Annotated in this window: 51 protein-coding genes (2 of these 51 running past the window's edge); 26 read left to right on the top strand and 25 right to left on the bottom strand. The window is 71.3% G+C overall.

What is annotated here, in order from left to right; translation table 11 throughout:
• Nucleotides 1–936, bottom strand: partial view of a 2-isopropylmalate synthase gene (locus tag ACFC06_RS02120; protein WP_375935142.1) — the 5' portion only. Its footprint begins 720 nt before the window's first position; the window shows 936 of its 1,656 coding nt (coding positions 1–936); the start codon lies at nucleotides 934–936; its stop codon lies beyond the left edge, outside the window.
• 257 nt (nucleotides 937–1,193) lie between these two features.
• Between ACFC06_RS02120 and ACFC06_RS02115 the strand changes: the two genes are divergently transcribed.
• From ACFC06_RS02115 to ACFC06_RS02105, 3 genes are all read left to right on the top strand, one after another.
• On the top strand, nucleotides 1,194–1,865 hold the full coding sequence (locus tag ACFC06_RS02115; RefSeq protein ID WP_375926842.1) for a FadR/GntR family transcriptional regulator: 672 nt from the start codon (nucleotides 1,194–1,196) through the stop codon (nucleotides 1,863–1,865).
• Nucleotides 1,862–2,647, top strand: coding sequence for an ABC transporter ATP-binding protein (locus tag ACFC06_RS02110; protein ID WP_375926839.1), 786 nt, complete (start codon nucleotides 1,862–1,864; stop codon nucleotides 2,645–2,647). The genes ACFC06_RS02115 and ACFC06_RS02110 overlap by 4 nt, the downstream gene beginning before the upstream one ends.
• Nucleotides 2,648–2,710: 63 nt before the next feature.
• Nucleotides 2,711–2,992, top strand: coding sequence for a hypothetical protein (locus ACFC06_RS02105; protein ID WP_375926836.1), 282 nt, complete (start codon nucleotides 2,711–2,713; stop codon nucleotides 2,990–2,992).
• A gap of 6 nt (nucleotides 2,993–2,998) precedes the next feature.
• Here ACFC06_RS02105 and ACFC06_RS02100 read toward each other — a convergent pair whose 3' ends face one another.
• Together ACFC06_RS02100 and ACFC06_RS02095 are read right to left on the bottom strand one after the other, a co-directional pair.
• Nucleotides 2,999–3,493, bottom strand: a complete 495-nt coding sequence (locus ACFC06_RS02100) for a hypothetical protein (RefSeq protein ID WP_375926833.1) — start codon at nucleotides 3,491–3,493, stop codon at nucleotides 2,999–3,001.
• 59 nt (nucleotides 3,494–3,552) lie between these two features.
• Nucleotides 3,553–4,206, bottom strand: a complete 654-nt coding sequence (locus ACFC06_RS02095) for an HAD family hydrolase (RefSeq protein ID WP_375926830.1) — start codon at nucleotides 4,204–4,206, stop codon at nucleotides 3,553–3,555.
• Nucleotides 4,207–4,284: 78 nt separating this feature from the next.
• Between ACFC06_RS02095 and ACFC06_RS02090 the strand changes: the two genes are divergently transcribed.
• The 8 genes from ACFC06_RS02090 (at nucleotide 4,285) to ACFC06_RS02055 (ending at nucleotide 13,439) form a co-directional block, all read left to right on the top strand.
• On the top strand, nucleotides 4,285–4,959 hold the full coding sequence (locus ACFC06_RS02090) for a PaaI family thioesterase (protein WP_375926827.1): 675 nt from the start codon (nucleotides 4,285–4,287) through the stop codon (nucleotides 4,957–4,959).
• Between the two features lie 195 nt (nucleotides 4,960–5,154).
• The gene (locus tag ACFC06_RS02085; RefSeq protein ID WP_375926824.1) at nucleotides 5,155–5,922 is read left to right on the top strand and encodes a GntR family transcriptional regulator; all 768 of its coding nucleotides are present in this window, start codon (nucleotides 5,155–5,157) and stop codon (nucleotides 5,920–5,922) included.
• Nucleotides 5,923–6,150, top strand: coding sequence for a ferredoxin family protein (locus ACFC06_RS02080; RefSeq protein WP_278262063.1), 228 nt, complete (start codon nucleotides 5,923–5,925; stop codon nucleotides 6,148–6,150). It begins immediately after the preceding gene.
• Between the two features lie 20 nt (nucleotides 6,151–6,170).
• Nucleotides 6,171–7,595: an ABC transporter substrate-binding protein gene (locus ACFC06_RS02075; protein WP_375926820.1), complete on the top strand. Its 1,425-nt coding sequence runs from the start codon at nucleotides 6,171–6,173 to the stop codon at nucleotides 7,593–7,595.
• The gene (locus tag ACFC06_RS02070) at nucleotides 7,592–8,536 is read left to right on the top strand and encodes an ABC transporter permease (protein ID WP_375926817.1); all 945 of its coding nucleotides are present in this window, start codon (nucleotides 7,592–7,594) and stop codon (nucleotides 8,534–8,536) included. Before ACFC06_RS02075 ends, ACFC06_RS02070 begins: the two co-directional genes overlap by 4 nt.
• Complete coding sequence (locus ACFC06_RS02065) at nucleotides 8,533–9,273, top strand: ABC transporter ATP-binding protein (RefSeq protein ID WP_375926814.1); 741 nt, start codon at nucleotides 8,533–8,535, stop codon at nucleotides 9,271–9,273. The genes ACFC06_RS02070 and ACFC06_RS02065 overlap by 4 nt, the downstream gene beginning before the upstream one ends.
• Nucleotides 9,270–11,999: a fumarate reductase/succinate dehydrogenase flavoprotein subunit gene (locus tag ACFC06_RS02060; protein ID WP_375926811.1), complete on the top strand. Its 2,730-nt coding sequence runs from the start codon at nucleotides 9,270–9,272 to the stop codon at nucleotides 11,997–11,999. Before ACFC06_RS02065 ends, ACFC06_RS02060 begins: the two co-directional genes overlap by 4 nt.
• Nucleotides 12,000–12,185: 186 nt before the next feature.
• A complete protein-coding gene (locus tag ACFC06_RS02055; protein WP_375926808.1) occupies nucleotides 12,186–13,439 on the top strand; it encodes a serine hydrolase in 1,254 nt (417 codons plus the stop codon).
• On the opposite strand, the gene cynR is transcribed toward ACFC06_RS02055, so the two are convergent.
• The 3 genes from cynR to ACFC06_RS02040 are packed head-to-tail and all read right to left on the bottom strand — an operon-like array spanning nucleotide 13,432 to nucleotide 15,279.
• Complete coding sequence (gene cynR / locus ACFC06_RS02050; protein WP_375926805.1) at nucleotides 13,432–14,319, bottom strand: transcriptional regulator CynR; 888 nt, start codon at nucleotides 14,317–14,319, stop codon at nucleotides 13,432–13,434. The two genes, ACFC06_RS02055 and cynR, sit on opposite strands and share 8 nt — an antisense overlap.
• Nucleotides 14,320–14,372: 53 nt before the next feature.
• Nucleotides 14,373–14,957: an NAD-dependent epimerase/dehydratase family protein gene (locus ACFC06_RS02045; protein ID WP_375926802.1), complete on the bottom strand. Its 585-nt coding sequence runs from the start codon at nucleotides 14,955–14,957 to the stop codon at nucleotides 14,373–14,375.
• Nucleotides 14,958–14,997: 40 nt separating this feature from the next.
• Nucleotides 14,998–15,279, bottom strand: coding sequence for a hypothetical protein (locus ACFC06_RS02040; protein ID WP_278262560.1), 282 nt, complete (start codon nucleotides 15,277–15,279; stop codon nucleotides 14,998–15,000).
• A 279-nt stretch (nucleotides 15,280–15,558) separates the two neighbouring features.
• Here ACFC06_RS02040 and ACFC06_RS02035 point away from each other — a divergent pair, with 279 nt between their 5' ends.
• Nucleotides 15,559–15,705 carry a hypothetical protein gene (locus ACFC06_RS02035; protein ID WP_278262055.1) on the top strand — a complete coding sequence of 49 codons (147 nt, stop codon included), beginning with the start codon at nucleotides 15,559–15,561 and terminating at the stop codon, nucleotides 15,703–15,705.
• 56 nt (nucleotides 15,706–15,761) lie between these two features.
• Here the strand turns inward: ACFC06_RS02035 and ACFC06_RS02030 are convergent, their stop codons facing one another.
• The gene (locus tag ACFC06_RS02030) at nucleotides 15,762–16,403 is read right to left on the bottom strand and encodes a response regulator (RefSeq protein ID WP_375926798.1); all 642 of its coding nucleotides are present in this window, start codon (nucleotides 16,401–16,403) and stop codon (nucleotides 15,762–15,764) included.
• On the bottom strand, nucleotides 16,400–17,548 hold the full coding sequence (locus tag ACFC06_RS02025; protein WP_375926795.1) for a sensor histidine kinase: 1,149 nt from the start codon (nucleotides 17,546–17,548) through the stop codon (nucleotides 16,400–16,402). The genes ACFC06_RS02030 and ACFC06_RS02025 overlap by 4 nt, the downstream gene beginning before the upstream one ends.
• 108 nt (nucleotides 17,549–17,656) lie before the next feature.
• On the opposite strand from ACFC06_RS02025, the gene ACFC06_RS02020 reads away from it, so the two are divergent.
• Nucleotides 17,657–18,202 (top strand): hypothetical protein, encoded by a 546-nt coding sequence (locus ACFC06_RS02020; protein WP_375926792.1) that lies wholly within the window; start codon nucleotides 17,657–17,659, stop codon nucleotides 18,200–18,202.
• 42 nt (nucleotides 18,203–18,244) lie between these two features.
• On the opposite strand, the gene ACFC06_RS02015 is transcribed toward ACFC06_RS02020, so the two are convergent.
• From ACFC06_RS02015 to ACFC06_RS01980, 8 genes are read right to left on the bottom strand one after another with little or no spacing between them, the layout of a single operon-like run.
• Complete coding sequence (locus ACFC06_RS02015) at nucleotides 18,245–19,174, bottom strand: ABC transporter substrate-binding protein (protein ID WP_375926789.1); 930 nt, start codon at nucleotides 19,172–19,174, stop codon at nucleotides 18,245–18,247.
• Entirely contained in the window at nucleotides 19,171–19,890 is a 720-nt protein-coding gene (locus ACFC06_RS02010; RefSeq protein WP_375926786.1) for a class II aldolase/adducin family protein, read from the bottom strand. Before ACFC06_RS02010 ends, ACFC06_RS02015 begins: the two co-directional genes overlap by 4 nt.
• 16 nt (nucleotides 19,891–19,906) lie before the next feature.
• Complete coding sequence (locus ACFC06_RS02005; protein ID WP_375926783.1) at nucleotides 19,907–21,076, bottom strand: LLM class flavin-dependent oxidoreductase; 1,170 nt, start codon at nucleotides 21,074–21,076, stop codon at nucleotides 19,907–19,909.
• Nucleotides 21,073–22,173: an LLM class flavin-dependent oxidoreductase gene (locus ACFC06_RS02000; protein ID WP_375926780.1), complete on the bottom strand. Its 1,101-nt coding sequence runs from the start codon at nucleotides 22,171–22,173 to the stop codon at nucleotides 21,073–21,075. Before ACFC06_RS02000 ends, ACFC06_RS02005 begins: the two co-directional genes overlap by 4 nt.
• On the bottom strand, nucleotides 22,170–23,195 hold the full coding sequence (locus ACFC06_RS01995) for an ABC transporter substrate-binding protein (RefSeq protein WP_375926777.1): 1,026 nt from the start codon (nucleotides 23,193–23,195) through the stop codon (nucleotides 22,170–22,172). Before ACFC06_RS01995 ends, ACFC06_RS02000 begins: the two co-directional genes overlap by 4 nt.
• A complete protein-coding gene (locus ACFC06_RS01990) occupies nucleotides 23,192–23,956 on the bottom strand; it encodes an ABC transporter ATP-binding protein (RefSeq protein WP_375926774.1) in 765 nt (254 codons plus the stop codon). Before ACFC06_RS01990 ends, ACFC06_RS01995 begins: the two co-directional genes overlap by 4 nt.
• Nucleotides 23,953–24,768 carry an ABC transporter permease gene (locus ACFC06_RS01985; RefSeq protein WP_375926771.1) on the bottom strand — a complete coding sequence of 272 codons (816 nt, stop codon included), beginning with the start codon at nucleotides 24,766–24,768 and terminating at the stop codon, nucleotides 23,953–23,955. Before ACFC06_RS01985 ends, ACFC06_RS01990 begins: the two co-directional genes overlap by 4 nt.
• Before the next feature lies 1 nt (nucleotide 24,769).
• A complete protein-coding gene (locus ACFC06_RS01980) occupies nucleotides 24,770–25,807 on the bottom strand; it encodes an NrtA/SsuA/CpmA family ABC transporter substrate-binding protein (RefSeq protein WP_375926768.1) in 1,038 nt (345 codons plus the stop codon).
• 214 nt (nucleotides 25,808–26,021) lie between these two features.
• Between ACFC06_RS01980 and ACFC06_RS01975 the strand changes: the two genes are divergently transcribed.
• From ACFC06_RS01975 to ACFC06_RS01955, 5 genes are all read left to right on the top strand, one after another.
• Nucleotides 26,022–26,774 carry an IclR family transcriptional regulator gene (locus ACFC06_RS01975; protein WP_375926765.1) on the top strand — a complete coding sequence of 251 codons (753 nt, stop codon included), beginning with the start codon at nucleotides 26,022–26,024 and terminating at the stop codon, nucleotides 26,772–26,774.
• Between the two features lie 133 nt (nucleotides 26,775–26,907).
• Nucleotides 26,908–28,422, top strand: a complete 1,515-nt coding sequence (locus ACFC06_RS01970) for an alpha/beta hydrolase (protein WP_375926762.1) — start codon at nucleotides 26,908–26,910, stop codon at nucleotides 28,420–28,422.
• A gap of 89 nt (nucleotides 28,423–28,511) precedes the next feature.
• Nucleotides 28,512–29,924, top strand: coding sequence for an MFS transporter (locus tag ACFC06_RS01965; RefSeq protein ID WP_375926759.1), 1,413 nt, complete (start codon nucleotides 28,512–28,514; stop codon nucleotides 29,922–29,924).
• 80 nt (nucleotides 29,925–30,004) lie between these two features.
• Nucleotides 30,005–33,031 (top strand): hypothetical protein, encoded by a 3,027-nt coding sequence (locus ACFC06_RS01960; protein WP_375926757.1) that lies wholly within the window; start codon nucleotides 30,005–30,007, stop codon nucleotides 33,029–33,031.
• Nucleotides 33,028–34,470 (top strand): hypothetical protein, encoded by a 1,443-nt coding sequence (locus ACFC06_RS01955; protein ID WP_375926754.1) that lies wholly within the window; start codon nucleotides 33,028–33,030, stop codon nucleotides 34,468–34,470. The genes ACFC06_RS01960 and ACFC06_RS01955 overlap by 4 nt, the downstream gene beginning before the upstream one ends.
• Nucleotides 34,471–34,473: 3 nt before the next feature.
• Here the strand turns inward: ACFC06_RS01955 and ACFC06_RS01950 are convergent, their stop codons facing one another.
• Both ACFC06_RS01950 and ACFC06_RS01945 read right to left on the bottom strand, forming a co-directional pair.
• Nucleotides 34,474–35,478, bottom strand: a complete 1,005-nt coding sequence (locus ACFC06_RS01950; protein ID WP_375926751.1) for a hypothetical protein — start codon at nucleotides 35,476–35,478, stop codon at nucleotides 34,474–34,476.
• Nucleotides 35,479–35,610: 132 nt separating this feature from the next.
• Nucleotides 35,611–37,026 (bottom strand): amino acid permease, encoded by a 1,416-nt coding sequence (locus ACFC06_RS01945; RefSeq protein ID WP_375926748.1) that lies wholly within the window; start codon nucleotides 37,024–37,026, stop codon nucleotides 35,611–35,613.
• Between the two features lie 147 nt (nucleotides 37,027–37,173).
• Here ACFC06_RS01945 and ACFC06_RS01940 point away from each other — a divergent pair, with 147 nt between their 5' ends.
• Nucleotides 37,174–38,166 (top strand): LLM class flavin-dependent oxidoreductase, encoded by a 993-nt coding sequence (locus tag ACFC06_RS01940; RefSeq protein ID WP_375926745.1) that lies wholly within the window; start codon nucleotides 37,174–37,176, stop codon nucleotides 38,164–38,166.
• A gap of 3 nt (nucleotides 38,167–38,169) precedes the next feature.
• On the opposite strand, the gene ACFC06_RS01935 is transcribed toward ACFC06_RS01940, so the two are convergent.
• A complete protein-coding gene (locus tag ACFC06_RS01935; protein ID WP_375926742.1) occupies nucleotides 38,170–38,997 on the bottom strand; it encodes an NADPH-dependent oxidoreductase in 828 nt (275 codons plus the stop codon).
• A gap of 128 nt (nucleotides 38,998–39,125) precedes the next feature.
• Between ACFC06_RS01935 and ACFC06_RS01930 the strand changes: the two genes are divergently transcribed.
• Nucleotides 39,126–39,710 carry a pyridoxamine 5'-phosphate oxidase family protein gene (locus ACFC06_RS01930; RefSeq protein ID WP_375926739.1) on the top strand — a complete coding sequence of 195 codons (585 nt, stop codon included), beginning with the start codon at nucleotides 39,126–39,128 and terminating at the stop codon, nucleotides 39,708–39,710.
• A gap of 6 nt (nucleotides 39,711–39,716) precedes the next feature.
• Here the strand turns inward: ACFC06_RS01930 and ACFC06_RS01925 are convergent, their stop codons facing one another.
• Together ACFC06_RS01925 and ACFC06_RS01920 are read right to left on the bottom strand one after the other, a co-directional pair.
• Complete coding sequence (locus tag ACFC06_RS01925; protein ID WP_375926736.1) at nucleotides 39,717–40,709, bottom strand: SMP-30/gluconolactonase/LRE family protein; 993 nt, start codon at nucleotides 40,707–40,709, stop codon at nucleotides 39,717–39,719.
• 11 nt (nucleotides 40,710–40,720) lie between these two features.
• On the bottom strand, nucleotides 40,721–40,870 hold the full coding sequence (locus ACFC06_RS01920; protein WP_375926733.1) for a hypothetical protein: 150 nt from the start codon (nucleotides 40,868–40,870) through the stop codon (nucleotides 40,721–40,723).
• 19 nt (nucleotides 40,871–40,889) lie between these two features.
• Between ACFC06_RS01920 and ACFC06_RS01915 the strand changes: the two genes are divergently transcribed.
• On the top strand, nucleotides 40,890–41,636 hold the full coding sequence (locus tag ACFC06_RS01915) for a M50 family metallopeptidase (protein ID WP_375926730.1): 747 nt from the start codon (nucleotides 40,890–40,892) through the stop codon (nucleotides 41,634–41,636).
• Here the strand turns inward: ACFC06_RS01915 and ACFC06_RS01910 are convergent.
• The gene (locus ACFC06_RS01910) at nucleotides 41,627–42,109 is read right to left on the bottom strand and encodes a gluconokinase (RefSeq protein ID WP_375935139.1); all 483 of its coding nucleotides are present in this window, start codon (nucleotides 42,107–42,109) and stop codon (nucleotides 41,627–41,629) included. The two genes, ACFC06_RS01915 and ACFC06_RS01910, sit on opposite strands and share 10 nt — an antisense overlap.
• Before the next feature lie 128 nt (nucleotides 42,110–42,237).
• On the opposite strand from ACFC06_RS01910, the gene ACFC06_RS01905 reads away from it, so the two are divergent.
• Nucleotides 42,238–43,155 carry an LLM class F420-dependent oxidoreductase gene (locus ACFC06_RS01905; RefSeq protein ID WP_375926727.1) on the top strand — a complete coding sequence of 306 codons (918 nt, stop codon included), beginning with the start codon at nucleotides 42,238–42,240 and terminating at the stop codon, nucleotides 43,153–43,155.
• 12 nt (nucleotides 43,156–43,167) lie between these two features.
• Here the strand turns inward: ACFC06_RS01905 and ACFC06_RS01900 are convergent, their stop codons facing one another.
• On the bottom strand, nucleotides 43,168–45,159 hold the full coding sequence (locus ACFC06_RS01900; RefSeq protein WP_375935136.1) for a CocE/NonD family hydrolase: 1,992 nt from the start codon (nucleotides 45,157–45,159) through the stop codon (nucleotides 43,168–43,170).
• A 299-nt stretch (nucleotides 45,160–45,458) separates the two neighbouring features.
• Here ACFC06_RS01900 and ACFC06_RS01895 point away from each other — a divergent pair, with 299 nt between their 5' ends.
• Nucleotides 45,459–46,262 carry a VOC family protein gene (locus tag ACFC06_RS01895; protein ID WP_375926724.1) on the top strand — a complete coding sequence of 268 codons (804 nt, stop codon included), beginning with the start codon at nucleotides 45,459–45,461 and terminating at the stop codon, nucleotides 46,260–46,262.
• A gap of 27 nt (nucleotides 46,263–46,289) precedes the next feature.
• Here ACFC06_RS01895 and ACFC06_RS01890 read toward each other — a convergent pair whose 3' ends face one another.
• The gene (locus ACFC06_RS01890; RefSeq protein ID WP_375926721.1) at nucleotides 46,290–48,224 is read right to left on the bottom strand and encodes a helix-turn-helix domain-containing protein; all 1,935 of its coding nucleotides are present in this window, start codon (nucleotides 48,222–48,224) and stop codon (nucleotides 46,290–46,292) included.
• 129 nt (nucleotides 48,225–48,353) lie between these two features.
• On the opposite strand from ACFC06_RS01890, the gene pruA reads away from it, so the two are divergent.
• Both pruA and ACFC06_RS01880 read left to right on the top strand, forming a co-directional pair.
• On the top strand, nucleotides 48,354–50,000 hold the full coding sequence (pruA, locus tag ACFC06_RS01885) for an L-glutamate gamma-semialdehyde dehydrogenase (RefSeq protein WP_375926718.1): 1,647 nt from the start codon (nucleotides 48,354–48,356) through the stop codon (nucleotides 49,998–50,000).
• A complete protein-coding gene (locus tag ACFC06_RS01880) occupies nucleotides 50,000–50,974 on the top strand; it encodes a proline dehydrogenase family protein (RefSeq protein ID WP_375926715.1) in 975 nt (324 codons plus the stop codon). Before pruA ends, ACFC06_RS01880 begins: the two co-directional genes overlap by 1 nt.
• A gap of 1 nt (nucleotide 50,975) precedes the next feature.
• Here ACFC06_RS01880 and ACFC06_RS01875 read toward each other — a convergent pair whose 3' ends face one another.
• On the bottom strand, nucleotides 50,976–53,042 hold the full coding sequence (locus ACFC06_RS01875) for an AMP-binding protein (protein WP_375926712.1): 2,067 nt from the start codon (nucleotides 53,040–53,042) through the stop codon (nucleotides 50,976–50,978).
• 318 nt (nucleotides 53,043–53,360) lie between these two features.
• On the opposite strand from ACFC06_RS01875, the gene ACFC06_RS01870 reads away from it, so the two are divergent.
• Nucleotides 53,361–55,575 carry the 5' portion of an ATP-dependent Clp protease ATP-binding subunit gene (locus ACFC06_RS01870; protein ID WP_375926709.1) on the top strand. Its footprint extends 353 nt past the window's final position, so only the first 2,215 of its 2,568 coding nucleotides appear in the window; it begins with the start codon at nucleotides 53,361–53,363; its stop codon lies beyond the right edge, outside the window.

The following is a 55,575-nucleotide window of genomic DNA, read 5'->3' as shown; positions in this document are numbered from 1 at the left end:
GTATTCGACGGTGCGGCGGATCTCGTCGATATCGGAGAAGTCGATCATCGGGTCCACGCCCTGCGCGTGCAGGTTCAGCGCGAGGGTGGCGATGTCGACATTGCCGGTGCGTTCGCCGTTGCCGAACACACAGCCCTCCACCCGCTGCGCGCCCGCCAGCACGGCCAGTTCGGCACACGCGATGCCGGTCCCCCGGTCGTTGTGCGGATGCACCGACAGGATCACGCCGTCGCGCCGGGTCAGATTCCGGTGCATGTATTCGATCTGGTCGGCGTACACATTGGGCGTCGCGGCCTCCACGGTGGCGGGCAGGTTCAGCGTCACAGGGCGTTGCGGGCGCGCCTCCCACAGCGCGGTGACGGCGTCGCAGATCTCCAGCGCGAAGTCGGGTTCGGTCAGGTTGAAGACCTCCGGCGAGAACTGGAAGCGCACATTCGGCCACCCACCGGCCAGGTCCAGCACGTCCCGGGCTCCGGCGAGGATCAGCTCGCGCAGCTGGGCGCGGTCCTTGCCCAGGACGACCTCGCGCCAGACCGGCGCGGTGGCGGTGTAGAGGTGGATCACCACCTCGTTGGTGATGCCCCGCACCGATTCCACGGTGCGTTCGATGAGATCCCTGCGGGCCGGGGTGAACACGACGATGGTGACGTCCGGCGGCGCGATATCGGTGTCGGCCAGCAGGCGCACGAAGTCGAAATCGGTCTGCGAGGCCGAGGGATAGCCGACCTCGATCTCCTTGTAGCCCATGGCGACCAGCAGTTCGAAGAAGCGGCGTTTGCGGACCGGGTCCATCGGTTCGGCCAGGGCCTGATTGCCGTCGCGCAGGTCGACGGGCACCCACAGCGGTGCCTCGGTGATCCGGGCGGCGGGCCAGTCCCGTTGTCCGGCGGGAACTTCCACGCGCCGATGGATGTCGCGGTAGCGATGCGAGGGCATGGCCGAGCCGCGCTGGCGATTCCAGGCGTGCGGGCCCACGGCGCCCACGGGGGTCGAGAGGGTGGGGAAGGTACTCATGACAGGTGCTCTGCTTCCTGGCCGCGACGGGCCACGAGACGACGGCGACCGGCCACGACGAAGCCCCACGGCGGGGCGGCCGGTCGGTCAGGCCCCGCCGTGGCGGCCGAGGAGCAGCAACACGGTCATGATGGGTACACTTCTACCACAACTCCTCAGACAAGTAGAGAGGTTTTCGGGTGGTTTCGCAGGTACGGCGTCAGCCGCTGGCCGCTCAGGCGGCCGAACTCCTGCTCGCGCGGATCCGCGCGGGCGAATGGCCGCTGGGTCATCGATTGCCCGGCGAGACGCTGCTCGCCGCCCAGCTTGGCGTCGGCCGCTCGACACTGCGCGAGGCGATCCGGGAGCTCGCGGGCAAGGGCGTGCTCGACAGCAGGCAGGGCGCGGGCGTGTTCGTCACCGCGCTCGACGTGACCGAGGACTGGGACGTCGTACTGCGTGGGGCGACCGTCGCCGCCGTGATCGAGGCACGCATCGCCATCGAGGCCGAGGCCGCCGCCCTGGCCGCGCAGCGCCGCACCCCGGCCGACGTGCGGGCCATCCGCCGGGCCCTGGCCGGTCGCCGCGCCGAGGGACAGACGGTGGCCGAACACGTCGACGCCGACATGGCCTTCCACCGGGCGGTGATCGTCGCCGCGCACAACCCCGTGCTGACCCAGCTGTTCGACAGTTTCCTGCCGCGGCTGCGCCTGGCCATGATCGACATGCTCGCCCTGCGCCCGGTCGCCTCCGAGGACGCCGACCACGCCGCGCACGAACAGCTCGCCCAGGCCGTCGCCGACCGGAATCCCACGGCGGCAGCCGAATTCAGCCGCGCCCACCTGTCCGCCCTGAAGGAGGCTTTCGCATGACCGGCGTCCCGGTGATCGAACTCGACGAGGTGACCTTCCGCCGCGACGGCAAGAAGATCATCGACGGCATCTCGCTGACCGTGCGGGCCGGCGAACACTGGGCGCTGCTCGGCCCCAACGGCGCGGGCAAGAGCACGCTGCTCGGTTTCTGCGGCGCGGTCACCTTCCCGACCACCGGCGTGGTGCGGGTGCTCGGTGAGCAGTTCGGGCGGGTGGAGCTGGCCCGGCTGCGCCGCTCGATCGGGCACGTGAACCCGCGCCACGCCCTGCAGCATCCGCTGTCGGTGCGCGAGGTCGTCCTCACCGGCATCACCGGCACCAACGACCTCCCGATGCGCTGGACACCCACGCCCGATGATCTCGCGCGCACCGACGCGCTCATCGACGCCCTCGGCCTGTCCGGCAAGGCCGGGGATCGGTGGCCGACCCTGTCGCAGGGCGAACGCGGCCGGGCGCTCATCGCCCGCGCCCTGATCAGCGACCCGAAGGTGCTGCTGCTCGACGAGCCGTCCACCGGTCTCGACCTGGCCGCGCGCGAACAGCTGCTCAGCACCGTCGACACCCTCGACCGCACCCATCCCGAGGTGGCCTCGATCCTGGTGACCCACCATCTCGAGGAGCTGCCCAGCAGCACCACCCACGCCCTGCTCATCGCGGGCGGCCACACGGTCGCCGCTGGTCCGGCGGGGAACGTGATCACCACGGAACACGTCTCCACGGCCTTCGACCACCCCATCGAGGTGCGCCGGGACGAGGGCCGCTGGAGCGCGCGAGCCCGCTGACGCCCGCGCCGGGAGCGTTAGGATCGCAGGACATCACATGTTCGGATCGAGCAGGAGGATGTCATGCGAATCGTTCACCGGATCGCCGCCACCGCGGGCGTGGCCGCCGCGCTCACCCTGGCGACCACGGGTCTCGCGGCCGCTCAGGAACCGGAACCGCCGTCGTCACCGCTGGTGGAGTTCATCGAGTCCTGGCCACCCGCCCCCGCGGGCTGCGATCGCTACTGGGACCCGATCGAGAACGCTGTCGAGGATTCCGTCCCGACCTGGGCCGAGGCCGAGTTCGACGCCTTCGACGACTGGTGCGAGGGCGTCGAGGACGTCGCCGCCCCGCTGCCCGGCTGACCCCCGTCAGCCCAGCTCGAACCGCTCGTCGCCGAAGTCGAAGTCGGCGCCGAGCAGTTCGTCGGCCCTGGCCAAGGCGCGGTCGAGTTCCCCGGTGACCGAGTCCATGACGGAGAGGCCGTCGAGCATCTCGGTCAGCTCGGCGCGCAGGGCGTCGAGTTCGCCGAGGCTGGGATCGACGGTGGTCCAGGCGACGGTGTCGCGCCACCAGCGGTCCCGCTGGATCCACGACCAGACGATGTCGCGCACGAGCAGGGCGTCGGTGGTGAACAGCTGCCGCTGCTCGGCGCCCTCGGTGTGCTCCACCTCGTAGGTACCGTCGTCGAGGTAGCGGGCCTGGATGCGCTCGGTGTCCGAGCGGGCGAGCAGCAGGAACGGGTGGTCCGGCGCCGGATCGGCCGGTCCGGCGCCGGGCGCGAACGGGTCGACGACGCGGGGCACGTCGGCACCGTCACCGACGCGCACGATGACCTCGGGCCGGTCCACCTGCTCAGCAGCCATCGGGCCAGTCTGCCGGATACCGGCCGCACGGGCACACCGATCCGCCGCGGGCGCGACGGTCAGGCGCCGGTGACGACCTCGGGGGTGAGCTGGTCGAGGTTGTCGAGAACCACGTCGGCCTCGGCCAGCGCGTCGTGTTCGGGCGGGAACTCCGGGCGGGGCACCGCGATCACCCGCAGACCCGCGGTGTGGGCGGAGCGCAGGCCGTTGGTGGAGTCCTCGACGGCCGTACAGGTGTCGGGGTCGGCGCCGAGGCGCTGGGCGATGGTGAGATACACGTCCGGGGCGGGCTTGCCGCGACCCACCTCCTCGGTCGACAGGATCGCCGAGAAATGCTCCAGCAGGCCGGTTTTCGCGAGCACCAGGTCGATCAGCGAACGCGGCGAGGAGCTGGCCAGGCCGAGTTTCCACTGCCCGGCACAGCGCTGCACGGCCTCGACGGCGCCGGGCAGCAGCGGGACGTGGTGGGCGTAGCGGTCGGCCATCAGGTCGACCACCTTGGTGGAGATGTCCTCGAGCGGCATGGCCACGCCCAGGTCGTCACTCATGTAGGCAGCCCACTCGGTGGTACTCATGCCCATCATCCTGCGTTGCGAATCCGGTTGCCACCGGCCACCTTTGAGCTCGACGTACTCGCGCCGGACCTGCTCCCAGACCGGCTCGGAATCGATGAGCACCCCGTCCATGTCGAACACAACCGCCGCGATACCCATGCGCTCAGCCTTTCGCCGTTGCCGTACGTGCGGACCTGCTCGGTGATAGGGACCAGCCTAAGCGATAACGTGTTGCATATGGACGATACACAGGCTGCCAACGCGCTGCCGGACGCCGAGCACCACGAGGGCGGGTTCCGGCCGGTGGCCGACCTGATCCAGCAGCGCAAGGAGCGCGGGCTGGACCTGACCGTCGGCGGCCCGCACTACGGCGAACTGGTCGAGCAGGCCCGCGACCTCATGGACCGCATCCGCCTGATCAGTCCGTCCGACGAGCTGGCCAAAGAGGCCATCGCCACGCTCGAGCAGCTCAACGCCCGCCTGGACGCGGCGGTCGTGGACGAGTGGTCCTCGCCCAGCTGGACCCGCACGGATCTGCCCGCGCGCGGCAACATCACCCTGCCGCCGTACACCGTGAACAGCGCCGATGCCGACGGCGTCACGGTGACACTGACCTTCCGCACCTTCCACCTGGGCGGCAACAACGCCGCGCACGGCGGGCACATCGCGCTGGCCTTCGACGACGTCCTCGGCATGACCGCGGCCGTGCACACCCACGCGGTGACCCGCACCGCCTCGCTGACCGTGGACTACCGCTCGATCACGCCGCTGAACAAGGAACTGACCGTGCGCGGCTGGACCGAGCGTGTGGAAGGCCGCAAGGTGTATCTGCGCGCGACCCTGCACGACGGCGAGCGGCTCTGCGCCGAGGCGCACGGCCTGTTCATCATGTTGCAGCCCGGCCAGCCCTGAGAAAACCCGTGCGGGCGACAATTCGATCGGCCTGATCCTAATGTCGCCCGCACCGGCCGGGGTGGCGCAATAGCCGCGCGCGACCGCATCCACGCAGGTCGTCCGCCGGGCCGCCCGGCGTAGAAACATCCGCTGATTCCGGCCCTCGCTCGCGCCGGGATGCCGGTCCCGAAATGGCCACTATCGTCGCTGTTCATGCAGGTCAGCGAGAAAACGGCAGCCACACCGATCCGTGGCCAGCGTGCCGATCGGGCGCGCCGGGTGGCCGACATCCTGCGCCACCAGATCCTGGCGGGCGCGGTGGAGGGCACCCTGCCCGGTGAGCAGCAGCTCGCCGCCGAGCACGGCACCTCCCGCAACACCGTGCGCGAGGCCCTGGCGCTGTTGCGCGACGAGGGACTCATCGATCGCGCGCCCAAGGTCGGCACCCGGGTGGCCGCGCGCAAATTCGATCACGGTCTCGACGCCCTGCTGGGCCTGCAGGAGACCCTCAAGGAACACGGCACCGTCCGCAACGAAGTGCGGGCCGCCACCACCGTCACGGCTCCCCCGGCCGTCGCGCGCCGCCTCGAGCTGGCGCCCGGTGAGCGCGTGGTCTACATCGAGCGGCTGCGGTTCCTGGCCGACCTGCCGCTGAGCCTGGACCTGACCTACCTCGCCCCCGATATCGGCGCCGAGGTGCTCGCCCACGATCTCGAGACCACCGACGTCTTCGTGCTGCTCGAACAGGTCACCGGGCAGTCGCTCGGCGCGGCCGAGCTCGCACTGGAAGCGGTGGCCGCCGACCCGCACACCGCCACCACCCTCGACACCCCGGCCGGCGCGCCGCTGCTCATGCTCGAGCGCCTGACCCACCTCGACGACGGCAGACCCGTCGACCTCGAGTACATCCGCCTGCGCGGTGACCGCATCACCATGCGCGGCAGCCTCACCCGCAGCGCCCCCGAATGGAAGGTCCTCTAGATGGCTCTGGTCCCCCAGCGCGCCGACGTCCCGGTGACGGTCGACGAATCGCTGTGCATCACCGGCTGCACCCTGTGCGTGGACATGTGCCCGCTCGATTCCCTTGCCATCCACGAGGATTCGGGCAAGGCCTACATGCACGTCGACGAGTGCTGGTACTGCGGGCCGTGCGCGGCGCGCTGCCCCACCGGTGCCGTCACCGTCAACATGCCCTATCTGCTCCGCTGAACCACACCGGGAATCCTCGCATGAAGCTCACTCGTCTCGTCCCCGTCGCGCTGGCCGTGGCGCTCGCCGCCGCGGGCTGCTCCCTCGAGAGCGGCGATGCCGCGCCCGAGGGCACCGTGAAGGTCGTCGTCGGCTATCAGTCCAAGACCATCAACACCGTCACCGCGGGCACGCTGCTGCGCGCCCAGGGCTATCTGGAACAGCGGTTGCAGCAGCTCACCGACGCGGGCGGCGCGAAGTACCAGGTGGAGTGGCAGGACTACGACACCGGCGCGCCGATCACCGCGCAGATGGTGGCGGAGAAGATCGACATCGGTTCGATGGGCGACTACCCGCTGCTGATCAACGGGTCGCGCACCCAGGCCAACGAGCGCGCCCGCACCGAGCTGGTGTCGATCACCGGCTACAACCCCAAGGGCGCGCTGAACATGGTGGTGGTGCCCAATGATTCGCCCGCCCGCTCGCTGTCCGATCTGGCCGGCCAGAAGATCTCGGCCAGCGTGGGTTCGGCCGGGCACGGCACCCTGGTGCAGGCGCTGACCCGCGCCGGGATCGATCCGGCCAAGGGGGTGGAGGTCCTCAACCAGCAGCCCCAGGTCGGCGCGACAGCGCTGGAATCGCATCAGGTGGGCGCGCTCTCGCAGTTCGTGGCCTGGCCGGGTCTGCTGGTGCAGCAGAACAAGGCCAAGCTGCTCTACGACGGCGCCGAGCTGAACGTGCCGACCTTCCACGGCGTGGTCGCCCGCCGCGCCTACGCCGCCGATCATCCCGAGGTGCTCCAGGCGTTCCTGGCCGCGCAGCTCGACGCGACCGCGTTCCTCAACGAGAAGCCGTTCGAGGCGGCCGATATCGTCGCGAAGGGCTCGGGGCTGCCGCAGGAGGTGGTGTACCTCTACAACGGTCCCGGCGGCACCAGCTTCGACACCACGCTCAAGCCGAGCCTGATCGCCGCGTTCAAGGACGACGTCAACTATCTGAAGTCCATCGGCGACTTCGCCGAACTCGACATCGACGGCTTCGTCCAGGACGGTCCGCTGCGCGAGGCCTACACGGGCCGCGGCGATTACGACGCCGATCTGGCCTCGGGAACCAACCCGAGCAAGGTCACCGGGACCGACCCTGTGTGCGGGGTGCCGGTCACCGATCCGGCGCTGGCCGGTGAGGTGTGGGTGGACGGCGCCGACAAGCCGCAGCCCGCGGCGAACCCCGCCTGCCTGCTGCGCGCGGTGCGGGCCGCCGAAGCGGCGGGCAAGACCGTGCGCGCGGTCTACCTGCCCGACGCCGAGCTGGGCACCCGCTGGTTCGCCGACAAGGCGGTCTGGCTGCGCGACGGCGAGCGCTACCTGCCGTTCACCACGCAGGCCGCCGCCGACCGCTACCGTGCCGCGCACGCCGGGGCGACTCCGGTGACCTACCGCCAGGCCGTGACGGAGGTCCGCGGATGAGCGCGGTATCCGACCAGCGCACCCCGGCCACGGCGGAGTCCACCGCCGATACCGTTGCGGCGCAGGAGACCTCGATCGCGGGCACGGGTAGCGATCGCGTGGACGCGGCACCGGTCGAAGACGACGGCGTGGCGGCCGAGCCGGAGACCCCCGCCGCGCCGGGCAGGTCGGTGTGGGTGTCCCGGGTCATCCGGATCACCTCGGTGGTGGTGGCCGTCGGGCTGTGGCAGGCGCTCACCGCCGGTGACGTGCGCTTCGGGCTGCGGTTCGACACCTTGCCGACGGTGACCGAGATCGTCGCCGAGTTCGGTGAGCACCTGGGCACCGGCCAGTACTACCTGGATGTGGCGCAGTCGCTGGTGCGCATCGTCACCGGGTTCGGGCTGGCGGCCGTGGTCGGTGTGCTGGCCGGAATCGGCCTGGGTCGCTCGCGGCTGCTGGCCGATGTGTTCGGCCCGCTGGCCGAGCTCATCCGCCCGATCCCGGCGATCGCGCTGGTGCCGGTGGCCATCCTGTTGTTCCCCAGCGACGAGTCCGGCATCGTGTTCATCACCTTCACCGCCTCGCTGTTCCCGGTGCTGGTGAGCACCCGGCACGCCACCCGCGCCCTGCCGACCATCTGGGAGGACGCGGTGCGCACGCTCGGCGCCTCCCGGCGCGAAGTGCTGACCCGGGTGGTCGTGCCCGGCATCCTGCCGGGCGTGTTCAGCGGCCTGTCGGTGGGCATGGGCGTGGCCTGGATCTGCCTCATCTCCGCGGAGATGATCTCCGGGCGCCTCGGCATCGGCTATCGCACCTGGCAGTCCTACACGATCGTGGACTACCCGGCCGTGTTCGTCGGCATGATCACCATCGGCGTCCTCGGCTTCCTCACCTCCGGCATCGTCGAACTGGCAGGCCGCCGGGTCACCCGCTGGCTGCCGAGAGAGGTCGCGTCATGACCACCACCCTCGCCCCCACCGTCTCCACCGGGATGCGGCTGGACCTGGAATCGGTCCGGATCAGCTACGGCGCCAAGACCGTCGTGCACGACATCGATCTGGCGGTCGCCGCCGGCGAGATCCTGGTGCTGGTCGGCAAATCCGGCTGCGGCAAGTCGACGCTGCTGCGCGCCCTGGCCGGATTGCGCCTGCCCACCGGCGGCGTCATCCGCGCCGACGACGACACCGTCACCGGACCCTCGGCCGATCGCGCCCTGGTCTTCCAGGACGACGCGCTGCTGCCGTGGCGCACCGCGCGCGCCAATGTCGAACTGGCCCTGCGGCTTCGGGGTGTCCCCCGGGCCGAGCGGGCCACCCGGTCGCGGCGCTGGCTCGACGAGGTCGGGCTCACCGGCTACGCCGACTATCTGCCGCGCGACCTGTCCGGCGGGATGCGGCAGCGGGTACAGCTGGCGCGCAGTCTGGCCGGGTCGCCGCGGGCGGTGCTCATGGACGAGCCGTTCGGCGCGCTCGACAGCCAGACCCGCACCGAGATGCAGCGCCTGCTGGTCGACACCTGGCGCGCCCATCCCACCACCATCGTTTTCGTCACCCACGACCTCGACGAGGCCCTGCTGCTCGGCGACCGGATCGCCGTGCTCGGCGCGGGGTCGCTGCGCGCGGTCGTCGAGGTGCCCGAGCCGCGTTCCGCGGTGGACCGCAGCGAGCTGCGCGACCGGATCCTGGAGCTACTGTGAACATTCCCGAGCTGTCCGAACGCGTCCGGCTGGACTGCGATGTGCTCGTCATCGGCGGCGGCACCGCGGGCACCATGGCCGCGCTCACCGCCGCCGAGTCCGGCGCGAACGTGCTGCTGCTGGAGAAGGCTCATGTGCGCCATTCCGGCGCGCTGGCCATGGGAATGGACGGGGTCAACAACGCCGTCATCCCGGGCAAGGCCGAACCGGAGGACTACGTCGCCGAGATCACCCGCGCCAACGACGGCATCGTCGACCAGCGCACGGTGTATCAGACCGCGACCCGCGGTTTCGCGATGGTGCAGCGGCTCGAGCGCTACGGCGTGAAGTTCGAGAAGGACGAGTACGGCGAGTACGCGGTGCGCCGGGTGCACCGGTCGGGTTCATACGTGCTGCCGATGCCCGAGGGCAAGGACGTGAAGAAGGCGCTGTATCGCGTGCTGCGCCAGCGGAAGATGCGCGAGCGGATCCAGATCGAGAACCGGCTGATGCCGGTGCGGGTGCTCACCGAGAACGGGCGCGCGGTGGGTGCCGCCGCCCTCAACACCCGCACCGGCGAGTTCGTCGCCGTGGGCGCCAAGGCGGTGATCCTGGCGACCGGTCCGTGCGGCCGCCTCGGCCTGCCCGCCTCGGGCTATCTGTACGGCACCTACGAGAACCCGACCAATGCCGGGGACGGGTACGCGATGGCGTATCACGCCGGTGCGGAACTGTCCGGGATCGAGTGCTTCCAGATCAATCCGCTGATCAAGGACTACAACGGTCCCGCCTGCGCCTATGTCGCCAATCCGTTCGGCGGCTACCAGGTCAATGCCGAGGGCGAGCGGTTCGTCGATTCCGACTACTGGTCGGGGCAGATGATGGCCGAGGTGAAGCAGGAGATCGAATCCGCTCGCGGGCCCATCTACCTGAAGGTCTCGCATCTGCCGGACGAGACGCTGTCCACGCTCGAATCGATCCTGCACACCACCGAGCGGCCCACCCGCGGCACCTTCCACGCCAATCGCGGCCACGACTACCGCACCCACGACATCGAGATGCACATCTCCGAGATCGGCTTGTGCAGTGGGCATTCCGCGTCCGGGGTGTGGGTGGACGACAACGCGCGCACCACGGTGCCCGGGCTCTACGCGGCCGGTGACCTGGCGTGCGTACCGCACAACTACATGATCGGCGCGTTCGTCTACGGCGATCTGGCCGGTGCCCACGCGGCCTCGACCCTCGCGGACCTCACCGCGCCCACCGAGCTGCCCGAGGACCAGCTGGCCGACGCGCACGAACTGATCTACCGGCCGCTGCGCCAGCCCGAGGGCCCGCCCCAGCCGCAGGTGGAATACAAGCTGCGCCGTTTCGTCAACGACTATGTGGCGCCGCCCAAGACCGCCGCCAAGCTGTCGATCGCGGTGGAGACCTTCGAGCGGATGCGCGGGGAGGTCGAGGGCATCGGGGCGCGCACGCCGCACGAGCTGATGCGGGCGGCGGAGGTGTCGTTCATCCGCGACTGCGCCGAGATGGCGGCGCGCAGCTCGCTGACCCGCACCGAATCGCGCTGGGGCCTCTACCACGACCGGGCCGACCTGCCCGATCGCGACGACGCCTCGTGGAACTTCCACCTGAATCTGCGCAAGACCGCCGACGGTGAGATGGAGTTCGTGAAGCGGTCGGTGGCGCCGTATCTGGTGCCGGTGCCGGGTCTGGACGATGTGCCCTCGGCCGAGCCCATCGTGGAGGTGATCGCCCAGCCGGAGCTGGTCGGCACCCGGGCGCCCCAGCACGACGCGCCGGCGCGCAGCCAGCCGGTGGCGACCACGCCGTCCTCACCACGTCTCGTCACGCTGCTGGCGCTGGATTCACCTGCGGTCGACGATGTTTCGAGCTATCTGACCGATCCCGATCCGGTCGTGCGGGTGGCGGCGCTGTCGGTGCTCACCGAGAACACCCCCGACGGGTTCGCCGACGAGCTGGTGCGCGCGCTCGGTGACGAGGCCGCCTCGGTGCGGCGGGCCGCCACCGAGAGCCTGCGGGAGCTGGTGGAGGTGCTGCCGGGCGCGGGTGCGCTGGCCGGCCATCTCGGCTCGCCCGATCCGCTGGTCCGGGCGACCGTCGTCGACCTGCTGCGGGCGCTGCGTGCCGGTTCGGCCACCGAATTCCGTGCGGCGCTGAGCGATTCCGACCATCGGGTGCGGATCGAGGCGGTCCGCGCGCTGGTGTCGCTCGACGACGCCGACGCGGTGGCCTCGATCGCCGCGGACGTCAACCGGGAAGTGCGGATCGCCGTGGCCCAGGGCCTGGCCTCCATCGGGACCGGGGGGATCGAGGTGGTCCGGGTGCTCGCCGGTGATCCCGATCCGCTGGTGCGCGCCGCCGCGCTGACCGCCTACGCGGCATTGCGCCCCGGCGCCGGGGATGTCGTGGACATCGCCGCGGCACTGCGGCATTCCGCGTGGCAGGTGCGGGTCGGTGCGGCGCGGGGGCTGGCGGGTGCCGCGCCGGAGGCGGCCGTCGCGCCGCTGACCGACGCGCTCGCCGACCGGCACCTCGATGTCCGCAAGGCCGCCGTGCTCGCCCTGGCCACCTGGCCGGGTGACGATGCCGCGGTGGACGCGCTGGAAACCGCGGTCGCCGACCCGGACGCCGATGTGCGCGCCTACGCCCGCCGGGCCGTGGTCGCGGCGGGGCGGACCCCGGTCGACCCCGCCAGGATCACCGCGGAAGCCTCCGCGTGAGCACCGCCGGGCGGGGGTCGTGCCGCACCACCGCACGATCCCCGCTCCGCCGGGCGGAGCGCGCCGGGCAGCACCGGTGCCCCGGCACGGGTACCGACCGGCTGAACCCATCGTCTGCGCAGGCCAGGGCGCCGAGGTGTCTTCGTCACAGTGTCGGGGACCCGCGGCGTCGCTAGGGTGGGGCCCATGAGCGCACGAACCGGCAGTGTGGTGACGGTCGCCGAGGATCTGACGTCGGTGACGACCGTCGGGCCCGAGGACGATCCCCTGGCTGCGGGCACGTCACCCGAGGCCGTGGCACGGCTGTGGGCCTCGGTGTGCGACTGGTACGCCCTGGGCACCACACCCGCGATCCAGGTGTGTCTGCGCCGCAACGGCAGGATCGTGCTGAACCGGGCCATCGGCCACGGCTGGGGCAACGGGCCCCGGGACGCCCCCGACGCGGAGAAGATCCTCGTCACCCCGGACACCCCGTTCTGTGGTTTCTCCACCGCCAAGGGTGTCGCCGCGACGGTGATGTCCATGCTCGTCGAGCAGGGCGCGTTCGCGCTGAACGACCCGGTGTGCGAATACATTCCGGAGTTCGCCGCGCATCGCAAGGACCGCATCACCATCGGTCACGTGCTGTCGCATTCCGCGGGTGTTCCGTTCATGCCCTCGCCGTACCGGGCCAGCGAGGTGGTGCCCGACGAGGAGCTGGCGCTGGCGGCGCTCACCGATCTCGTGCCCAGCTGGCCGCCCGGCCGTTTCCGCGTCTACCACGCACTGACCAGCGGACTCATCCAGCGGCTGCTCGTGCAGCGGGCCACCGGCAAGCGCATGCGCGAACACCTCGCCGAGCAGGTGCTCGACCCACTCGGCTTCCGCTGGACCACCTTCGGCGTCGCGCCCGCCGATATCGACAAGGTGGTGCCGAGTGTGAAGACCGGTCCCCCGCCCTCGCGCCTGTCGCTGTTCCTGGCGCGCAAGGCGCTCGGTGGACGGATGGACAAGGCGTCCAAGGCCGACAACGACGCCTTCCTCGCCGCCGAACTCCCCTCCGGCAATCTCGTCACCACCGCCGCGGAACTGTCGCGCTTCTACGAAATCCTCACGCGCGGTGGCGAACTCGACGGGGTGCGGATCATCGAGCCCACCACGCTGCGCGACGCGATCCGCCCGGCCGAGCGCATTCCGGGCGCGGCGGGCCGGGTCAGCCGGGCGGGTTTCGAACTCGGCGGCCGCCGTTCCAAATTCGGCCGCGACACCCGCGCGCACTTCGGTCGCAGCGGCCTGACGACCCAGTACGGCTGGGCCGACCCCGAACGCGGCCTGTCCGGCGCGATCCTCACCAGCGGCAAAGCCGCCACCGATACCGATCGGCCGTGGAAGCTGGTCGCCCAGATCTCCGCGACCTTGCCGCGCCTCGAGCGCACCCCGGAGTGGATCGACCTCAGGTGACTGCGTCGGTGCTTTCCCGGGCGACAGCGGCGAAGGCGCGGGCGGCGGCCGAGTGATAGGCCGTGTCGCGGCGCAGTAGCTCGACCGTGCGGCACGGGACGGCGGGATCGAGGGCGACCGGGCGCAGGTCGGGGTGGGCGTGGGCGATCGCGTCGGGCAGCACGGTGCCGAGGGCACCGCACCGGGTGACCTCGACCAGGGCGCCGATGGAGTTGGTCTCGACCGCGACGCGCGGGATGACACCGCACCCGGCCAGGTAGGCGTCGATGTGGGCGCGGGTGGCGAAGTCACGGCGCAGCAGCGCCAGCGGTTCGTCGGCCAGCCGCCCGACCGGCAGCGGCTCGGACCGCGCGGCGAGGGCGTGCCCGCCGCCGACGACCAGACTCAGCGACTCGGTGCCCAGCGCGGTGTGGTCGATCCCGGGGGCGTGCGCGCCGCTGAAGGCGATACCCAGGTCGACGGTGTCGGCGAGCAGGTCGGCTTCGAGCCGGTCCTGGGTGGTCTCGGTGATCGTGACGGTGATGCCGGGGTGCGCGCGGTGGAACCGGTCGAGCAGCGGGCCGACGAGATAGGCGGTGATCGTCGGGGTCATGGCGACGCGCAAATGCCCCCGGTGCAGATCCTGCACGTCGTGCACCGCGCGCTCACCGGCCGCGAGGTCACGCAGGGCGTTGCGGGCGTGCTCGGTGTAGACCAGGCCGGCGTCGGTCAGCCGCACCGTGCGGCCGGTGCGGTCGAGCAACTGCGCGCCGAGCAGCCGCTCGAGCTGTTTGATCTGCTGCGAGAGCGTCGGCTGGGAGATGTGCAGCGCCTCGGCCGCCCGGGTGAAGTTCCCGTGCTCGGCGACGGCGAGCAGGTAGCGGACGTGGCGCAGCTCCATGTCCTCGATGATAGGCAGGGGCTATCGGTGCCCCGGCGAGCGCGCGGTGGCCGCTATTCCGGGTCGACGATCACCACGGTGCCGGTGGGGGCGTCGAGCAGGTCCAGCGTCCGTGCTGCGGCGATGTCGACGTGGACGCGGGGCCGCTCGGGTGGGGTGGTGGGGTAATAGGTGCCGGGGCCGTGGAACTGGCCGTAGCGCAGTACGACGCCGCCGGCGGCCAGCACCGCGGATTCGTGGTCGGCGATCACCGCGCCGCGACCGGCGGGCGGTTCCCAGGCGATGCTCTGGGCCAGGAACCGGGACGCGCCCGCCGCCGCGGCGGCGGCCAGCAGATTCGCGGTGCCCTCGGTGCGGATGCGGGCATTGGCCGCGCCGGAGTTCGCCAGCTCGGCGACATCGTCGGGCAGGTCGGTGAGCTGGTGCAGGACCAGTTCGGGCGCGAAGGCGGTGACCGCGGCGGTCAGCCCCGGCGCGTCGTAGACATCGACTACCACCGGCTGTGCCCCGGCGTCGCGGATCGCGTCCGCTTTCGCCGGGGAGCGGGTCAGCCCGGCCACTTCGTGGCCCGCGCCGATCAGCAAGGGCAGCAGTCGCGTTCCGATGACGCCGGTCGCGCCGGCGAGAAAGATGCGCACGCCCCGACCTTAGCCGGGGCCGCGCGTCACGGTGTCGCGCTCACGCGCCGATCACCGCGTTCATGATGGTGCCCGCGCTGGTGGCGACCGCGCCGCCCGCCATCGCGCTGGCGATCATCTTCGGGGACTGCAGGCCGCCGCCGCTCCACTTCTCCCAGGCGAAGCGGCCGCCACCGTAGGTGATGGCGGTGACGCCGGACAGCAGGATCATCCAGGTGAAATACCGGCCCAACTGCAGGATCTTCTCTGCCATCGGCGGCGCCTCCGGCGTGGGATTGCCGACTTGCGCGAGAACGGCGCTGTCCAACACAGCCAGGATCATGCTCACGATCGTTGCTCCTTCGTCGGGTTTTCGTGGTGAAGCCGATGTCGAGAACTCGTGACGCGGTAGAACCCAGATCGATTGAACATTCAACCTCAGAACCGATGAGGTGACGCGGGTGACACTCCAGCTGATACATGATCGCGATCACACGCGCCGGGCCGTGCTCTCCTCGCGCCGGGCCCCTACGATCGAGTACGCGGGGCTTGTCCACAATCGGCGCGACGAGGCGCTGACCACCACCTTCATCGCACGCCTACCGTACCGCGAGGAGGGCACATGGCTTTCCTGATCCCTTTGATCGCCGCGTTTCTTCTGGTGACCGCAACAGTGGTAGTGACCTCCTATGCCACAGTGTCGCTGACCTATTGGTTTGAATCACGCCGGATCCGTCCGGATCAGTCCGACCCGCAACCAGCACGCTGAGCTCCACCCCGCCGCGCCTGTGCCCCGCGACCGCCCCGGTCGCGGGGCGCAGCCGGTCACGGTTCGAGGTCGGCCTGGGTCGCGATCACCGCGGCCTGCACGCGTGACTGCACGCCGAGTTTGCTCAGCACCCGTGAGACGTGGGTCTTCACGGTGGCCTCGCCGATGTGCAGACGCCTGCCGATCTGGTGATTGGACAGTCCGGCGCCCAGTCCCGCGAGCACCTGCCGTTCGCGGTCGGTGAGGGCGGACAGATCGGGCGCCGGTGCCTGGGTGGTGGCCCGGGGCAGCGCGGCGATGACCGCGCGGGTGATCTTCGGGTCGAGCACCGCGTCGCCGTCGGCCACGGCGAGCACGGCGCGCACCAGTTCGTCACCGCCGACCGATTTCAGCAGGAACCCGCTCGCTCCGGCCGCGAGCGCGCCGAGCACGTAGTCGTCGATGGCGAAGGTGGTGAGCACCAGGACCTTGGCGTCGGTGTCGGCCACCACCGCCGCGGTGGCCTCCAGCCCGTCGACGCGCGGCATCCGCACGTCCATGAGCACCACGTCGGGGCGCAGCGCCCTGGCCTGGCCGACCGCGGCGACACCGTCGGCTGCCTCCCCGACCACGCGCACCTGCCCGGAGGATTCGAGCAGCATGGTGATGCCGGCCCGGATGGTCGCGTGATCGTCGGCGACCACGACCGTCACCGTCATCGCTGCCCCAGCGGCAGCCGCAGGCGCACGCGCCATAGCCCGTCCTCGGCGGCCGCGGTGAGCGTGCCGTCCATCGATTCGGCGCGAAAGGCCATATTGCGCAATCCGTTCCCCTGTCCGACGGCGCTGCCCGGCTCGATCGGATTCGAGGCCGTCACCACCACCCGCGACGCCTCACGACGCACCTCGATCTCCAGTGGGGCACCGGGGGCGTGCCTGGTCGCGTTGGCGATGGTCTCGCCGAGGATACGGGTGATCACCGATTCGACCGCGGTGGGCAGGGCCAGATCGTCGGCGCCGCGCAGGGTCACGGTGCCGCCCGCGGCGTGCGCTGCATCGATGAGCCCGTCCAGGGAGGACAGCCGCGCGGTGACGGCGGTGTCCTCGGGGGTGGTGAGCAGGTCGATGGTCGCGCGCATCTCGTCGAGCGCGGCCAGGCTGCCCGCGCGGATGGTGCCGAGCACGGCGGTGTTGCCGGGGTCCTTCTGCGCGACTTCGGCCAGGATCGCCACCGCCGACAGGTGACCGGCGACCGTGTCGTGCAGATCCCTGGCCACGCGGCGGCGTTCCTCGCCGAGGGCGGCGGCGCGTTCGGCGTCGCGCGCGGCGAGTTCGGCGCGCGCGGCATTGCGTTCCACACCGACCATCCGCCGTGAGGCCCGTACGGCCCGCGCGTAGCCCAGCGGTGACCAGGTGAGCGCGATCGCGATCAGGGCGGTGTACAGCGCCGCCCGCACCCCGAACACGGCCAGGGCCAGCAATGCGCCGCCCGCGGTGACGAGCACCGCGAACCAGCCGACCACCAGTCCCAGCCGGTCCGAACCCGTGCTGACGGCCAGGAAGATCACATCGGTGAGCGCGATCCACAGCGGCAGCGAGGGTCCGAGCACGAAGTCACCGGCCAGCAGCGCGACCATCAGCCCGAAGGCGAGCGCGGGCCTGCGCTGGGCGGTGAGCTGGATGGCGAACGCGGCGCCCAGCAGCGCGAGTTTGGCCGGGGGCGGGTACAGGTCGCGGTCGATGACCACCGCCCAGCCGCCGGCGGCCCACAGCAGCAGCCCGACCAGGAAGACCCCGACCGCGGCGGCGGTCGCGCTGTCGAAGACGTCCGCGAGCCGGTCCAGGGGCGAGCGCGGCGTGGGCATGCCCCATTCCAGCACACCGCGGGGCGGGCGCGGGTCCCCCGAAAGACGGACCGCACGCGCGCCTTCCGCACGACGACCACACACCGGTCCGCCCGGCACAGTGAGGGTATGGACGAGCTGAACAACCCCGTACTGCTGACCATCGCCGCCTGCGAGATCGGGTTCTGGGTGCTGGTGGTCGGCGGGCTGCTGCTGCGCTACGCCGCACGACTGCGGCGGGCGGGCCTGGTGACACTGGCGCTGGTCCCGGTGCTGGACGTGGTCCTCGTCGTCGCGGTGGCCGTCGACCTGCACCGGGGTGGCGAGGTGGGTTTCGCGCATCGCCTGGCCGGGATCTACCTGGGCTGCACGGTGATGTTCGGGCACCGGATGATCGCGTGGCTCGACGCCCGTTTCGCCTACCGTTTCGCCGGGGGCCCCGCACCGGTGAAGGTGCCGAAGGACGGACCCGAACGGGCCCGCAAGGAGTGGGCGGACTTCGCGCGCTGGCTCGGCGCGGCCGCCATCGCGGCGCTGCTCACGCTGGCGCTGAGCTACACCGTGGCCGATGCCGAGCAGCGTGAGCAGCTGGCCGGGGTGTTCGGGACGCTGGGCGTGATCACGGTGATCTGGCTGGTCACCGGGCCGGTGTGGGTCAGCGGATCACGGCGCTGACGAACTCGGCCCGGCCCCCGGAGAGGGTGCCGGGCCGTTCGTTCAGGCGGAGACGGTTTCCTCCGCGATGCCGGGCAGCACCGCCGAGCGCACGTCGACCGTGCGCGGGAGCAGGCCGTTGGCCGCGAGCAGGTCGGCGGCGCGCTGCTGTTCGTCGAGGAACGCCTCGCTCACCGGGTGGATACCGAAGGGCCTGCCGCGCAGGGCCGCCTCCCACGCGTCGAGGTCGGCGGGCAGGCCGCGGGCCTGCGCGTCGTCGACGAAGTACTGCGCGGCCGCACGGGGATTCGCGATGATCCAGGCATCGGATTCCCGTAGCGCCGCGAGCACGGCCTCGACCGCCGCCCGGTTGTTCTCGGCCAGGTCGCGGCGGGTGAACCACAGCGACGGGTGGCTGAAGACCGACGCGGTGTCGACCAGGGTGGTGAGCTCGGTGGCCGCCTCCACCTCGCGCAGGCCAGGATAGGTGCCCACCCAGGCGTCGAGCTCGCCGCTCAGCAGGGCGGCACCGCCGCCGCGCACGTCGACATCGACCGGTTCGACATCCGACCAGGTCAGGCCGACCTGATCGAGCGCGAACAGCAGCAGGGTGGTCTGCCAGGAGCCGTGCGCGATGCCGACGCGCTTGCCCTTCAGGTCGGCCGCGGAGGTGATGCCGCTCGCGGCCGTGGCGACCAGCCGCCCGTTCTCCACGCGCGGTCCGGAGATGCCGAGGTAGACGATGTCGCGCTGGTTGGCCAGCGCGGTCAGCGGCGGGGTGAAGCCGGTGCCGATGATGTCGTAGCCGCCCTCGGTGAACAGCCAGTCCGAATGTTCGCCCGGCAGTGCGGTTTTCGGGTCGACGCGCGCGGCCTGCGGCAGCTCGCGCAGGTCCACCCACTCGACGTCGGGGATCGCGCGCTCGAGGATGCCGCGGTGGCGCAGCACGAACAGCGAGTTGTTGTGCGGGAAGTACCCGACGCGCAGGCTCATCGGGCCTCTCCGATCAGGCCGAGGCGACGGGCCTCGTCGGCCAGGCCGCTGCGGCTCCACTGCACCGCCAGGTTGGACGGGTCGAATTCGACCGAACCGCCGAGGGTTTCGGCGATGGCCTGGTACTGGGCGCCCTCCTCCAGCAGGACGACGAACTTGGCCAGTTCCAGCAGACCGGCGCGGCCGATCACATTGGCGCCGCCGTTGGCCTCGAAGATGGCGACCAGGTGCGGGTCGGTCGTGAGCTTGTCGAGGATGAAATCGCCCGCGCCGATGCTGCGGTCGATATGCGGCGGGATCTCCCGCGACAGGGTCAGGCGCTGGGAGGCGGCGTAGCGGATGGGCAGGGTGCGGTGGGTCTGCGCCCAGCCGCCCAGCCACGGGGTGTGGATGTGCACGACCGAGGTGATCTCCGGGTGCGCGCGGAACACCTTGGCGTAGCCGGTGACGAATCCGGCGGAACCCTTGCCGGAGAGCACTTCTCCGTCGAAGGTGGCGATCACGGGCGCGACGGTGCGGTCGCTCGCCCAGGGGCCCGGCTCGTTGAGGGCGACGGCGATCTCCTCGCCGGGGACGCGCTCGACGAAGTTGACGGTGCCGTTGCCGGTGACGGTGCCGGTCTCGCGGAAGACCCGGAAGGCGGTCTCGGCGTCGCGGGTGGCCGCCTCGGCGAAGGCCGCGACGGCCTCCGGCAGGCGGGTTTCGGTGGTGGTCATCGGAATTCTCCTGCGGTTATCGGGCCGTCGCGAGGACGGTGTCGGTGGTGGGGCTGGTGAGCCGGGAGCGGCCGAGCAGGGGCAGTACTTCCTCGCCGACCCGGTAGGCCTCCTCGAGGTGCGGGTTGCCCGCGAGGATGAAGGCGTCGACGCCGAGGTCGATGAGTTCGTCGAGGCGCTGGGCCACCTGCTCGTAGCTGCCGACCAGGCCGAAGGCGGGGCCGCCGCGGATGAGGCTGAACCCGCACCAGACGTTGGGCTGGACTTCCAGATCGCGGTAGCCGGTGATGGTTTCGGGTACCCAGCCCGCGATCCTGGCCGCGCCGACCGAGTCGCCCTGGGCGGCGCGGTTGGCGGCGTCGCGGTCGACGAAGGCCCAGCCCTTCTCGATCTCGGCCCAGGCCGCCTCCTCGGTGTGCCGGGCGACGATGTCGATGCGCACGGCGAACTTCGGTGTGCGGCCGAGGCTTTCGGCGTTGCGGCGCACGCCGTCGAACTTGGCGCGCAGGTCGGCGAAGGGCTCGAGCCAGGACAGGTAGTAGTCGGCGTGGCGGCCCGCCGCGGCGACGGCGGCACCCGAGGAGCCGGAGAAGTACACCTCAGGGAAGGGCTGACCGGCCAGGCCGGGCGGCAGTGCGGCGCCCTCGGTGCGGAAGAAGCGCCCGTCGTGGTCGAAGGGTTCGCCGTCCCACACGCCGCGCAGCACGTCGAGGAATTCGCTGGTGCGGGCGTAGCGGTCGTCGTGGGCGACCTTGTCGCCCCACCACAGCTGCGCCGGTCCCCCGCCGCCGCTGATGATGTTGTAGACCAGCCTGCCGCCGGTGGCGCGCTGCAGGCTCGCCGACATCCTGGCCGCCTGCACCGGGTGCAGGAAGCCGGGCTGGAAGGCGACCATGAACCGGTAGGTGGTGGTCTCGGCGGCCAGCGCGGCGGCCACGGCCCAGGGGTCGTCGGTCACCGGGAACGACGGCAGCAGCCCGCCGAGGAAGCCCGCCGATTCGGTGGCCTTGGCGACGGCGGCGACGTGGTCGAGGTAGCTGTATTCGTCCAGCGCGCCACCGCGGACGGCCGGGGCCAGATTGCCGGGGCCGTAACCGCCGGCGTTGCCGCGGTTGTAGCGGCGCGGGGTGCGCAGGGAGGCGTGGTCGCCTTCCATGCCGATGCGCCAGTAGACGTCGATGGTCATGCGGTGAGCTCCTGCGCGGTGGGGAGGGTGCGGCCTGCCGGGTCCGCGAGGAACAGCAGGTGTTCGCCCGCGCGGTGGATCTCCTCGATGTGCGGATGGCCGGACAGCACGAAGGTCTGTACCCCGGCGATCTCGTAGACCGCGAGCTGACGGGCGACCTGTTCGTAGCTGCCGACCAGGCCGATGGGCCGGTCGTAGCCGAGTGCCTCGAAGCCCGCCCAGCGGCCGTCGCCCAGCGCGTGCTCGGCCGCGGACCCGGGGCGGCCGAGTTCGTCCCACTGCCGGTGGACGCGGGCCCAGGCCTCGTCCTCGGTCTCCCTGGCGATGATCGGCAGCTCGAGCGCGACCCGGACCCGGCGGCCCGCCGCGTCGGCCAGTTCGCGCAATTCGGCGGTGGCCCGCGAGATTCCGTCGATCTCCTCGCCGAAGACGTGGACATCACCGTGCTCGGCGGACAACCGCAAGGCCGCCGCGCCGGTGCCGCTCAGGTGGACCCGCGGGAACGGCAGCCCGGACAGGATGCCGCGGAATCCGCCGTCGACGACGTCGTAGTACTGGCCCGCGTAGGCGAAGCCGGTGCCGGCGAATCCGGCGGCGCCGACCTCGGTCTCGTTCCAGACACCGCGGGCCACGGTGAGGAACTCCGCGGCGCGCCGGTAGCGGTCGTCGCCGTCGACCCGGTCGCCGCGTGCGGTCGCCTCGGCCGGGTCGGGGTCCACGGCGAGGCGCCAGTTCAGCCTGCCGCGGGAGTGCCGCTGCAGGGTCGCCGAGATCTTGGCGGCGTACACGGGTGTGCCGAAGGCGGGCTGGAATTCGACGGTGACCTGCGCGTAACGGGTGGCGCGCAAGGCGGCGCCCGCCACGATCCAGGATTCCTCGCCGAGCGGATCGTAGGGGGCGAGCACCCCGTCGAAGCCGTTGAGTTCCGCGGCGTCGACGATCTGGGCCAGATCGTCGAACGGGCCGAAGCGGCCGGGGCGCACATCGGTGGCCGCCGTGGGTGGTGCCGCCGGGCCGAAGCCGGCGCGGGTGCGCAGGCCGGGGTCGGCGCGGCGGCCGTCGCCCCGGCTGGGCAGTTTCCAGACGAACTCGCTCATGCGGGCACCCTTTCGGCGGCGACGAGCTCGCGGGCACGGGCCAGCGGCTCGGGGGCGACCCAGGCTTCGAGGTCGAAGTCGGCGGCCAGGAAACCGTGGGTGTAGAGGAACTGCTTCTGCACGCCGAGCAGTTCGACGCGTTCCTCGGTGAGCGAGGGGTGCAGGCCGCGATGGAACTCGTCGCCGTAGGCGGCGACGACACCGTCGGGGCCGGACAGGGTTTCGCGTTGCAGCACCGCGCGGACTCCGTCGAGGTCACCGGCGGCCCAGTCGGCGGCGCGCAGGCTCTGCGCCAGGAATCCGACGACGACCTCCGGGCGCGATTCGAGCAGGTCGGCGTGCACGGTGATCGGCCGCGGGGTGCCGTTGTTGACGCGCAGGTGCTTCGTCGCCGAGGCGTCGAGGTCGACCGCGACGCGCAGGCCGTGCTCGACGGCCACCTCCTGGGCACGAGCGCCCTTGACGTAGATCGCGTCGACCGTGCCCGCGAGGAGTTCTTCCACGCCCCAGGTGGTGGAGCGGCGCGCGGACTGGATCTCGGTGCGCACCTGCGGGTCCCGGTCGACGGCGAGTTCGGTGACCCGCACGTCGGCCAGGGTCAGCCCGGCCGGGCGCAGGGCATTGGCGAAGCCGTGCAGCGCCATGGCCCGGGGGAAGCTGCGGGCCTGGTCCTGGGCCCAGGCGGGCACGCCGACGCGCAGCCCGGCCAGGTCGGCGGCGCCGGTGACCGACGAGTCGGGCCCGACCAGGACGGCCTGGGATTCGTCGATCCAGGTCAGCCCGATCAGCCGGGTCGGCGAGCCCTGCGCGCGGGCCGCCAGCGCGGGAACGTTGCCGCCCTCGCGGATCAGCCCGGACAGGTCGTGCAGGAAATGGTGCCCGGCGAGTTCGGGGCCCGCGTCCTGCAGGACCCCGAACTCGAGCCCGGCGCTCGCGGCGGTCTCACCGAGCCAGCCGAGGCTGTGCGCCAGACCGCTGGCGGTCGGCACGGGGCAGCGGGTGTACCACAGGGTTTCGGTCATGACAGGCTCCTGGTGTGTGATCCGACGCCGAGGCGGTCGAGGAATTGTGTTCGGTAACCGAGGGTTTCGGGTGCCGCGTGGTCACGCGGGCGGGGCAGGTCGATGACCTCGTCGACGGCGAAGCGGCCGTGGTCGAGGATGATCACCCGGTCGGCCAGCCGGATGGCCTCGTCGACATCGTGGGTGACCATGAGGACGGCGGGCCGGTGCCGGGCGACGAGATCGCCGACGAGGTCCTGCATGCGCAGCCGGGTCAGCGCGTCCAGCGCCGCGAACGGCTCGTCGAGCAGCAGCAGTTGCGGTTCCCGCACCAGCGCCCTGGCCAGCGCGGCACGCTGGGCCTCGCCGCCGGACAGGGTGGCCGGCCACTGCCCGGCTTTGCCGTCGAGTTGCACTTCCCCAAGTGCCCGCAGTCCGGCTTCGCGCTGGGCCTTGCCGCGGCGCAGGCCGACGAGCACATTGGCCAGCACCCGCTTGGACGGGATCAGCCGGGGTTCCTGATAGACGGTGGTGCGCCGGCCGGGCACGAGGACCTCGCCCGCGTCGGGCACCTCGAGTCCGGTGAGCAGGCGCAGCAGCGTGGTCTTGCCGGTGCCGCTGGGACCGAGCAGGACGACGAACTCGCCCTGGCGGATGGTCAGGTCGATGCCGTCGAGCACCACCTTCTCGCCGAAGGCCTTGCGCAGTCCGGTGATCGAGACCGCCACCGGCGGCTGCGCGGACTCGGTGCGCGCGACGGGTGCGGCCGTGGTCGTGGTCATCGGATCGCCACCTGTGTGCGCCAGGGCATCGCGTAGCGTTCCGCGAGCCGTACGAGTGCGTCGAACACCAGACCGAGCAGCGCGTAGAGCACCACGCACAGCACCATGTAGTCGGTGCGGTTGTATTCCTGCGCCAGCGTCACCAGATAGCCGACGCCCTCCTGGGTGCCGACCTGTTCGGCGGCGATCAGGCCGGTGATGCTGATGGACAGGCAGATCCGCAGGGCCATCAGGATGCCGGGCAGCGCGGCGGGCACGATCACCTCGGCGACGAGCCGGGTGCCGGTGAGCCCGAAGCTGCGGGCGGCCTCGACCATCTTGCGATCGACATTGCGCACACCGAGATAGGTGTAGGCGTACATGGGCGCGGTGGTGGCCACCGCGATGAGCAGCACCTTGTAGAGCTCGTCGATGCCGAACCAGGAGATGAACAGCGGCACCAGCGCCAGGAACGGCACGGCCCGCACGATCTGCATCGTGGAGTCGACCAGCTCCTCACCCAGGCTCGACAGGCCCGAGACCAGGCCGAGCAGCAACCCGACCGCCACACCGAGGGCCACCCCGGCGGCGGCGCGGCCGAACGACGCCAGCGCGAAATCGATCAGCTGCCCGCTGTCGAGCAGTTCCACGAACGCCGACCAGACCGCGCCGGGGCTCGCGATCACCCGCGGGGAGATCGCGCCGCTCGCCGAACCCGCCCACCACGCCGCGACGATGGCCGCGGGCAGCGCGGCGCGCAGGGCGAGGGAGAGCCATCGGGGCCGCTGCCCGGCCGTCCTGGCGCGCGGTGGCGCCAGTTCGAGGCTGGTCATGTCAGTTTTCCTTCAGCGCGGCCAGCTGCTCCGGGCTGAGCTTGGACCGCAGGTCGTAGAAGATGTCGGCGGCGGTGATGCGCCGGCTGATGACGCCGTTGTCGGCGAAGGTGTTCACCACATCGGCGAGATCGGCCGCGTCGGACTCGGCGGGCAGGCGCGGCACGGTGGCCTCCCCGCCCACCCGGACGGCGTCGGCGAGGCGTTCGCCGGTCAGCGCGCGCGGGCCGGTCTTGTCGAAGACGTTCTCGAAATCGGCGGGCGAGGTCTTCTGCTTCGCGGTCAGCTGCTGGAGCACTTCCAGGTACTTGGCGGCGACGTCGGGACGCTGGTCGAGGACCTCGGTGCGGAACACGACGACGGTGTTGTCGTTGGAGCCGATGGACTTCTCGGTGGCGATCTCGCGGGCCCCGGCGGCCTTGGCCTCCTGGTAGGGCACCAGGAACGAGGCCCAGGCGTCGACCTTGCCGGTGGCGAAGGCCGAGGCGGCGTCCTTCTGCTGCAACGGGACCCTGGTCACCTTGTCGGCGGGAATCCCGGCCTGCGCCAGCGCCTTCAGGGTGATGTACTCGCCCTTGCCCGCGGGGTTCACCGCGATCCGCTTGCCCACGAGCCCGGCCACGGAGTCCACGCCCGATTCGGGGCTGACGATGATGCCGCTCTGGTCCTGGCCCGCCGGGTCGGCCACCGCGACGATCTTGACGCCGACGTCCTTGGACAGCGCGCCGACGACCGGGCTGAAGGCGGCGCCGGAGACGTCGAGTTCCTTGGTGTTGAACAGTTTCAGGTTGGAGCTGAAACCGGGGGTGGTGCTGACCCATTCGATCCTGGCGCCCAGCGGGGCCAGCGCCTCGTCGAAGGTGCCGTCGCGCTTGCCGACCGCGAGCGGTCCGGTGTTGCCGGGGTCGGTGACCTTGAGAACGAACGAGGCCTGCGCGCCCTGTTCTGGCGTGGAGCCGGAGCCACACGCCGCGACGAGGGCGACGACGGGGGCGATCGCGAGGGCGATCCGCGAGAAGGCCGGCAGCCTGCGGGACATCGGGGCTCCTGTGTGAGGGGTAGGGCGGGTGATGGTTACGGAGCGTAGGAGCGGTCATGGCGGTGAACGAGGTATGCCTTTCCAGGGATCGGAAAGCTTGACAGAGCCGGATTCCGCAATCTATGGCGACTTTTCGCCCGATCCGCCGCATAGCTTTCCGATATACGGAAAGCGTCGGCGCTGCGAGTGGCTCGCCTGTGTTACCGTCGGCTGCGTGGAGACCTCCAGCGTGCAGACCGTGACCCGGGCCCTGTCCGTCCTCGACTGTTTTCGTGGCGGCGAGGAGCGCGGGGTCTCCGAGGTCGCCCGCGCGCAGGGGCTCGCGGTGAGCACCACCCATCGCCTGCTCGGGGCGCTCGTGCAGGCCGGGTTCCTGGAGAAGGACGCCGAGTCCAGCCGCTACCGGATGGGCGGCGCGCTGGCCGAATACGGCCAGATCGCCTACCGCCAGCACAAGATCTATCTCGCCGAACCCGCCCTCGAGCAGCTGGCCGCCACCACCGGCGCCAACGCCTCGGTGGCGATCCGCCACGGCATCCACGCCGTGCTGCTCGGGACGAGCCGGTGGCGTGAGAGCGACGGCCACGAACTGCAGGGCGTGCGGCTGCCTTTGCACGCGAGCGCGCTGGGCAAGGCGCTGCTGGCCTGGTCGGAGGTCGACGACGCCGAACTGCGGTCGCTGCCCTACGAGGAGGGCACCGAGCGGTCGGTGTCGAGCGCCGAGGAGCTGCGTGCCGAACTGGTCGCCACGCGCGCTCGCGGCTACGCGTTCAACGACCGCGAGCTCGACCCCGGCTTCCGCACCATCGGTATCCCCGTGCTCGACCCGCACGGCCGCTGCCGTTTCGCGCTCGGTCTGCGCGGCCCGGTCAGCCTGATGATCGATGAACGCGTCCCGTTCTTCGTCGAGCTGGCCAAGGTCACCGCGGCCGAGATCGCCGCGACCTTCGCCGCGGCCACCGACTGAGCCCGCCCGATCGTGTCCCCTTGTCCGGCAAGCGGATCCGGGTACTCCCGGCACCCGGACAGGTCCTTGGCACACCGATCCGCACCCGGCAGACTGACGCCGGAATTCGGTACACCACAGGGGGATCGGTGACATGCGCGAACCACGCACGCGAAAGATCAAAGGCCGAGCGGCGGTGGCGGTGGCTCTACTGCTGACGGGAACAGCCTGCGCAGGCACCGACCCCGCGCCCACCGGCGGACTGGACAAGTTCTACAGGCAGAGCCCGAGCTGGGGCTCGTGCGCGGACTTCGCCGGTGGCGCCGCGATCATCGAGGCGGGCTTCGAGTGCGCACGGATTCTGGTGCCCCTGGACTACGCCGATCCCGACGGGCGCACCGCGCAGATCGCTGTCTCCCGGCGACCGGCGGACGGGGACAAGGTCGGGTCGCTGCTGTCGAACCCCGGCGGTCCGGGCACACCGGGACTCGGCTTCCTCGCCGCGTTCGCGACGCACCCGATCGCCCGGCATTTCGATCTGATCGGTGTCGACGTGCGCGGTCTCGGCGCCTCCACCCCGAAGGTGACGTGCTCGACCGAGGCCGAATTCCGGGCCCAGCGCGGCGATCTCGACAACGACTACTCCGCCGCGGGCATCGCCGAGACCGAGCGCGAACACCGTGACTACATCGCCCGCTGCGTCGAGCGCACCGGTCTCGACGTGCTCGCGCATGTCGGAACCGCCGATGTCGCCCGGGATCTCGATGTCATCCGGGCCGTTCTCGGCGACGAGAAACTCACCTACTTCGGTGGGTCGTACGGGACCCGGATCGGTTCCACGCTCGCCGAGATGTTTCCCGACCGGGTGCGCGCGATGGTGCTCGACGGCGGAATCGACCCGGCGGCGAACATGATCGACCAGGTGAATTTCTCGGCCGGTTTCCAGCGCGCCTTCGACGCCTACGCCGCCGACTGCGCGACCCGGCCGGACTGCCCGGTCGGCACGGATCCGGCGGGCGCGACCGAGGCGGTCCGCGCGCTGCTCAACCCGCTCGTCGACCGGCCCGCGGCCACCGCCGACCCGCGCGGCCTCGGCTATCCCGACGCGCTGAGCGCGCTCACGAACTCGCTGTACACCCCGCAGGCGTGGCCGGGCATCACCGCGGGGCTCACCGAACTGGCACAGGGACGCGGCGATCTGTTCCTTGCCATCGCCGACCGTATGGCCACCGCCGGGGTCGTCGAACGCGACCTACAGAGCGCCGTGCTGTGCCTGGAGGAACCACGGGTCACCGATCGCGCGGTCGCGGCCGACCTCGATCGCCGGACCCGCGCCGCCGCGCCGATCTTCGACGACGGCCGGGCCACCGGGCAGGCACCCCTGGACATGTGCGCCTTCTGGCCGCTGCCGACCGCCGCACAACCGCACACCCCCGAGATATCCGGGTTGCCGCCGGTGGTGGTCGTCTCCACCAGCGGCGATCCGGCGACACCGCATCAGGGTGGGATCGCGCTCGCCCGGGCGCTGGACGCCTCGTTGATCATCTACGAGGGCGTGCAGCACGGGGTGGTCGGGCAGGGCGTGGCCTGTGTCGACGACGCGGTCGTGCGCTACCTGGTCGACCTGACTCCCCCACCCGCGCAGCTGCCATGCCCCGCCGGGGGATGAGCACGGCGGGGCGGAAAACCCCGCGCGGGAACAGACCTGCCGTGGATACGTTGAACCCGGATGGTTGAGACAGCGACGAGAGGACAGCGGTGGCGACCGAGACTGTGGATCCGGCCATCGGCCTGCGCTCCGAACGCGGAGCGGTCCTCGCCTCGCTGATGCTCTCGACGGGGCTGGTCGCGCTCGACTCGACCATCATCGCCACGGCGGTGCTCACCATCACCGACACCCTCGGCGGGTTCGCGCTGTTCCCGTGGCTGTTCTCGATCTATCTGCTCGCGCAGGCGGTGACGGTGCCGATCTACGGCAAGCTCGCCGACATGGTCGGGCGCAAACCGGTGATCCTGGTCGGGATCGCGGTATTCGCTCTCGGGTCGCTGCTGTGCGGGCTGGCCACCAGCATGCCCGCGCTCATCGTGTTCCGGGCCGTCCAGGGCATCGGCGCCGGGGCGATCCAGCCGATGACCATGGTGATCGCGAGCGATCTGTACACGCTGGAGCAGCGCGCCAAGGTGCAGGGATACATGGCCGGAGTGTGGGCCGGATCGGCGGTGCTGGGGCCGCTGCTCGGTGGCCTGCTCTCGGATCATCTGAGCTGGCGGTGGATCTTCCTGATCAATCTGCCGCTGGCCGCGGTCGCGGGCTGGATGTTGCTGCGGCACTTCACCGAATCCGCCCCGCGCCGCGCGCATCGCGTCGACTGGCTCGGCGCGCTGCTGCTCACGGTGGGCGCCGGTGCGGCGATCCTGGCGCTGCTCGAGGGTGGGCAGGCGTGGGCGTGGAGTTCGCCGATGTCGCTGACCCTGTTCGCGGGCAGCGCGGTGGTGCTGGCGCTGTTCGCCTGTGTGCAGACCCGCGTGCCCGATCCGGTGCTGCCGCTGCGGATCTTCACCAGCCGGGTGGTGGTGGCCAGCAGCACCGTCGCCCTGCTGATCGGTGCCGTGGTGCTCGGGTCCACCTCGTATGTGCCCACTTTCGCGCAGGGGGTGCTCGGTACCACCGCGCTGGTGGCCGGGCTCACCGTCGGCGGGATGACGCTGGGCTGGCCGCTGTCGGCCACCCTGTCCGGCCGGTTGTACCTGCGCTGGGGTTTCCGGGTCACGGCGCTGGTCGGCAGCGTGCTGGCCGTGCTCGGCTGCGCGAGCACCCTGCTCATCGACGCGCGGACCAGCCCGGTGCAGATAGCGCTGTCGTGCTTCCTCATCGGCGCGGGCATGGGGCTGGTCTCGACACCGTCGCTCATCGCGGCGCAGACCGAGGCGCCCTGGCAGGAGCGCGGCGTGGTGACCTCGGCCAATATGTTCGCCCGTTCGCTGGGTAGCGCGGTGGGGGTCGCGGTGTTCGGCGCGGTCGTCAACGCCGGGATCGCCGATCCCGACCGGCCCACACCGGCCGAGCTCGCCGAGGGCATCCACCGGGTGTTCGTCGTCATGTTCGTGATGGCGATCGTCATGGTGGTCGGCGCGGCCGCCATGCCCGGGCGCACCGCCGATCGCCTCTAGCGCGGAAGCCGCAGTGGCCCAACGGTTCCCGTCCCGGAATTCCCCCGGTACCGGGGGCCTGGCGCGACTATCGTGACGCTGTGGAGAACAACGCGCCCGGCCGGTCCACCCCGCCCGCGTTCACCGGCGGCAGCCGCGTCGGCGTCATCGACGGGCTCGGCGCGCTGTGGGACCGGTTGCCCGAGACCCCGCGCCGGACCTGGGTATCGCTGGAAGGACCGCCGGGAGCGGGCAAGACGCGCATCGTCCACGAGTTCTATCGCAGGCTGGCGGCCGGTCAGCCGGCGCCCGCCTATTGGCCGCCGAGCGTTCTCGGCGACGACCGGCCGACCGGTCCGCGCAAGGTCGCGGGCCCGACCGCGTGGGAGCGTCCGGCCGGGGCGCTGCCCGGGTATCTGTGGCTGGGCTTCGCGGGCAGGCGTGGTGACGGCTTGCCCGAGATCCAGCTCGGCGCGGAGCTGCGCCAGATCGACACGCACTTCCCGTTCGTGCAGCGCCGCGCGGGCCTGGTCCGGCAGGCGCGCGGGGCGGCAAGCGAATTCGGGGGTCAGCTGGGCCGGATGTCGGTCGAGGAACTGGCCGTGCAGGGCATCGAGGCGGGGCTGAAGCTCGTCGGGGCACAGATTCCCGGGGTGGGCCCCGCGGTACACCTGGGTGGGCTCATCGCCGCCCGGATCCGCGCGGAACGCGAGCTGAGCGGGCGGGTCGGGGCCGACGAGGAGGTGGATCTGCGCGCGGTCGCCGGGAACGCGGTCGACGAGTTCCTGCGCAAGATCTCCGCTGTCCTGGACCAACTGCCGGTGGTGATCTACGTCGAGGACCTGCACGAGAGCCATCCGCTGCTGCTCGACGCGCTCAAGCGGCTGCTCGCCGAGGAACGCGGACCGCTGCTGGTGATCACCTCCGAATGGGAGCGGGGGAATCAGCGGCTGGCCGAACCCGCGGTCGACCGCTGGGTCACCGTCACCGAATCCGGCGTCCACTCCCCCGATCCCGCGCTCGCCCGGTGCTTTCCGGCCGGTGCGTCGCTGGCGCCGCTCACCGTCGACGAACGCGCCGCCGTGATCGGCGAACTCGTCCCGCACGCGCACCGCGATTCCGCAAGGATGCTGGCCGCCCAGTACACCAACCTGCACATGCTGCTGCTGGTGTGCGGTATGCGCCGGACCCGCGAAGCGCTGGCCGCGCCCTCCCTGGATCCGCGCCTGCTGCACGATCTGCCGCGCCGCGTCGAGCAGTTCCTCGACGAGTCGTGGGCGACACTCGATCATCGGGTGCGTGACCGGCTGCGCCGGATAGCCTGCGCCACCCCGGCCTCGATCGAGGAGGCCGATCATCGGGCGAACCTGTATTTCGACGAACGCTGCGACCTCTCGCTGCTGCTGCCGGAGCCCGCCGCGGACCGGTTCGTCGACCAGGCGGTGCGGCGGCACTGGCTGCGCCCGGTGCAGGGCCCGGTGTACGGCTTCCTCGACCGGCAGCGACGCGGGCTGGCCCTGCGCGACGCCGCCGACGAGGACCTGGGGCCCGAGATCCGGGCCCTGCTGGCGCTGCGGACCCACGACGCGGACTGGGCGGTCGACGACGATCCGCGCCGCGGCATCCGCGACGCGCTGATCGTCGCGCTGGCCCGCGCGGGCTACGAGGTGCACGTCGGGGCGCTGGTGGCGGCCTGCTGCCGGCTGGTGTTCGCGCTGCGCGGCGACTACGGCGACATCCCGCTGCTCGGCGAGATCAGCGGCACGGCCGTGGCCTGCGCCCAGGGCGCCGGACTGGCCCGCGGCCCGGAGCTGACCGAACTCACCGAGATGTGGGCGCGGTCGCTGGCCGAACAGGGCGAGCACCGCACGGCCCGCACGGTGCTCGCGCCCCTGCTCGAGCTCGACGCGACCGCGCTGCCCGAGGAGCAGCGGCTGCGCGTCGAATGGCTCTACGCGCGCGCCGAGCGGGTCGCGGTCGGCGCCGACGCGGCCCTGCGGCGTTTGAACACCGTGGCGCAACGGCAACAGGCGCTGCTCGGCCCCGATGCCCCCGCGCTGCTCACCACCCGCTGCGATATCGCCTACACGCACGCGGTGAAGGGAGAATACGGTGCGGCGCAGGCGATTCTGCACGATGTCCTCGCGACGGCCTGGGCACCCGGTGCCGACCGCGATCTGCCGCGCGCCGAACACCAGATGGCCTCGGTACTGCGCCGCCGAGGTGATCTCGCCGGGGCCGCCGCCATCGCCGGGCCACTGCTGGACCGTCAGCGGCTGCTGCTCGGGCGCACCCACCCGGACACGCTGGCCACTCAGCAGCTCGTCGTCGCCGTGCTGCGCGATCGGGGCAGGCTCGGCGAGGCGATGACGCAGGCCGAGGATCTGCGGGAACTGCGCGGCCGGGTGCTCGGCGCCTCGCAATCCACCCGCGAGGCCGCCAGTCATGTGGCCTGGCTGCACCGCAAGCTCGGCGACTACGGCGAGGCCGCCGCGATCTTCGGCACCCTGGCCGCGCAAGGCGGCGATGTCGACGCCGATCACTGGACCACGCTGCGCGACCTGCACAACTACGCGGTGTGCCGCCGCGACGCGGGCTTGCTCGACGAGGCACTGGAGACGCTCACCCGCGTGCAGGCGCGGTCCGAAGCGCGCGACGGCGCCCGCATCGAGATCATCGAAACCGTCCGCGAGCGTGGGCGAACCCTGCTCTACCGTTTCGTCGAGTCCGGCGCGTCCGCCGATCTCGAACGCGGCCGCGCACTGCTGCTGGACGCGGTGGAACGAGCGCGGCAGCGGCCGGACATGTCGGCGCCCATGCGCTGGCAGCTCACCATCGATGCCTGCTGCGCGGCCACGCTCGACAGCGGATGGTCCGCCGAAGACGTCCGGGAACTGGCCGCGCTGTGCCGCGGTCAGCTGGCCGATCTGGGTGCGCGGCATCCGGAGGTGCTGCGGTCGGAACTGTATCTGTCCGAGGCGCATCGGGAACGCGGCAATCCCGCGCTGGCCCGGCTGCTGGTCGACGACGTCGCGGCGAAGGTGGCGCGCTTCGGCATCGATCCCGCCCATAGACTGGCCCGGATGGTCGACGATCTCCAGCACGGGAAAGCGATCCTGTTCCGATGACATTCGCGCGCGACGACACCCTGCCCGGCGCCGACCGGCTGCGACGGCTCTCGGTGGCCTACACCGAGCTGTTCTACGACGCCGACGCCGCGCTGGTGCTGAATCCCCCGGGGACACACGAGGAATTCGCACCCCCCGCCACCTTGCATATGGTGCCGAATTCGGCCTGGTTCGCCTATGGCCTGCTGGCCCGGGGCGGCCCCGGCGACCTCGCCGAGGCCCAGCGGATGCTGCGGGCAGTGCTCGACCTGCAGCTCGACGGTCCCGGCCAGCCGTGGGACGGCACCTTCCGCCGCTTCGCCGAATGGCCGCAGCGGCCGCCGGAGGGCGCGATCGAATGGTGGGACTACGACCCGAACTGGCGGCAGTTCGTGGCCTGCGCGTTCGCGGTGACCCTGCACCGGTTCGAGTCGCTACTGCCCGACGAGCTCGCCTCCGAGCTGGCGGCGGCGGTCGAACGCGCGGTGCGTTCCGAGCCGCCGGGCCGCATCCCGCAGGACTACACCAACCCCCGGCTCATGCAGGTCGCCGCGCGGTCCTGGTCGGCGAGCCGCCGCGGTGACCCTGCCGAGCTGGCGGCGGCCGAAGCCGAACTGGAACGCATCGCCGAACGCCACCGTGCCCGGGGTGGGCGGTTCGACGAATTCAACGCACCGACCTACGACGGCATCAATCTGTTCGCCCTGTCGCTGCTGTGCGAGATCAGTGGTTCCGCGCGGATCGCGGCCACCGCGCAGCACCTGCGTGACGCGCTCTGGACCCAGCTCGACGACTTCTTCGACGCGGACCTGGGCAATCTCACCGGCCCCTACAGCCGCGCCCATTTCCCGGACATGAACACGTATGTGGCGCTGTCGGCGCTGTGGATCTGGGCCAGGACCGGGGTGCGGGTGGGCCCTGCCTTCGAGGACGCGCCGCATCTGGCCACCCACGGCCACGACATCATGCTGGGCCCGCTCGTCGCCGACCTCGCCGACACCTGGGGTCCCGCCACTCTGCGTACGACCACCGCGCCCCGCACCACGACCATCGAGCTCGGCGACCGGGGGTTCACCCTGTTCCGCGAGGGCGGGTGGATGCTCGGGGTCGAGACATCCACCGGCACACCCTCCTGGGTCGGCGCGCAGCAGCGCATGCCGTTCGTGCTGCACGGGCGCCGCGCGGACGGCCAGGTGGGCGCGATCTGGGCTCGCGACGGCCGCTGGCAGGTCGTGCTCGACGACTCGGACCGGGTGGTACTGCGGGTCAGCGGCTGCACCGCCATCGACAGCTCGGTGCCACCACAGGACGGTGCCGACGCGATCCGGCTCGACGGCCTGCGGATCGAGGTGATCACCGCCGCCGGACACGATGACTGGCAGCCGGTCCCGGGCGGTGTCCGCCGCACCCCACCGGACGGCTCGGCCGAGGTGATCGTCGCGGTGGGGGCGGACGGCTAGCGGCTACCCGAAGGACTCACCCGGTCGGCGGACCACCTCCACGACCTCACCGGGCGCGAACTCCACCACCCGGCGCACCCGCGAATTCGCCACCGGCGCCAGATCGACGACGATGGGCGCCCCCGCGCCGGGCTGGGTGATGGCGGTGATGCGGTCCTGCAGGAAACCGCCGTCGGGGACGGCCACCCGGATCACGTCACCCACGGTCAGCGCCTCGGCCCTGACCCGGCCACCGGTGACGGCGGCGGGATCGAAGGCGCCGCAGCGGGTGGTTCCGGCGGTGCCGTCGAGGCCGCGTTCGGCGATGGTCCACCAAACGGCCGTGTCGTCGTCGGCGGCGACCCTGGCATGCCAGGCCAGCACCCGATCGCGTTCGGATTCGGCGGCCGCGCGGCTCTCGTGCAGCGAGATCTGGCGGCGGACCGGGGCATTGCGGGAGCGGGTGGTGCCCGCCGCGCCGTCGATCACCAGGATCCAGCGCGCGCCCACCGCGTTGTCGCGGTGCGCGGAGACCCGTTTGGCCAGGGCCTGGCCCGGGGTGGCGCCGAGCCGTTCGGCGGCGTCCTCGATGCTCTCGGCCAGGCCGAGCGCGCGCAGCAGCTCCGCGGTGGTCAGCTCCGAGGTGCCCAGTTCCTGGGCCAGCGCCGGCATCGGGGTGCGTCTGCGCCAGCCGATACGGGCGCAGTGTTCGTGGCGGGTGAACCACAGCCCGCTGCGGGAGCGACGGTGATGGTCGATCACCACCGCCCACCAGTCCCATTCCGGTTCGGCGACCAGCCGGGCGCGAATCCACTGTTCGCGACCGGCGGCGGGCACCCGTTCCTCGGGTGGCACGAAGTTGCGCAGGGCGGTGCGCACCGCCGATTCGGTGCGCCCCACCGTGCGTGCCGTCGCGGCCAGATCGACGCCCGCGCGCAGATCGTCGGCCAGGACCCGGTATTCCGATTCGCGCCAGGTGCTTCCGTGCTGGCGCGGCGGCAGCAGCTCGCCGCGGTTCTCGTCACTCATCTCGTGCCCCCGTTCTCGCACCGTCCGGCCCCACGCGCCGGACGCTCGTGACAGCTGTCAACGATACCGAGGGGGTACGACAGAAAACGCTTGTCTGCCAGCGGCTTTCCAGCAAACGGGAGCGACGCGCGACTACGGTGCCCGCACCGCCGGACGACGTCCGAAGGCGTAGTACCCGGCACAGACCAGCGCGGCCCACACCGCGCCGACGACCAGCGCGCTGCGGCCACCGTCGGTCCACAGCAACAGCACCACGACCAGGCCGAGGAAGGCGAGCGCCGCCCAGTTGGTGACCGGGGCGCCGGGCAGCCGGTAGTCGCTGGCGGGCAGCTCACCGGCGCGCACCTTGGCGCGATACCGCAGGTGGCACACCAGGATCACGCTCCACACCACGATGATGCCGACGGTGCTCACCGAGGTGATGTAGGCGAAGGCCTTGTCCGGGGAGACCAGGTTGACCACCACGCCGATCACCATCGCGCCCGCCGAGGCGCAGATGCCGGTGAACGGCACCGACTGCCTGCTCAGATTCGCGAACTGGGTGGGTGCCTCGTCGCGCAGCGCGAGGCTGCGCAGCATGCGGCCGGTGGAGTAGATGCCGGAGTTGCACGACGACAGCGCGGCGGTGAGCAGCACGAAGTTGATGATGCCCGCCGCGGCCGGGATGCCGATCTGCTCGAACACCTCGACGAACGGGCTGCGGCCCGCGTGGAAGCTGCGCCAGCTCGCCACCGACATGATGATCACCAGCGCGCCCACATAGAACAGCCCGATCCGGAAGGGCAGGGTGTTGATCGCCTTGCGCAGGGTGGTCTTCGGGTCGCGGGCCTCGCCCGCGGTGACGCCGACGAGTTCGACACCGACGTAGGCGAACACGACGATCTGCAACACCAGCAGCGTCTGCCCGAAGCCGTTCGGGAACACGCCGCCCTCGGCCCACAGGTTGGTCACCGTGGGGTTCGCGGCGTGGCCGAAGCCGAAGACCAGCACGCCGATGCCGATCAGGATCATCGCCAGGATGGCGGTCACCTTGATGGCCGAGAACCAGAACTCGCCCTCGCCGAACAGGCGCACCGAGATCAGGTTCGCGGTGAACAGCACCGCCAGCACCACCAGCGCGGTCACCCACTGCGGGATGTCGAACCAGTACTGCACGTAGTGCCCGGCCACGGTGATCTCGGCCATGCAGGTCGACACCCACACCGCCCAGTACGACCAGCCGGTCGCGAAACCGGCGAAACGGCCGAGGAACTCGTGGGCGTATTCGGCGAAGCTGCCCGAGACCGGACGGTAGGTCAGCAGTTCGCCGAGCGCGCGCATGATGACGAAGATCGCCAGGCCCGCGACGAGATAGGCCAGGATCAGCGACGGGCCCGCCTGCTCGATGGCGGCGCCCGCCCCGTAGAACAGGCCGGTGCCGATCGCGCCGCCGATGGCGATCATCTGGATGGTGCGTGGATTGAGCCCGCGCTCGTATCCCTCCGATCCCGCGCTCGGCGCGGCGGCCGCCGCGGTGTCGGTGGACAGGCCGGAGCCGTCTGCTGACATGAAAACAAGTCCTTCCCTCACGGCGATCAGTCCTGCACGCTACCGCCCGCCGGTAGTGGCTCCGGTCACCCCCACCACCGCGCGGAAATATCCGGGGTGGGGTCACCGGTTGGAGCGGCAGGGACCATTTCGGGGCGAAGGAGACGCATGAGCACGGTCGAGGTGTCGGTTCTGGATCTGGCGCCGGTGCAGGACGGAGCCACCGCGGGCGATGCACTGCGTGCCACGACGCAGTTCGCGCAGTACGCCGAGGAGCTGGGGGCGCGCCGGTTCTGGGTGGCCGAACACCACAACATGCCGGGCATCGCCAGTGCGGCGCCCGCGGTGGTGCTGGCCCATCTGGCGGCGGCGACCTCGCGGATCCGGGTCGGCTCGGGCGGGGTGATGCTGCCCAATCACGCGCCGCTGGTCGTCGCCGAGCAGTTCGGCACGCTCGAGTCGCTGCATCCCGGCCGCGTCGATCTGGGTATCGGGCGCGCGCCCGGCACCGATCCGGCCACCGCGCGTGCCCTGCGCCGTCATGCCGAGGGACTCGGCGCCGACTCCTTCCCGCGCGAGCTCAGCGCGCTGATCGGCTTCTTCCGCGGCACCGACCCCGACGGCATCGTGGCCAGCCCCGGCCGGGGCGCCGAGCCGGAGGTCTGGCTGCTGGGTTCCAGCGGGTACAGCGCCCAGGTCGCGGCCATCCTCGGACTCCCGTTCGCTTTCGCCCATCACATCGCGCCGGACAACACCGCCGCCGCGCTGGCGCTCTACCGCGAGAACTTCCGCCCCTCGCCGACCAGGGCCGAGCCGTACACGATCGTGGCCGCCTCGGCGATCTGCGCCGACACCGACGCCGAGGCCGACCGGCTCGCCGCACCCCGCGACCTGGCCTTCGCCCAGCTGCGCGCGGGCAGGCCACAGGCACTGGCCACGCCCGAGCAGGCTGCCGCGTTCCCCGGCAGCGAGGCCGAACGGCGTTTCGCGGCCCAGCGCAAGACCGGTCAGCTCCAGGGTTCGCCGGAGACGGTGCGCGCCCAGGCCGCCGAGCTGCTCGCCGCCACCACCCCCGACGAGCTCATGCTCAACACCCTGGTCTACGACCTCGACGCGCGCTGCCGTTCGCTGGCGCTGACCCGCGCCGCGCTCGACAGCTGACGGTCACCGCAGCCCGAAGCCGCGGGCGAGCAGGTGGTCGCGCAGCCGGTCGCGGCCGTTGAGCGCCTCGGCAGAGGCCAGCCGGGCCAGCACCCGCTCGATCCAGGAGAATGGCAGCCCCTGGCCGCTGTAGATCTCGCCGATGCGCTGCTCGTAGGCGGTGATGGCCGCGCGCTGGACCGCCAGGTCGTAGCTCTCCCGGTGCAGGACCGCGGCGCGCGGCAGCCGCGGCTTGACCCGGGTGCCCTCGGTCGGGTCCGGGTGCCCGACGACCAGGCCGAAGACGGCGAAGACACCGTCGGGCAGGTTCAGTTCGGCGGCCACCTGTTCCGGGTTGTTGCGCAGCGCGCCGATGTAGACCGTGCCCAGGCCGAGGGATTCGGCCGCGACCACCGCGTTCTGCGCGGCCAGGGCCGCGTCGATGAAGCCGACATAGCTCGATTCCAGATAGTCGGCGCCGTCGAGCGGGGCGCCCTGATCGGCGGCGAGCTGACGTAGCCGCGCGAAATCGGCCGTCCACACCAGCAGCACCGGTGCCTGTTCGATGTGGGCCTGGCCGCCCGCGATGGCGGCCAGCCGGGAGCGGCGGGCGTCGTCGCGCACCTCGATCACGCTCCACACCTGCAGGTTCGACGAGGTCGCCGCCGACTGCGCGGCCGAGACCAGCAGTTCGACCGTCTCCGGCGACACCGGGTCGGGCAGGTAGCGACGCACCGACTTGTGTTCGTGCAACACCTGCAGCACGGAATTCCACTGGGCGGGAACCTCGGTGGCCGGGTCCGCGTAGCGCTGCTGGACGGGATGGGTGGTGTCGGGAACGGTCTGCGTCATGCAGTGATCGTCGGATATCGCGTCGCCGCCGTCAGGGGTAACCCTCACCGTGAATCGAAGGGCGCCGCGGCGCGGCCGATACACTCGGGACGGGGAGCTCGCCGCCCGGCGGGACGAAGGAGGGCGAGATGGGCAAGGTCTTCGAGCGGATCGACGGCAAGTTGCAGGCGTTCATCGAGGCGCAACCGATGTTCTTCGTGGGGACCGCGCCCTCGGACGGCGGGCATGTCAATGTCTCCCCCAAGGGATATCGCGACACCTTCGCCGTGCTCGACGAGCGCACCGTGGCCTACCTGGACCTGTTCGGCAGCGGCTCCGAGACCATCGCGCATCTGCGCGACAACGGCCGGATCACCGTGATGTTCTGCTCGTTCGGCCGCGTCGCCCGCATCCTGCGGCTGTTCGGCACCGGCCGCGTCGTGCGACCCGACAGCGCCGAATTCGACACGCTGCGAGACCGTTTCGGCACCGGCCACACCGGCATCCGCGCGGTGGTCGTGGTCGCGGTGGACCGGATCGCCGATTCCTGCGGCTGGTCGGTCCCGCGGCTGGACCTGGTCGAGGAACGCCCCGTGCTGGACGAGGCGCATCTGCGCCGCACCGACGACGACTTCGCCCGCCGGATCGCGGGCGACAACTCCGTCAGCATCGACGGCCTGCCCGCCCTCGAACCCGACCACCCGCTGCCGTCCTCGGTGACCGCGCGCCGCTGAGCCGGGTCACGGCACGGTGCTCACCGCCACCGCCGATTCGGACAGGCTGCCGAGGTAGAGCGTGCCGTCGTGTTCGGCGACGGAGGTGACCATGGCGAAGCCGGAGCCGTCGCGTTGCAGGTCGTGGACGACGGTGCCGTCGAGGTCGAGCGCGAGCACCCAAGTGGTACGGGCGGGGGCGGGGCGCAGGCTGTCGGGCAGCGCCCAGGTCAACTGCCGCAAGACACCGGGCAGGGCGAACAGCTTGTCCAGCAACGGGTTGCGTGGCGCCACCATGCCGACCCAGACCAGGCCGTCGGTGCCGAGATACATGTTGTCCGGTGAGCCGGGCAGGTTCTCCACGAGATGGTCGTGGGTACCGGCGCGCGGGCCCGTCAACCAGTAGCGCGCGATCCGGTAGGCGCCGGTCTCGGCGACGAGCACACACGACCGGTCCGGCGCCAGGACCACGCCGTTGCCGAACTGCAGGCCGTCGATCAGCACGGTGAGCGCGCCGTCCGGGTCGCGGCGCACCAGCCGGCCGCTGCCGGAGTGCTCGAGGATGTCGCCCATCCACTGCTCGAAGGGCCAGCGGCGCGAGGCGATCGAGAAGTAGACGGTGCCGTCGGTGTCGCGCACGACATTGCTGGGGAAGGCGAGGGGTTCGCCGTCGACCTCGTCGACGAGGACCTCCGGCTCGGCGCCCGGGTGCGCCAGCCGCAGGATGCCCTGCCCGGTGACGCAGATCAGCAGCGAGCCGTCGGCGTCGGCGTGCAGGCCCAGCGGGCGGCCTTGAACCCGGGCGATCTTCTCGTGCGTGCCGTCGGCGGGGTCGATGCTCCAGATGGTGCCGTCGTCGGTGCCGGCCACCACCCGGCCCTCCGGTGTCACCACCACGTCCTCGGGGGCGGTGCCCGGCAGCGGCAGCAGACGCACGGGCGGCAGGGGCGGGACGCTCGTGGTCTGCCGGGCCCGCGCGGTCGGACGGGGCGGGTTCCAGCGGTGGGGTCGCATCGGCATGCCCATTGCTATCACGCGGGCTGCTCGGCCGGGTAGCGGAAGACCCACGCGCACAACGGGTGCGCCGTCCACCGCCGGCGCGGCGTGTCGGCTCCGGCGGCGCCGAGCGGGACCACGGCCTTCCCTCCGGCCCCGGCCGACCCGACGATGGGGCCGGGCATTCACGGCTAAGGTGCGGCGGTGGATACCGAGTCCGTCAGCACTACGTTCGATCGTCTTCTCGCCCCGCAGCCCGCTCCACCGTGGTGGCTGGTGCTGGTCACCGCCGTGGCCGCGCTGGTGCTCGTGGGCTATCGGCCGCTGTGGCGGCTGGCCAGGGCCGCGGTCACCGTCGCGCACGAGGGCGGGCACGCGCTGGTGGCCCTGCTGACCGGGCGGCGGCTGCACGCGATCACCCTGCACACCGACACCTCCGGCCTGACCGTGTCCAGCGGCAAACCCACCGGGCCGGGCATGATCCTCACCGCCGCGGCCGGGTACACCGCGCCCGCCCTCCTCGGCCTCGGCTACGCCGCGCTGCTCGGTTCGGGACGCGTCACGGTGATGTTGTGGGCGACGCTGGCCATGCTGCTCGCCGTGCTCATCAAGGTGCGCAATGTCTACGGCCTGCTCACCGTCGTGGTGCTCGGCGCCCTGGTGTTCGGGGTCTCGTGGTTCGGTAGCGACCTGTTGCAGGCCGGGTTCGCCTATCTGGCGGCATGGTTCCTGCTGGCCGCGGCGGTGCGGCCGGTGGTGGAGATGCAGCGCAGCCGACGCAGACAACCGGGCCGCGGCGATTCCGACGCCGATCAGCTCGCCCGCCTGACCCACCTGCCCGCCCTGCTGTGGGTGGGGTTCTTCGCGGTGATCTGCCTGGCCGCGCTGGTCTTCGGCGCCGGACTGATGCTGGCGCCGGTGGCCGAACTGCACCCGCTGCTTCAGCGGTGATCGGCCCGCCAGGCCGCGATCGCCTCGGTGACCAGTAGTTCGGGCGGCACCGTCGCGTCCAGTGTCACGCCCGCCTCGTCGGGCTGGAGGGGTTCCAGCGTCGCCAGCTGGGAATCGAGCAGGGTCGTCGGCATGAAGTGGCCGTGGCGACCCGAGAGCCGGCGCACCAGCTCGGCGCGGTCGACGGCCAAGTGCACGAAGAAGGCGTCGGGCGCACCCGCACGCAGCTGATCGCGATACACGCGCCGCAGCGCCGAGCACGCCACCACGCCCCCGGATTCCTCGTGCTCACGCAGCCAGACGCCGACGATGGCGAGCCAGGGCGCGCGGTCCTCGTCGGTCAGCGGAATACCCGCGGCCATCTTCTGGATATTCGCGGTCGGGTGGTAGTCGTCGCCCTCGGCGTAGGGCAGTCCGAGCCGTGCGGCCAGCAGCGCGCCGATCGTGGACTTCCCGCACCCGGACACACCCATGACGACGATGACAGGCTCGGCCACCACACCCACTCCTCGCGCTCGCTCGATCACCTCTGGCCCACATCGTCGCGCACCGGATGCCCGCGCGGCGCGGGAACCGGCCCGGTTCGGGCACGATGGTGATCATGGACCTTCGCATCTTCACCGAGCCACAGCAGGGCGCCGACTACGACACGCTGCTCCGCGTGGCCCGGGCCACCGAGGACCTCGGCTACGACGCCTTCTTCCGCTCCGACCACTACCTGGCCATGGGCGACGCCTCCGGACTGCCCGGTCCCACCGATGCCTGGATCACCCTCGCGGGCCTGGCCAGGGAGACCTCCCGTATCCGGCTGGGCACCCTCGTCACCGCCGCCACCTTCCGGCTGCCCGGTCCGCTGGCCATCCAGGTCGCCCAGGTGGACCGGATGTCGGGCGGCCGGGTGGAGCTCGGGTTGGGCAGCGGCTGGTTCGCCGCCGAGCACGCCGCCTACGGAATCCCCTTCCCGGACAACCGCTTCGGCCTGCTCGAGGAGCAGCTGGCGATCGTGACGGGCCTGTGGGAGACCAAGCCCGGCGAGACCTTCGACTTCGAGGGCACCCACTACCGGCTCACCGACTCCCCCGCCCTGCCCAAGCCGGTGCAGAGCCCGGTGCCGGTGGTGATCGGCGGACACGGCCCGGTCCGCACGCCCCGTCTCGCGGCCCGCTACGCCACCGAGTTCAACATGCCGTTCTCCTCGGTCGCCGACAGCGCGGCCCAGTTCGACCGCGTGCGGGCCGCGGTACGCGCGGCCGGTCGCACCGACGAGCTGGTGTACTCCAACGCGCTGGTGGCCTGTGTCGGGCGCACCGACGCCGAGGTGGCCCGCCGGGCGGCGGCGATCGGCCGCGAGGTCGACGAGCTGAAGGAGAACGGGCTGGCCGGGTCGCCCGCCGAGGTCGTCGACAAGATCGCCCGCTACCGCGAGATCGGCGCGAGCCGGATCTACCTGCAGATCCTCGATCTCGCCGACCTCGACCACCTGGAGCTCATCGCGGCCGAGGTGAAATCGCAGCTGTGAGGTCCGCGGCGGTCACGGGATCGGCTTGTCGGTGGGCAGGTTGACGAAGCTCGGGGCCGCCGGGTCCAGCAGCAGGTGCTGGGGCTTGAGTTCGGTGTTGTTGAGCATCGGCCGGAACGCGAGTCCCTTGGGTGAGTTGCCCGCGAAGACGTCGATACGCAAGCGGTGGCCCGGCGCGAGCACGGCCTGGGTGGGGATGACGGCGATGTCGAGCGCGACCGGTTCGCCCGGCACCACCGGCAGCAGCTGATCGATGCTGAGCGGATTGAACGGGGCAGTGAGGTCACCGTTGACGGAGCGGGCGCTGCGGCGCTCGTCGATGGCACGCATGGAGGCGGTGAGCTGGCCGGTGGTGAGCACCGTGGAGGTGCCGTCCGGGTCGACATCGTTGACGGTGACGTTCCAGTAGCCGTCGGCGGCGTCGTGGATCGTGGTGAGCCGCACATTGATCGGGCCGGAGATCACCGTCTGCTCGGCCACCGGCGCGCTGGTGAAGGTGAGCCCGTTGCGTTCGGCGATGCGGGCGTCCTTGGCGCACATGTCGATGACGGCGGGCATCCCGGCCGCGCCCTGGGCGGCGTCGCGGGAGCAGGCGGTGCTGAGTCCCGGTGCGACGGTGAGCTTTTCGGCCGCGCCGGGACCGGCCGCCGAGAGCGAGCCGTCGTGCACACTGTCCTCGGTGGTGCCGCTGGCCGCCGGGCTCAGATACACCCGCCGGTGGGTGACGCCGGGCTGCGGGAACTCCGCCAGCGTGATCCAGTCCCCGCCCTGCTGTTTCACGGTGACCGGCCCGAAATCGTCGATGCCGCTGTCGATGTCCTTGAGCCACTTGTCGAACCAGGCGCGCTGCAACACGTCCAGGCGCGGCGGGGCGCCCGCGACACCGGTGCCCGCACCGGGATTGGCGTGATAGGTGTCGCCGACGACGAGCTGTTTGCGGCCCGGGTCCAGGGGGATCTGCTCGTAGAGCTTGGTGGCGCTGTTGGCGAAGATGTCGTGCCAGCCGCCGTAGACGAAGGTGGGCACGGTGATCCGGTCCGGGTGCCCCTGGATGGCCTGACGGAACGCGGACTTGTCGTCCAGGGCCGCGGCCAGCTCGGGGGGCATGTCGTCGAGGGTCGGGGTGAGCAGCGCCTGGGCGAGCAGGTCGAAATTGGTGGTGGGGTCGGCGATGCGGTCCTCGAGCCAGGTCCAGTCGAACCGGCCCTGGACCATCGAGGCCACATCGGGCACCAGTTTGAGCTGGTTGACCGAGTTCAGCCACATCGGCAGGAAGGTCGTGCCGACACCACCACCGGGGGCGACCACATCGCGCATGAGATCACTGCCCGGCTCCACCGGGAAGATCGCCTGTAGTGCCGCGGGGGCGTCCTCGGCGGCGCGCAACTGGTTGATGCCGGAGTAGGAGCCGCCGCTCATCCCGATCCGCCCGTTGGACCACGGCTGGGCGGCCGCCCAGTCGATCACCTCGCGGGTGTCGAGCTGCTCGCGGGCGCCGAGGGTGTCCCACATGCCCTGCGACAGGCCGGTGCCGCGCACGTCGGCGACGACCACGGTGTAACCCGAGCTGATCAGCTGGCGGTCGACGCCGAGCATGGTCTGGATCATGCCCCCGTCGAGCGCCTGCATCAGATCACCGAACCCGCTGATCGGGGTGGTGGACAGGTTCAGCCTGCGCACCAGGTCGACCGCCATCGGCTGCAATCCCGGTGTGGCCGCGGCCTGTTCGATCAGGCCGGTCATCAGTTTCGAATAGGGCGTGAGGCTGACGATGGTCGGCAGCGGACGCTGCTCGATGACGCCCGCGGCGTCGGCGGGCCGGTACACATCGGCTTTCAGGACCACGCCGTCGCTCATCGCGATGTCGACCCCACGCTCCACCCGCACCTCCGGATAGGGGGCGGGACCGTCGTGCTGGGCGGTCCAGCGCGCGGCGGGGGTCACGGCAGGCTGCCCGGCCGCCGGACCACCACCGCATCCGAAGACGACCACCAGCGCCAGCATCGTCGCCAGTAGTCGCACGCGCCCACGCTCCGCACCGCTTCGCACCATATGAGTCGCTCCCCGACCGGTTTCGTGTCCGTCGTTGACCTAGCCACCGCAGGATCGGCGCGAAGAACATAACAGCGGTAACGACTTGCCACGGTGAGCGCCGGACCGCTCGGGCTGTCGCAGTGAAGACGCGTTGTTCCAGTTCAGCGGGGTCGCAGGGTCACCGAATCTGTCGGTGGCCGGTGGTTGACTGGCGCGTGCCGGTGCTGATCCGGCCGGGTTCCATCCATCATCGAGGAAGGACGTTCGACATGCCGACACGTGACGAAGCCTGGCCGCAGGGCACGCCCTGCTGGATCGACTGTCAGGTCGACGACACCACCGCCGCCCGCGCGTTCTACAGCGCGCTGTTCGGCTGGGAGGTCCAGGACGCGCCCGCCGGGGCGGGCGGCTATCTGATGGCCGATCTCGACGGGCGCCCGGCGGCGGCCATCGGCCCGAAACCCGAAGGGATGGCGCAGATGCCGTCCACCTGGACGACGTATCTGGCCGCCGACCGCGCCGACGAGATCGCCGAGCGGGTCGTGGCGGCGGGCGGCAAGGTGTTCATGCCACCGTTCGATGTGTTCGACGCGGGACGGATGTTCGTCGCGGCCGACCCGACCGGTGGCGTGTTCGGGGTGTGGCAGGCCAAGGCCCATCACGGCGCGGGCATCTACAACCAGCCGGGGGCCTACTGCTGGAACGAGCTGCACACCACCGGTTACGACCGGGCGCACGAGTTCTACAACAGCGTCTTCGGCTGGCACTACACCGAGATCGGCGACGGCGAGAACTTCACCTATTCGACATTCGCGCGCCCCGGCGAGACCGTCGAGATCGGCGGGATGATGGACGCCTCGGGCATGGGCATGCCGCCCTACTGGCTGGCCTGGATCCAGGTGGACGGCACCGACGCGACCCTCGACCAGGCCACGGCACTGGGCGCCACGGTGATCATGGGCCCCGACGACAGTCCCTTCGGACGGACAGGCATCGTCCAGGCTCCCCAGGGCGAGGTGTTCGGCGTGATCGATCCGGCGATGGCGGTCGGCGAGGTGCCCACCGGCGCCTGATCCCCACACCGGGCCCTCGGAGTCGGCCTAGGTCGACGGGTCGGGAGCCGCGGCCAATTGCAGCTCGAGCAGCAGGCGGTCGGCGGGGTCGTTCAGGCTGATGCCCAGGACGGACTCGATGCGGCGCAGGCGGTAGCGCAGCGTGTTCGGATGGATGCGCAGCGCGGCGGCGGCAGCGCTCACCTCGCCGTGGGCGCGCAGGTAGGCGCGGGCCGTGGCGCGCAGGTCGGCGGCGTGGGTGCGGTCATAGGTGTCGAGGGCGGCCAGGCGGGGGTCGTGCAGGTGGGGCCGGTCGCGGATGAGTTCGATGATCTCCGTCAGCAGTACGGCGGTGCGAGCCTCGGCCAGGGTGGTGACGCGCGCGTCGGGGTCGGCCGGGCTGTCGAGCACCCGGTCGACCTCCTCGCGGGCCGCCGCGACGGCGGTGAGCCCGGCGACCGGCGCGGCGATGGCGGCCCGGACCACGAGGCCGCGCGCCTGCTCGAGCTGCGCGACCAGCTCGCGAACCCACGAACCCACACCGGCAGCCGAATGATAGGAGGGCACCAGCACATAGACCCGATCACCGATCGCCTCGGTCACCGAGTCGTCACGAAAAGCGCTGGCGTACAACCGGATCAGGCCACTCGAAGCCGCAAGCCCGGCCACCGGACCGAGCGCGGCTCCCGAACCGATCTCAGCGGCAGAACCGGACCCGCCGCTCCGGCCGTGCCCCGCTGCCGAACCGATCTCCGCCGCCGAACCGCGCCCAGCGCTCGGGCCGTGCGTCGATCCCGAACCGCGCCCTGCACTCGGGCCGTGCGTCGATCCCGAACCGCGCCCTGCACTCGGGCCGCGCACCGCGCCCGAACCGCGCCCTGCACTCGGGCCGCGCACCGCGCCCGAACCGCGCCCTGCACTCGGGCCGCGCGCCGCGCCCGAACCGCGCCCTGCACTCACGCCGTGCGCTGACGCCGGACCGACCCCGTCGGCCGTGCGGAGGACCGCGAAGCCGATCACCGCGGCGGGGCCCTCGACCGGCAGGCAGAGGGCCGCGACGACCGACGGTACGTCTACACCGTCGCCGTGTGCGCCGAACAGGCGGCGGACCAGCAGGGCCTCGGTCGAGGGTGCGTCGAGTCTGCGGGCGATGATCCGGGCCGCTACCGCCGCGGCGCCGCGGAGGACCTGGGCCGCGTCGGGGCGCAGTGGGCGGGCGCCCTGTTGGAGCCAGAGGGTGCCGAGCATTCTGGCCTGTGCGCCGGTGCCGCGCCGGATGGCGACGACGAGGCGGCGGCGCATCGCGAGTTCGGGATGTTCGGGGACATCGACGACCTCGTCGCTGCGCCGGACGCGGTCGTACACGCCCCAGGCGCGCAGGATGCGCAGGTAGTCGGCGGGGCCCTCGCGGCCGAGGATGGATTCGATGCGCAGCCGGTCGGCGGAGGAGTCCGAGGCGGAGTAGGCGAGCACATGGGAGGACGGGTCCTCGATGGAGACCATGCCGCCGGTCTCCCCGGCCACCACCTGGGCCAGGCCGAACAGGTCGGTGTCCGGGGCGAGCAGGTCGTGATCGCCGGCGGGGGTGCGGCGCGCGGGCGCGCGGGTGACCAGGCGGCGGACCAGCGGGAACACCTGGTCCCAGCGGGCTTCGCGGTGCAGCCGCACCAGGGCGATGCCCGCGTCCCGGGCGGCCGCGCGCACCGGCGCGTCGTCGGCGCTCTTGGTGATCAGCACCCGGGGCCGGTGCGACCGTTCGCGCTCCCCGGCCGCGTGCAGCCAGGCCCCGGTGGCCGCCGCGTCGGCGCCGACCAGCAGATACACCTCGGGCAGGGCACCGGAGATGCCGGCGAGGTCGGCGGGTTCGCCGAGCGCGACCGAGCGCAGCGGCACCTGCTCCCCCGCGGGCGCTTCGACCAGGGTGGCCACGGTGTGATCGAGCGCGGCGAGCAGTGCACCGAGGGTGATGGCGTCCTCCGGCATCGACGGCCTCCTGCCTTGGCGGATCGGATGAAGACACGCCGCGACATTCATCCGATCAGACGATTATGCGCGCGCAAGATCGGAGTTGACTACGTCACATCCCGCCCCGACGACGCAGGAGCCGCACCCATGGATGCCATCGCGACCACGCCGACGCCGGTCAACGAGCCCGTCGGCAGCTTCGCTCCCGGAACCCCCGAACGCCGCAGGTTGCAGGCCGCGCTGGCCGAGCTGGCGGCCTCCCCCACCGAGATCACCCACGTCATCGGCGGCCGTGCGGTCCGCGGTGACGGTCCGGTCTTCGAGGTCGTCCAGCCGCACCGGCACGCCGCCGTCCTCGGCACCCTGCGCGATGCGAGTGCCGCCGACGCGGCCGCCGCCGTCACCGCCGCCTGCGCGGCCGCGCCCGCCTGGCAGGCGATGCCGTTCGAGGACCGGGCCGCGATCTTCCTGCGAGCCGCGGACCTGCTGGCCGGGCCGTGGCGCGAGCGGATCGCGGCGGCGACCATGCTCGGGCAGTCCAAGTCGGCCTATCAGGCCGAGATCGACGCACCCTGCGAGCTGGTCGACTTCTGGCGGTTCAATGTGTCCTTCGCGCGCGGCATCCTGGCCGAGCAGCCGCTCTCGACGCGCGGGGTGTGGAACCGCATGCAGTACCGCTCGCTGGAGGGGTTCGTCTACGCGGTGACGCCGTTCAACTTCACCGCCATCGCGGGCAATCTGCCGACCGCGCCCGCCCTGATGGGCAACACCGTGGTCTGGAAGCCGGCCCGCTCGCAGGCGGTCGCGGCCTACCTCACGATGCGGCTGCTCGAGGCGGCCGGGCTGCCGCCGGGGGTGATCAACCTGGTCAACGGGCCGGGACCCGAGATCTCCGAGGTCGTGCTGGCCGATCCGCGTCTGGCGGGCGTGCATTTCACCGGGTCGACGGGCACCTTCCAGCAGCTCTGGCGGACAGTGGCCCAGCAACTGGACCGGTATCGCACCTATCCGCGACTGGTCGGCGAGACCGGCGGCAAGGATTTCGTGCTCGCGCACCCCTCGGCCGATCCGGCGGTGCTCACCACCGCGCTGCTGCGCGGCGCGTTCGACTACCAGGGCCAGAAGTGCTCGGCGGCCTCGCGCGCGTTCGTGCCGCGCTCGGTGTGGACGGTGATGTCGGAGGACCTGATCGAGAAGACCTCCGCGCTGCGCTACGGCGATGTCACCGATTTCTCGAATTTCGGTGGCGCCCTGATCGATCGGCGGGCCTTCGACCGCAATGTCGCCGCGCTCGAGCGGGCCAAGGCCACGCCCGGGCTCACCGTCGTGGCGGGCGGGCACAGCGACGACAGCGTCGGCTGGTTCGTCGAACCGACCGTGGTGGTCGGCGACGACCCCGGCGACGAGGCCTTCCACACCGAGTACTTCGGCCCGATCCTGGCCGTGCACGTCTACGACGACAGCACCCCGACCGGTTTCGCCGACGCCATGGACCTGGTCGACCGCGGCAGCCCGTACGGCCTGACCGGCTCGGTCATCGCCGAGGACCGCACCGCGATCGCCACGGCCACCGACCGGCTCACCTTCGCCGCCGGCAACTTCTACATCAACGACAAGCCCTCGGGCGCGGTGGTCGGCCAGCAGCCCTTCGGCGGCGGACGCGCCTCGGGCACCAACGACAAGGCGGGTTCGGCCCAGAATCTGCTGCGCTGGACCTCGGCGCGCACGATCAAGGAGACCTTCACCCCGCCCACCGAGCATCGCTATCCGCACCAGGAACCGGAGGTCGGCTGATGTCGGCCCTGCTGCGTTCGGCCGTGCTGGCCGCCGCGCGCTCGCCGCGGCTCGAGCACACGATCACCCGGCTGCCGCTCTCCCGTGACGTGGTGGCCCGCTTCGTCGCGGGCACCACGGTCGAGGAGGCGGTGCGCACGACCGAAGCCCTGGTCGGGTCCGGCCGGTTCGTCAGCATCGACTACCTCGGCGAGGACACCACCGACCTCGCCGGTGCCGAGGCGACCGTCGAGCAGTACCGCACGCTCATCGCCGCGCTCGGGCGGCTCCCGCAGGCCGCGGTGGCGGCGGGAGCCGTGCGGCCGCTGGAGGTCTCGGTGAAGCTGTCCGCGCTCGGCCAGGCACTGCCGCGTGACGGGCACGCGGTGGCCCGCGAGCACGCCCGCGAGATCTGCGCGGCCGCCGAGGCTGCCGGCCTGTGGGTGACCGTCGACGCCGAGAACCACACCACCACCGACTCCACCCTGGCGATCGTGCGGGAACTGCGTGCCGACTATCCGTGGCTGGGCACGGTGTTGCAGGCGTATCTGCGCCGCACCGAGGAGGACTGCCGCGCCCTGGCGGACCCGGGCTCGCGCATCCGGTTGTGCAAGGGCGCCTACGACGAGCCCGTCGGCGTGGCCTTCCGGGAGCGTTCCGAGGTCGACGCCTCGTATCTGCGGTGCCTGGCGATCCTCACCGCGGGCGCGGGCTATCCGATGATCGCCTCGCACGATCCGGCCATGCTCGACGCGGCCGGGGTCGGGGTGCGCTCGGCGCGGCGCAAGACCGACGAGTACGAGTACCAGATGCTCTACGGCATCCGCGCCGACGAGCAGCAACGTCTCACCGCGGCGGGCGATCACCTGCGCGTCTACGTCCCCTACGGCGAGCAGTGGTACGGGTACTTCATGCGCAGGCTGGCCGAACGTCCGGCCAATCTCGCGTTCTTCCTGCGCGCGCTGGCCGGTCCCGGCCGCGAACCGCCGCGCTGAGCTATTCGCTCAGCGCCGATTCCGGGCGCACCAGCACCCGCTTGAGGATCTTGCCGGTCTCCCCGCGCGGCAGCGCGTTGAGGAACGTGACGTCGCGCGGGACCGAGAAACGGCTGAGCCGGTTGCGAATATAGGTGCGGACCATGTCCGAATCCAGCCCGGCCCCTTCGCGTTTCACCACGAACGCGGCCAGTCGCTGCCCGAACTCCCGGTCCGGCACTCCCACCACGGCCACCTCGGTGATCTGCGGCAGGTGCGCCAGCGCCTCCTCCACCGGCCGCGGGAAGACGTTCTCGCCGCCGGAGATGATCATCTCGTCGTCGCGGCCCGCCACGAACAACCGGCCGGCCGCGTCGAGATAGCCCAGGTCACCGGTGTCGAGCATGCCGTCGGCCTCCTCCGGCGGCGCGGAGTTCACATAGCCGTCGAAGAGCATGTGGTTGGCGACGAAGATGTGTCCGGTGGTGCCCACCGGCACCGGGCGCAGATCCGGGCCGAGCACCGCGACGCGGGTGCCCAGCGGCGGCCTGCCCGCGGTGGTCGGCGAGACCCGCAGGTCCGCCGGGGTGGCCACGCTCGCCCAGGACACCTCGGTGGAACCGTAGACGTTGTAGAGCAAGTCGCCGTAGGTGTCGAGGAAGCGCAGCACCGTCGCCCCGGCCAGCGGCGCGCCACAGCTGACCACGTGCCGCAGGCTCGACAGGTCCAGACCCGCGCGCACCGCGTCGGGCACGTCGAGCAGCCGCTCGACCATGGTCGGGACCACGATCAGGGTGGTGATCTTGTGCTCGGCGACCGCGCGCAGGCACTGCTCCGCGTCGAACCCGTCGCTGAGGACCACGGTGGCGCGCAGCGCGGTGCTGAGCTGCAGACCCGCCAGACCCCAGGTGTGGAACAGCGGCGCGGGGATGAGCATGACTTCTTCCACGCGCAGCGGAATCCGTGACAGCAGCGCGGCGATGGTGCCGAACCCCTTGGCGTGCGGGCGGCGCGCGCCCTTGGGCGAGCCGCTGGTGCCGGAGGTGAGCACGATCAGCCGGCCGGGGTGGGCGGGGACCGGGAAATCGCCGTGGCCGAGCGCGATCAGGCGCTCGATCGTCGTGCGTTCGAGGTTCGGCGGCCGGTCGTCGGTGGTGAAGCGCGGGACGTCGTTGTGCAGGTAGCGGATCAGTTTCTCCAGCTCGCCGTCGACATAGACCGCGTTGAGCCGGTGCCGCTGGACGATCTCCTCGATCCGCCTGCCCGAGAGCCCGGCATTGAGCAGGGCCACGTCGACGCCGAGTTTGCCCGCGGCGACCATGGTCTCGACCATGCCCGCGTGATTGCGTGCCAGCAGGCCGATCGCGTCACCGGCGCGCAGGCCGAGCGCGTGCATGGCCCCGGCCAGCGCGGTGGACCTGGCGTCGACCTCGCCGAAGGTGCGCTGCCCGTGCGGATCGATCAGCGCGACCCGGTCCGGCGCGTGCACCGCCCCCGCCGCGTAACCACCGGCCAGGTTGAAACCCCACTTCGACAGCGAACGCAGCTGCCGCACGATCGACATCGGTTCGGGCCGCATGAGCCCGGTGGCGGCGATACTGCGCGCCACCCCCGCATTGCGGCGCAGCACCGAACGCTCGGCATTGACCACCACCGAGGACCTGGTCCCGGCGATCACGTCGGCGGTGCGGCGCAGCCCGGCCCGCACCCAGTCGGTCACCGCCGAGTTGTTGCGCTGTTCCAGCGCCGGATGCACCCGGGCGGCGGCGAACAGGGTGATGTCGAGGCGGGTGCGCTGCTGGTCGCCGCGCAACCGGATGGCGGCGAAGCTGCCCAGTTGCCTGCTGCGCAGCTCGAAACTCTCGTACCAGCGGCCGATCTCGAGGACGAACTCGTGCGTCTGGATCCCCGCGTCGGCGGAACCGACGCGGACCTGCCAGACCACCGCCCCGTCGGGGCGTTCCACTCGTTCGCAGCTGCCGATCCCGGTGAACATCCGCGGATAGCTCTGCGGATCCAGCAGTACATCCCACAATGCCTGTCGCGCGATGGTGAAATCCGCGGTGACATCGATGACGTCGGTGACCAAACTCCGTGCTCTTCTTCCCGTCGGCCTGTTCGACCAGCGCGGTCGGCGGGCAAAAATGGGCGCGGCGGTCGATACCCTCCGCGCGGGTCGTCACGCTACCCGGCCGTGTCGCTCCGTGATCAAGAATCAGACAAAACCGGTGGTTTCGGACCGATTTCGCCGGAGTTTGGTTTGCGCGCCACACCTCACGACGTTGCAGATGTGAAACTGTCCAACCGCTTGCACCGTGTCCACGGATGCCGAAAGATTGCTGGCAGCACCGACCCGATCAGCAGGAGCGGCCGCCGCGACGCGGCCCGACGAGCGAAGAGGTAGGGAATGACTGCGAGCTGGCCGAGTTCGATGGACTCCTTCGACGACATCTTCCAGCGATTCTTCGGATCCGGGATGTCCTCGAAACCACCCGTACAGCGCATCGATCTGGGCCGGTTGATGACCGACAACGCCAAGTTGCTCGTCGGTTCGGCCCGCGAGGCGGCCCAGGAGTGGGGCAATACCGAGATCACCCCCGAACACCTGCTCTACGCGGCCACCGAAGCCGAACCCGGACGCAGTATCGTCGCCGAACTCAGCCTGGACCCCGACCAGGTCGCCGAGCAGATGCAGGACTATCTCGACACCGGTTCACCCAGCGACAGCGACGTCACCGACATCACCCTCAGCCCCGCCACCAAGCTCGCCCTGCGCGCCGCCCAGCGTCAGGCCGCCCAGGCGGGCAGCAGCTATATCGGCCCCGAACACATCCTGCTCGGCATCGCCTCGCTGCCCGACAGTGTCGCCGCCCAGGCCCTGGTCGCCGGTCTCGCGGCCAGCCAGAGCGGGTCCTCGGGGGCCTCCCCGACCCCGGGTGCCGGTGCGGGCACCCGCAAACGGGACAAGTCCGACACCCCCACGCTGGACGAATACGGCCGGGACCTCACGGCCGAGGCGCGGGAGGGCCTGGTCGACCCGGTGGTCGGGCGGGCCGAGGAGATCGAGCAGACCATCGAGATCCTCTCGCGGCGCCGTAAGAACAATCCGGTGCTGATCGGCGATCCGGGTGTCGGCAAGACCGCCATCGTGGAGGGGCTGGCGCAGCGGATCGTCAACGACGATGTGCCCTCCACGCTCGCCGATCGCCGGGTCATCGCCCTCGATGTCGGCACGCTGGTGGCGGGCAGCAAGTACCGCGGCGAGTTCGAGGAGCGGCTGACCAAGATCCTCGACGAGGTGCGCGCGCACTCCGACGAACTGATCGTGTTCATCGACGAGCTGCACACCATCGTCGGCGCCGGGGGCGGCGGCGAGGGGTCGATGGACGCGGGCAATCTGCTCAAGCCCGCCCTGGCGCGCGGCGAACTGCACGTCGTCGGCGCGACCACCATCGACGAGTACCGCAAGTACATCGAGAAGGACGCCGCGCTCGAGCGGCGCTTCCAGCCGGTGATGGTGTCGGAGCCCTCCGTGGACGACACCGTGGAGATCCTGCGCGGCCTGTCCGATGTCTACGAGGAACACCACCAGGTGCGCTACTCCGACGAGTCGCTGGTCGCGGCGGCGCAGCTCTCGGATCGCTACATCACCGACCGGTTCATGCCCGACAAGGCGATCGACCTGATCGACCAGGCGGGTGCGCGGGTCCGGTTGCGTTCGGGCACACCCGATCCGGAGGTGAAGGCCCGCGACGAGCACATCGCCCGGCTCTACCGGGAGAAGGACGCCGCCGTCGACAACGAGGACTACGAGCGCGCGACCGCCATCAAGGCCGAGATCGCCACGGCCGAGGAGGAACTCGAGGAATCCGGGCTCACCTCGACCGATCCGGTGGTCGACGTGGTCGACATCGCCGAGGTGATCTCGCGCCAGACCGGCATCCCGGTCGCCGATCTCACCGCCGAGGAGAAGCAGCGCCTGCTGGAACTCGAGGACGTGCTGCACAAGCGGGTCATCGGGCAGGACGAGGCGATCGTGGCGGTGGCCGAGGCGGTGCGCCGGGCCAGGGCCGGACTCAAGGACCCGAACCGGCCGATCGGCTCGTTCCTGTTCCTCGGGCCGACCGGTGTCGGCAAGACCGAGCTGGCCAAGGCGCTGGCCGAGGCGGTGTTCGGGGACGAGGACCGGCTCATCCGGTTCGACATGAGCGAATTCCAGGAGAAGCACACGGTCTCGCGGCTGGTCGGCGCGCCGCCCGGATATGTCGGCTACGACGATGCCGCGCAACTCACCGACAAGGTGCGCAGGCAACCGTATTCGGTGATCCTGTTCGACGAGGTCGAGAAGGCGCATCCCGATGTGTTCAATGTGCTGCTGCAACTGCTCGACGACGGGCGGGTCACCGATTCCAAGGGCCGCACCGTCGATTTCAAGAACACCATCGTGATCATGACCTCCAATATCGGCTCGGATCTGATTCTGAAAGCCCCCGAGGGCGATCTGGACACGATCACGCCGCAGCTGATGGAACGGTTGCAGCAGCATTTCCGGCCGGAATTCCTCAATCGCATCGACGAGACCGTGGTGTTCCACCGGCTCGACAAGTCGCAGCTGGAACGGA

The organism is Nocardia sp. NPDC056064 (assembly GCF_042266925.1).
Taxonomy (GTDB): domain Bacteria; phylum Actinomycetota; class Actinomycetes; order Mycobacteriales; family Mycobacteriaceae; genus Nocardia.
This window is presented reverse-complemented; position numbering and strand designations above follow the sequence as displayed.

Excerpts from the sequence above, each read along its gene's own strand:
- ACFC06_RS02110 (WP_375926839.1), top strand. The coding sequence starts at position 1,862 with ATGACCGGCGTCCCGGTGATCGAACTCGACGAGGTGACCTTCCGCCGC.
- ACFC06_RS02105 (WP_375926836.1), top strand. The coding sequence starts at position 2,711 with ATGCGAATCGTTCACCGGATCGCCGCCACCGCGGGCGTGGCCGCCGCG.
- ACFC06_RS02100 (WP_375926833.1), bottom strand. The coding sequence starts at position 3,493 with ATGGCTGCTGAGCAGGTGGACCGGCCCGAGGTCATCGTGCGCGTCGGT.
- ACFC06_RS02095 (WP_375926830.1), bottom strand. The coding sequence starts at position 4,206 with ATGGGTATCGCGGCGGTTGTGTTCGACATGGACGGGGTGCTCATCGAT.
- ACFC06_RS02090 (WP_375926827.1), top strand. The coding sequence starts at position 4,285 with ATGGACGATACACAGGCTGCCAACGCGCTGCCGGACGCCGAGCACCAC.
- ACFC06_RS02085 (WP_375926824.1), top strand. The coding sequence starts at position 5,155 with ATGCAGGTCAGCGAGAAAACGGCAGCCACACCGATCCGTGGCCAGCGT.
- ACFC06_RS02080 (WP_278262063.1), top strand. The coding sequence starts at position 5,923 with ATGGCTCTGGTCCCCCAGCGCGCCGACGTCCCGGTGACGGTCGACGAA.
- ACFC06_RS02075 (WP_375926820.1), top strand. The coding sequence starts at position 6,171 with ATGAAGCTCACTCGTCTCGTCCCCGTCGCGCTGGCCGTGGCGCTCGCC.
- ACFC06_RS02070 (WP_375926817.1), top strand. The coding sequence starts at position 7,592 with ATGAGCGCGGTATCCGACCAGCGCACCCCGGCCACGGCGGAGTCCACC.
- ACFC06_RS02065 (WP_375926814.1), top strand. The coding sequence starts at position 8,533 with ATGACCACCACCCTCGCCCCCACCGTCTCCACCGGGATGCGGCTGGAC.
- ACFC06_RS02055 (WP_375926808.1), top strand. The coding sequence starts at position 12,186 with ATGAGCGCACGAACCGGCAGTGTGGTGACGGTCGCCGAGGATCTGACG.
- cynR (WP_375926805.1), bottom strand. The coding sequence starts at position 14,319 with ATGGAGCTGCGCCACGTCCGCTACCTGCTCGCCGTCGCCGAGCACGGG.
- ACFC06_RS02040 (WP_278262560.1), bottom strand. The coding sequence starts at position 15,279 with ATGATCCTGGCTGTGTTGGACAGCGCCGTTCTCGCGCAAGTCGGCAAT.
- ACFC06_RS02035 (WP_278262055.1), top strand. The coding sequence starts at position 15,559 with ATGGCTTTCCTGATCCCTTTGATCGCCGCGTTTCTTCTGGTGACCGCA.
- ACFC06_RS02030 (WP_375926798.1), bottom strand. The coding sequence starts at position 16,403 with ATGACGGTGACGGTCGTGGTCGCCGACGATCACGCGACCATCCGGGCC.
- ACFC06_RS02025 (WP_375926795.1), bottom strand. The coding sequence starts at position 17,548 with ATGCCCACGCCGCGCTCGCCCCTGGACCGGCTCGCGGACGTCTTCGAC.
- ACFC06_RS02020 (WP_375926792.1), top strand. The coding sequence starts at position 17,657 with ATGGACGAGCTGAACAACCCCGTACTGCTGACCATCGCCGCCTGCGAG.
- ACFC06_RS02015 (WP_375926789.1), bottom strand. The coding sequence starts at position 19,174 with ATGAGCCTGCGCGTCGGGTACTTCCCGCACAACAACTCGCTGTTCGTG.
- ACFC06_RS02010 (WP_375926786.1), bottom strand. The coding sequence starts at position 19,890 with ATGACCACCACCGAAACCCGCCTGCCGGAGGCCGTCGCGGCCTTCGCC.
- ACFC06_RS02005 (WP_375926783.1), bottom strand. The coding sequence starts at position 21,076 with ATGACCATCGACGTCTACTGGCGCATCGGCATGGAAGGCGACCACGCC.
- ACFC06_RS02000 (WP_375926780.1), bottom strand. The coding sequence starts at position 22,173 with ATGAGCGAGTTCGTCTGGAAACTGCCCAGCCGGGGCGACGGCCGCCGC.
- ACFC06_RS01995 (WP_375926777.1), bottom strand. The coding sequence starts at position 23,195 with ATGACCGAAACCCTGTGGTACACCCGCTGCCCCGTGCCGACCGCCAGC.
- ACFC06_RS01990 (WP_375926774.1), bottom strand. The coding sequence starts at position 23,956 with ATGACCACGACCACGGCCGCACCCGTCGCGCGCACCGAGTCCGCGCAG.
- ACFC06_RS01985 (WP_375926771.1), bottom strand. The coding sequence starts at position 24,768 with ATGACCAGCCTCGAACTGGCGCCACCGCGCGCCAGGACGGCCGGGCAG.
- ACFC06_RS01980 (WP_375926768.1), bottom strand. The coding sequence starts at position 25,807 with ATGTCCCGCAGGCTGCCGGCCTTCTCGCGGATCGCCCTCGCGATCGCC.
- ACFC06_RS01970 (WP_375926762.1), top strand. The coding sequence starts at position 26,908 with ATGCGCGAACCACGCACGCGAAAGATCAAAGGCCGAGCGGCGGTGGCG.
- ACFC06_RS01955 (WP_375926754.1), top strand. The coding sequence starts at position 33,028 with ATGACATTCGCGCGCGACGACACCCTGCCCGGCGCCGACCGGCTGCGA.
- ACFC06_RS01950 (WP_375926751.1), bottom strand. The coding sequence starts at position 35,478 with ATGAGTGACGAGAACCGCGGCGAGCTGCTGCCGCCGCGCCAGCACGGA.
- ACFC06_RS01945 (WP_375926748.1), bottom strand. The coding sequence starts at position 37,026 with ATGTCAGCAGACGGCTCCGGCCTGTCCACCGACACCGCGGCGGCCGCC.
- ACFC06_RS01940 (WP_375926745.1), top strand. The coding sequence starts at position 37,174 with ATGAGCACGGTCGAGGTGTCGGTTCTGGATCTGGCGCCGGTGCAGGAC.
- ACFC06_RS01935 (WP_375926742.1), bottom strand. The coding sequence starts at position 38,997 with ATGACGCAGACCGTTCCCGACACCACCCATCCCGTCCAGCAGCGCTAC.
- ACFC06_RS01930 (WP_375926739.1), top strand. The coding sequence starts at position 39,126 with ATGGGCAAGGTCTTCGAGCGGATCGACGGCAAGTTGCAGGCGTTCATC.
- ACFC06_RS01925 (WP_375926736.1), bottom strand. The coding sequence starts at position 40,709 with ATGCCGATGCGACCCCACCGCTGGAACCCGCCCCGTCCGACCGCGCGG.
- ACFC06_RS01920 (WP_375926733.1), bottom strand. The coding sequence starts at position 40,870 with ATGCCCGGCCCCATCGTCGGGTCGGCCGGGGCCGGAGGGAAGGCCGTG.
- ACFC06_RS01910 (WP_375935139.1), bottom strand. The coding sequence starts at position 42,109 with ATGGGTGTGTCCGGGTGCGGGAAGTCCACGATCGGCGCGCTGCTGGCC.
- ACFC06_RS01905 (WP_375926727.1), top strand. The coding sequence starts at position 42,238 with ATGGACCTTCGCATCTTCACCGAGCCACAGCAGGGCGCCGACTACGAC.
- ACFC06_RS01900 (WP_375935136.1), bottom strand. The coding sequence starts at position 45,159 with ATGCTGGCGCTGGTGGTCGTCTTCGGATGCGGTGGTGGTCCGGCGGCC.
- ACFC06_RS01895 (WP_375926724.1), top strand. The coding sequence starts at position 45,459 with ATGCCGACACGTGACGAAGCCTGGCCGCAGGGCACGCCCTGCTGGATC.
- ACFC06_RS01890 (WP_375926721.1), bottom strand. The coding sequence starts at position 48,224 with ATGCCGGAGGACGCCATCACCCTCGGTGCACTGCTCGCCGCGCTCGAT.
- pruA (WP_375926718.1), top strand. The coding sequence starts at position 48,354 with ATGGATGCCATCGCGACCACGCCGACGCCGGTCAACGAGCCCGTCGGC.
- ACFC06_RS01880 (WP_375926715.1), top strand. The coding sequence starts at position 50,000 with ATGTCGGCCCTGCTGCGTTCGGCCGTGCTGGCCGCCGCGCGCTCGCCG.